This is a genomic window from Mesotoga sp. B105.6.4, from assembly GCF_002896535.1.
Taxonomy (GTDB): domain Bacteria; phylum Thermotogota; class Thermotogae; order Petrotogales; family Kosmotogaceae; genus Mesotoga.
This window is the reverse complement of record NZ_JWIM01000008.1, coordinates 56,624-114,294: the sequence shown is the minus strand read 5'-3', so window position 1 is coordinate 114,294 and position 57,671 is coordinate 56,624. Positions and strand designations below refer to the sequence as shown.

The 57,671-nt window shown below is 45.9% G+C and carries 58 protein-coding genes, 2 tRNA genes and 1 other annotated feature (3 of these 61 only partly in view); of the genes, 1 reads left to right on the top strand and 59 read right to left on the bottom strand.

Annotated elements, in window-relative coordinates; all coding sequences use genetic code 11:
- From RJ60_RS03470 to dnaN, 35 genes are all read right to left on the bottom strand, one after another.
- Nucleotides 1–3: the 5' portion of a carboxypeptidase M32 gene (locus RJ60_RS03470; RefSeq protein WP_103133990.1), read on the bottom strand. Its footprint begins 1,500 nt before the window's first position; the window shows 3 of its 1,503 coding nt (coding positions 1–3); it begins with the start codon at nt 1–3; the stop codon falls past the left edge of the window.
- An 84-nt stretch (nt 4–87) separates the two neighbouring features.
- Nucleotides 88–972: an ABC transporter permease gene (locus RJ60_RS03465; protein WP_103133989.1), complete on the bottom strand. Its 885-nt coding sequence runs from the start codon at nt 970–972 to the stop codon at nt 88–90.
- A complete protein-coding gene (locus RJ60_RS03460) occupies nt 965–1,996 on the bottom strand; it encodes an ABC transporter permease (RefSeq protein ID WP_103133988.1) in 1,032 nt (343 codons plus the stop codon). Before RJ60_RS03460 ends, RJ60_RS03465 begins: the two co-directional genes overlap by 8 nt.
- Nucleotides 1,993–3,507 carry an ABC transporter ATP-binding protein gene (locus tag RJ60_RS03455; protein ID WP_180979893.1) on the bottom strand — a complete coding sequence of 505 codons (1,515 nt, stop codon included), beginning with the start codon at nt 3,505–3,507 and terminating at the stop codon, nt 1,993–1,995. The genes RJ60_RS03460 and RJ60_RS03455 overlap by 4 nt, the downstream gene beginning before the upstream one ends.
- 99 nt (nt 3,508–3,606) lie before the next feature.
- The gene (locus RJ60_RS03450) at nt 3,607–8,301 is read right to left on the bottom strand and encodes a DNA-directed RNA polymerase subunit beta' (RefSeq protein WP_103133986.1); all 4,695 of its coding nucleotides are present in this window, start codon (nt 8,299–8,301) and stop codon (nt 3,607–3,609) included.
- Between the two features lie 40 nt (nt 8,302–8,341).
- Entirely contained in the window at nt 8,342–11,866 is a 3,525-nt protein-coding gene (locus RJ60_RS03445; RefSeq protein ID WP_099828963.1) for a DNA-directed RNA polymerase subunit beta, read from the bottom strand.
- A gap of 106 nt (nt 11,867–11,972) precedes the next feature.
- Nucleotides 11,973–12,359 carry a 50S ribosomal protein L7/L12 gene (gene rplL, locus RJ60_RS03440; RefSeq protein WP_099828962.1) on the bottom strand — a complete coding sequence of 129 codons (387 nt, stop codon included), beginning with the start codon at nt 12,357–12,359 and terminating at the stop codon, nt 11,973–11,975.
- A 21-nt stretch (nt 12,360–12,380) separates the two neighbouring features.
- A complete protein-coding gene (rplJ, locus tag RJ60_RS03435; protein ID WP_099828961.1) occupies nt 12,381–12,923 on the bottom strand; it encodes a 50S ribosomal protein L10 in 543 nt (180 codons plus the stop codon).
- An 8-nt stretch (nt 12,924–12,931) separates the two neighbouring features.
- Nucleotides 12,932–13,050: a sequence feature (ribosomal protein L10 leader region), on the bottom strand.
- 14 nt (nt 13,051–13,064) lie between these two features.
- Nucleotides 13,065–13,763: a 50S ribosomal protein L1 gene (rplA, locus tag RJ60_RS03430; protein ID WP_099828960.1), complete on the bottom strand. Its 699-nt coding sequence runs from the start codon at nt 13,761–13,763 to the stop codon at nt 13,065–13,067.
- Between the two features lie 12 nt (nt 13,764–13,775).
- Nucleotides 13,776–14,201, bottom strand: coding sequence for a 50S ribosomal protein L11 (gene rplK, locus RJ60_RS03425; protein WP_099828959.1), 426 nt, complete (start codon nt 14,199–14,201; stop codon nt 13,776–13,778).
- 55 nt (nt 14,202–14,256) lie between these two features.
- A complete protein-coding gene (gene nusG / locus RJ60_RS03420) occupies nt 14,257–15,324 on the bottom strand; it encodes a transcription termination/antitermination protein NusG (RefSeq protein ID WP_099828958.1) in 1,068 nt (355 codons plus the stop codon).
- 25 nt (nt 15,325–15,349) lie between these two features.
- Nucleotides 15,350–15,556 (bottom strand): preprotein translocase subunit SecE, encoded by a 207-nt coding sequence (secE, locus tag RJ60_RS03415; protein WP_099828957.1) that lies wholly within the window; start codon nt 15,554–15,556, stop codon nt 15,350–15,352.
- Between the two features lie 35 nt (nt 15,557–15,591).
- A complete protein-coding gene (gene rpmG / locus RJ60_RS03410; RefSeq protein WP_099828956.1) occupies nt 15,592–15,759 on the bottom strand; it encodes a 50S ribosomal protein L33 in 168 nt (55 codons plus the stop codon).
- Nucleotides 15,760–15,788: 29 nt separating this feature from the next.
- Nucleotides 15,789–15,875: transfer RNA gene (locus RJ60_RS03405), tRNA-Tyr, on the bottom strand.
- 16 nt (nt 15,876–15,891) lie between these two features.
- Nucleotides 15,892–15,967, bottom strand: a tRNA-Thr gene (locus RJ60_RS03400).
- A gap of 95 nt (nt 15,968–16,062) precedes the next feature.
- On the bottom strand, nt 16,063–16,296 hold the full coding sequence (locus RJ60_RS03395; RefSeq protein ID WP_099828955.1) for a DNA-directed RNA polymerase subunit omega: 234 nt from the start codon (nt 16,294–16,296) through the stop codon (nt 16,063–16,065).
- Nucleotides 16,293–16,910: a guanylate kinase gene (gmk, locus tag RJ60_RS03390; RefSeq protein WP_099828954.1), complete on the bottom strand. Its 618-nt coding sequence runs from the start codon at nt 16,908–16,910 to the stop codon at nt 16,293–16,295. Before gmk ends, RJ60_RS03395 begins: the two co-directional genes overlap by 4 nt.
- A complete protein-coding gene (locus RJ60_RS03385; RefSeq protein ID WP_099828953.1) occupies nt 16,907–17,206 on the bottom strand; it encodes a DUF370 domain-containing protein in 300 nt (99 codons plus the stop codon). Before RJ60_RS03385 ends, gmk begins: the two co-directional genes overlap by 4 nt.
- 12 nt (nt 17,207–17,218) lie before the next feature.
- Nucleotides 17,219–18,091: a YicC/YloC family endoribonuclease gene (locus RJ60_RS03380; protein ID WP_099828952.1), complete on the bottom strand. Its 873-nt coding sequence runs from the start codon at nt 18,089–18,091 to the stop codon at nt 17,219–17,221.
- Nucleotides 18,092–18,147: 56 nt separating this feature from the next.
- Nucleotides 18,148–19,275 (bottom strand): cysteine desulfurase family protein, encoded by a 1,128-nt coding sequence (locus tag RJ60_RS03375; protein ID WP_243392224.1) that lies wholly within the window; start codon nt 19,273–19,275, stop codon nt 18,148–18,150.
- Nucleotides 19,272–21,269 carry an NAD-dependent DNA ligase LigA gene (ligA, locus tag RJ60_RS03370; RefSeq protein ID WP_099828951.1) on the bottom strand — a complete coding sequence of 666 codons (1,998 nt, stop codon included), beginning with the start codon at nt 21,267–21,269 and terminating at the stop codon, nt 19,272–19,274. The genes RJ60_RS03375 and ligA overlap by 4 nt, the downstream gene beginning before the upstream one ends.
- A gap of 1 nt (nt 21,270) precedes the next feature.
- A complete protein-coding gene (gene acpS / locus RJ60_RS03365; RefSeq protein WP_099828950.1) occupies nt 21,271–21,612 on the bottom strand; it encodes a holo-ACP synthase in 342 nt (113 codons plus the stop codon).
- Nucleotides 21,613–21,618: 6 nt separating this feature from the next.
- Nucleotides 21,619–23,928: an endonuclease MutS2 gene (locus RJ60_RS03360; RefSeq protein WP_099828949.1), complete on the bottom strand. Its 2,310-nt coding sequence runs from the start codon at nt 23,926–23,928 to the stop codon at nt 21,619–21,621.
- Nucleotides 23,909–24,343, bottom strand: coding sequence for a SoxR reducing system RseC family protein (locus tag RJ60_RS03355; RefSeq protein WP_099828948.1), 435 nt, complete (start codon nt 24,341–24,343; stop codon nt 23,909–23,911). Before RJ60_RS03355 ends, RJ60_RS03360 begins: the two co-directional genes overlap by 20 nt.
- A gap of 14 nt (nt 24,344–24,357) precedes the next feature.
- On the bottom strand, nt 24,358–24,861 hold the full coding sequence (locus tag RJ60_RS03350; RefSeq protein ID WP_099828947.1) for a hypothetical protein: 504 nt from the start codon (nt 24,859–24,861) through the stop codon (nt 24,358–24,360).
- An 88-nt stretch (nt 24,862–24,949) separates the two neighbouring features.
- Nucleotides 24,950–25,777 (bottom strand): AmmeMemoRadiSam system protein B, encoded by an 828-nt coding sequence (gene amrB, locus RJ60_RS03345; protein ID WP_099828946.1) that lies wholly within the window; start codon nt 25,775–25,777, stop codon nt 24,950–24,952.
- Entirely contained in the window at nt 25,774–37,455 is an 11,682-nt protein-coding gene (locus RJ60_RS03340; protein WP_243392223.1) for a type II and III secretion system protein, read from the bottom strand. Before RJ60_RS03340 ends, amrB begins: the two co-directional genes overlap by 4 nt.
- A gap of 28 nt (nt 37,456–37,483) precedes the next feature.
- Nucleotides 37,484–37,924 carry an alpha/beta hydrolase gene (locus RJ60_RS03335; RefSeq protein ID WP_099828944.1) on the bottom strand — a complete coding sequence of 147 codons (441 nt, stop codon included), beginning with the start codon at nt 37,922–37,924 and terminating at the stop codon, nt 37,484–37,486.
- 14 nt (nt 37,925–37,938) lie between these two features.
- A complete protein-coding gene (locus tag RJ60_RS03330) occupies nt 37,939–38,535 on the bottom strand; it encodes a hypothetical protein (RefSeq protein ID WP_099828943.1) in 597 nt (198 codons plus the stop codon).
- Nucleotides 38,528–38,950, bottom strand: a complete 423-nt coding sequence (locus RJ60_RS03325) for a hypothetical protein (protein ID WP_243392222.1) — start codon at nt 38,948–38,950, stop codon at nt 38,528–38,530. The genes RJ60_RS03330 and RJ60_RS03325 overlap by 8 nt, the downstream gene beginning before the upstream one ends.
- A 100-nt stretch (nt 38,951–39,050) precedes the next feature.
- Nucleotides 39,051–40,088 (bottom strand): hypothetical protein, encoded by a 1,038-nt coding sequence (locus tag RJ60_RS03320; RefSeq protein ID WP_099828941.1) that lies wholly within the window; start codon nt 40,086–40,088, stop codon nt 39,051–39,053.
- A 15-nt stretch (nt 40,089–40,103) separates the two neighbouring features.
- A complete protein-coding gene (locus RJ60_RS03315; protein ID WP_099828940.1) occupies nt 40,104–40,484 on the bottom strand; it encodes a hypothetical protein in 381 nt (126 codons plus the stop codon).
- A complete protein-coding gene (locus RJ60_RS03310) occupies nt 40,481–41,680 on the bottom strand; it encodes a type II secretion system F family protein (RefSeq protein ID WP_099828939.1) in 1,200 nt (399 codons plus the stop codon). The genes RJ60_RS03315 and RJ60_RS03310 overlap by 4 nt, the downstream gene beginning before the upstream one ends.
- Nucleotides 41,681–41,683: 3 nt before the next feature.
- The gene (locus tag RJ60_RS03305) at nt 41,684–42,151 is read right to left on the bottom strand and encodes a 2-C-methyl-D-erythritol 2,4-cyclodiphosphate synthase (RefSeq protein ID WP_099828938.1); all 468 of its coding nucleotides are present in this window, start codon (nt 42,149–42,151) and stop codon (nt 41,684–41,686) included.
- The gene (dnaN, locus tag RJ60_RS03300) at nt 42,148–43,254 is read right to left on the bottom strand and encodes a DNA polymerase III subunit beta (RefSeq protein WP_258006164.1); all 1,107 of its coding nucleotides are present in this window, start codon (nt 43,252–43,254) and stop codon (nt 42,148–42,150) included. The genes RJ60_RS03305 and dnaN overlap by 4 nt, the downstream gene beginning before the upstream one ends.
- Nucleotides 43,255–43,359: 105 nt before the next feature.
- Between dnaN and RJ60_RS03295 the strand changes: the two genes are divergently transcribed.
- The gene (locus RJ60_RS03295) at nt 43,360–44,037 is read left to right on the top strand and encodes an endonuclease V (protein WP_099828936.1); all 678 of its coding nucleotides are present in this window, start codon (nt 43,360–43,362) and stop codon (nt 44,035–44,037) included.
- Here RJ60_RS03295 and RJ60_RS03290 read toward each other — a convergent pair.
- Nucleotides 44,022–44,972, bottom strand: a complete 951-nt coding sequence (locus tag RJ60_RS03290; protein ID WP_099828935.1) for an ROK family protein — start codon at nt 44,970–44,972, stop codon at nt 44,022–44,024. The two genes, RJ60_RS03295 and RJ60_RS03290, sit on opposite strands and share 16 nt — an antisense overlap.
- A gap of 13 nt (nt 44,973–44,985) precedes the next feature.
- The gene (rho, locus tag RJ60_RS03285; protein ID WP_374704101.1) at nt 44,986–46,542 is read right to left on the bottom strand and encodes a transcription termination factor Rho; all 1,557 of its coding nucleotides are present in this window, start codon (nt 46,540–46,542) and stop codon (nt 44,986–44,988) included.
- Between the two features lie 231 nt (nt 46,543–46,773).
- Nucleotides 46,774–47,430 (bottom strand): fructose-6-phosphate aldolase, encoded by a 657-nt coding sequence (fsa, locus tag RJ60_RS03280; RefSeq protein WP_103133985.1) that lies wholly within the window; start codon nt 47,428–47,430, stop codon nt 46,774–46,776.
- Between the two features lie 38 nt (nt 47,431–47,468).
- A complete protein-coding gene (rplQ, locus tag RJ60_RS03275; protein ID WP_099828932.1) occupies nt 47,469–47,951 on the bottom strand; it encodes a 50S ribosomal protein L17 in 483 nt (160 codons plus the stop codon).
- 21 nt (nt 47,952–47,972) lie between these two features.
- Nucleotides 47,973–48,992: a DNA-directed RNA polymerase subunit alpha gene (locus tag RJ60_RS03270; protein WP_180977908.1), complete on the bottom strand. Its 1,020-nt coding sequence runs from the start codon at nt 48,990–48,992 to the stop codon at nt 47,973–47,975.
- A gap of 54 nt (nt 48,993–49,046) precedes the next feature.
- A complete protein-coding gene (gene rpsD / locus RJ60_RS03265) occupies nt 49,047–49,673 on the bottom strand; it encodes a 30S ribosomal protein S4 (protein WP_099828930.1) in 627 nt (208 codons plus the stop codon).
- Nucleotides 49,674–49,689: 16 nt separating this feature from the next.
- The gene (gene rpsK, locus RJ60_RS03260; RefSeq protein ID WP_099828929.1) at nt 49,690–50,076 is read right to left on the bottom strand and encodes a 30S ribosomal protein S11; all 387 of its coding nucleotides are present in this window, start codon (nt 50,074–50,076) and stop codon (nt 49,690–49,692) included.
- 18 nt (nt 50,077–50,094) lie between these two features.
- Nucleotides 50,095–50,463, bottom strand: coding sequence for a 30S ribosomal protein S13 (gene rpsM / locus RJ60_RS03255; protein WP_099828928.1), 369 nt, complete (start codon nt 50,461–50,463; stop codon nt 50,095–50,097).
- Nucleotides 50,464–50,475: 12 nt separating this feature from the next.
- Nucleotides 50,476–50,592, bottom strand: coding sequence for a 50S ribosomal protein L36 (gene rpmJ, locus RJ60_RS03250; RefSeq protein ID WP_099828927.1), 117 nt, complete (start codon nt 50,590–50,592; stop codon nt 50,476–50,478).
- A complete protein-coding gene (infA, locus tag RJ60_RS03245; protein ID WP_099828926.1) occupies nt 50,589–50,834 on the bottom strand; it encodes a translation initiation factor IF-1 in 246 nt (81 codons plus the stop codon). Before infA ends, rpmJ begins: the two co-directional genes overlap by 4 nt.
- Before the next feature lie 12 nt (nt 50,835–50,846).
- On the bottom strand, nt 50,847–51,599 hold the full coding sequence (gene map / locus RJ60_RS03240; RefSeq protein ID WP_099828925.1) for a type I methionyl aminopeptidase: 753 nt from the start codon (nt 51,597–51,599) through the stop codon (nt 50,847–50,849).
- The gene (locus tag RJ60_RS03235) at nt 51,592–52,251 is read right to left on the bottom strand and encodes an adenylate kinase (protein ID WP_099828924.1); all 660 of its coding nucleotides are present in this window, start codon (nt 52,249–52,251) and stop codon (nt 51,592–51,594) included. Before RJ60_RS03235 ends, map begins: the two co-directional genes overlap by 8 nt.
- A 2-nt stretch (nt 52,252–52,253) precedes the next feature.
- Nucleotides 52,254–53,555, bottom strand: a complete 1,302-nt coding sequence (gene secY / locus RJ60_RS03230; RefSeq protein ID WP_099828923.1) for a preprotein translocase subunit SecY — start codon at nt 53,553–53,555, stop codon at nt 52,254–52,256.
- 2 nt (nt 53,556–53,557) lie between these two features.
- Nucleotides 53,558–54,004 (bottom strand): 50S ribosomal protein L15, encoded by a 447-nt coding sequence (gene rplO, locus RJ60_RS03225; RefSeq protein WP_099828922.1) that lies wholly within the window; start codon nt 54,002–54,004, stop codon nt 53,558–53,560.
- Nucleotides 54,005–54,017: 13 nt separating this feature from the next.
- Nucleotides 54,018–54,206, bottom strand: coding sequence for a 50S ribosomal protein L30 (rpmD, locus tag RJ60_RS03220; RefSeq protein WP_099828921.1), 189 nt, complete (start codon nt 54,204–54,206; stop codon nt 54,018–54,020).
- A complete protein-coding gene (gene rpsE, locus RJ60_RS03215; protein ID WP_099828920.1) occupies nt 54,206–54,811 on the bottom strand; it encodes a 30S ribosomal protein S5 in 606 nt (201 codons plus the stop codon). Before rpsE ends, rpmD begins: the two co-directional genes overlap by 1 nt.
- 13 nt (nt 54,812–54,824) lie before the next feature.
- On the bottom strand, nt 54,825–55,193 hold the full coding sequence (rplR, locus tag RJ60_RS03210) for a 50S ribosomal protein L18 (protein WP_099828919.1): 369 nt from the start codon (nt 55,191–55,193) through the stop codon (nt 54,825–54,827).
- 17 nt (nt 55,194–55,210) lie between these two features.
- Nucleotides 55,211–55,765: a 50S ribosomal protein L6 gene (gene rplF / locus RJ60_RS03205; protein ID WP_099828918.1), complete on the bottom strand. Its 555-nt coding sequence runs from the start codon at nt 55,763–55,765 to the stop codon at nt 55,211–55,213.
- A gap of 13 nt (nt 55,766–55,778) precedes the next feature.
- Nucleotides 55,779–56,183, bottom strand: coding sequence for a 30S ribosomal protein S8 (rpsH, locus tag RJ60_RS03200; RefSeq protein ID WP_099828917.1), 405 nt, complete (start codon nt 56,181–56,183; stop codon nt 55,779–55,781).
- 13 nt (nt 56,184–56,196) lie between these two features.
- Nucleotides 56,197–56,382, bottom strand: a complete 186-nt coding sequence (locus RJ60_RS03195) for a type Z 30S ribosomal protein S14 (RefSeq protein ID WP_099772033.1) — start codon at nt 56,380–56,382, stop codon at nt 56,197–56,199.
- A 12-nt stretch (nt 56,383–56,394) separates the two neighbouring features.
- Nucleotides 56,395–56,955: a 50S ribosomal protein L5 gene (gene rplE, locus RJ60_RS03190; protein ID WP_099828916.1), complete on the bottom strand. Its 561-nt coding sequence runs from the start codon at nt 56,953–56,955 to the stop codon at nt 56,395–56,397.
- A gap of 16 nt (nt 56,956–56,971) precedes the next feature.
- A complete protein-coding gene (rplX, locus tag RJ60_RS03185; protein ID WP_099828915.1) occupies nt 56,972–57,292 on the bottom strand; it encodes a 50S ribosomal protein L24 in 321 nt (106 codons plus the stop codon).
- A 12-nt stretch (nt 57,293–57,304) separates the two neighbouring features.
- Nucleotides 57,305–57,671, bottom strand: the 3' portion of a protein-coding gene (rplN, locus tag RJ60_RS03180) for a 50S ribosomal protein L14 (protein ID WP_099828914.1). 2 nt of this gene lie beyond the right edge of the window; 367 of the gene's 369 nt are visible here — the last part of the coding sequence; its start codon straddles the right edge of the window (only 1 of its three bases is visible, at nt 57,671); its stop codon occupies nt 57,305–57,307.
- Nucleotides 57,670–57,671, bottom strand: a 2-nt sliver of a protein-coding gene (gene rpsQ, locus RJ60_RS03175) for a 30S ribosomal protein S17 (RefSeq protein WP_099828913.1). Its footprint extends 304 nt past the window's final position; only 2 of the gene's 306 nt are visible here; its start codon lies beyond the right edge, outside the window; its stop codon straddles the right edge of the window (only 2 of its three bases are visible, at nt 57,670–57,671). Before rpsQ ends, rplN begins: the two co-directional genes overlap by 4 nt.

The following is a 57,671-nucleotide window of genomic DNA, read 5'->3' as shown; positions in this document are numbered from 1 at the left end:
CAAAACTGCACCTCCAATTCGATGAATTATATCATGGTCCAACTCGGCTATTTTAAGAGCCTCTTAAGTATCCTCAACCATTACGAATCACGAAAGCTGCTTCGCCTTTCTTCCGCCGTATGAGATAGCAAGGATAGCAAGAGAAGCGAAGTAAGGTAAAGACAATAGTAACTTAGGAGATATTTCTGTGGAAACTTGCAGGAAGATGGAGAGTTCTGTAACAAAGCCCAACATAACAGCCGAAACAACTACAAGAAGCGGGTTCTTTCTCCCCATTATTACGGCAACAAGAGCCAGCCATCCGCGCCCCCCAGACATATTGGATACAAAGGCTCCTAACGGTATGGAAAGTGCTGAACCGGCCAAACCCGTGAACACTCCACTGCCAATGTATGCTATGAATCTCATTTGATTTACTCTAACACCGCTGTAAAAGGCGCTTTCATCGTCATACCCACAGGCCCGCAATTTCACCCCAACCACCGTCTTCTTGAAAATATAGAAGAGAGCAAATGGAGTGGCAAAGGCGATTAGATCAAAAAAACCGAGTCCATTCAACCAACCAAATACAGTACCGCCTAAGACATCAATAGAAAGAGCGGCAGGCCTGGGGGAACCTCCGAAGACAATTGTGCCTTTACTACTGAACCAAACGTCCGTCAACACTACAGTCAATCCGACGGATAGAAGGTTGACCGCAATTCCGACAACAAAGAGATTCGCCTTCAGAAATCTCACTGCAAAGTAGATAAGCGATGAAAGAATGATCGACACAATAATAGAAGCAAGAGTTCCGAGAAGGATGCTACCCGTGGTCGATGATATTACTACTGCAAAAAACGCTCCTGAGAGAATTGTACCCTCAAGTCCAATATTGAGCCATCCCGAAACCTCTGTCAGCAATCCTCCGCTTGCTGCAAGAACGATAGGCGTCGAATTCCTTATTGTGTCACGTACTATGGCTTCAAACATATCTTCTTCTCCTGAAGCTTACGGGAGCAAGTGCCTCTGCAGTGACTAGAAAGAAGACCACTGCCTGGACTATCTTAGCCAGTTCAGGCGTGACACTCGCTTCAATAGATGATATCTGTGCTCCGCTTTCCAGGTATGCAAAGAACAGAGCTGCAGGAATAACAAACAACGGGTGATTTCTTGCGATAAGGGCAACCGCTATTCCATTCCATCCGTATCCGGCCGAGAAACCCCTCATAACTCTACCGTGTGCGCCTATTACATCGATTATCCCTGCGGTGGAAGCAAGTCCCCCACTCAGAAAGAGAGACCAAAAAATGACTTTGCTGGTATTCACACCTGAATAATGAGCAAACATCCTGTTCTTGCCCGAAATTCTTAATTTGAAGCCTTCTCTAGTCCTGAACATGAGAAACCAAAGAACAAAAGCGACTATCAGTGAGAAAAAGATCCCAGTATGCAGACTTGAAGGTTGCATGAGTCTTGAAAACCTGAGATTCGCGGGCAAACTTAAGGATGCCGCAAGTCCCGACTGTCTGTCGTTGAAAGGTCCCTCAACGAAATAGTCTACGACAAGAATTAGCCCATTGCTGAGCAATAGAGAAGAGATTAGCTCACTGACACCCATACGGATTTTGAGGACGGCTGACAAACTTGCCGCCCCAGCCCCAAACAAGAAACTCACCAGAATCATTGCCGTAATCCCTATAGTACCAGACAAATTACCCGATAGAAGTATACCTGTCGCAGTCCCGACAAATGCCCCGAGATATACCTGCCCTTCAATGCCAAGATTGAAGGAAGACGAACTGAAGGCTATTGAGGCTGCAAGCCCGGTGAGGATAAGTGGAATTGCATTTGAAATAAGATTGCCAAAGTAAAACCTGTCTGAAAAGACGGAAAGGAAGAATGATCGGGCCGAATTGATGGGCTCTTCACTCATCAAAACTACGAGTAATAGCCCGGCAATCAGTGCAATACCTATAACAAGGAGTGATCTTCTCAAATCTTGAAAGCTTGTCATCTTTGATCTTCCCTCAACGTTCCAGCAAAATGCTCTCCTATTGCCCTCTTGCTGAGTGCTGGTCCGTTCGCTCCGGAAAAGACTATCCTTCCCTCTGACATCACAACAACTCTATCCGCCACAATTAGAGCTTCGTCGAGATCAGAAGTGAATATCACAATGGCCATCTTCTCTTTAATACTCTCTAGAGTGCTGCGCAGCTTCTCCAGATGTTTGACATCGAGCCCTCTAAAAGGCTCTCCCAGGAGAAGAAGCTTTGGCTCCGAGCTGATCTCTCTAGCTAGCAGCAACTTTTGCAGGTTTCCACCAGACAAAGTGAAAACCGGATCGCCGATACTGCCAAACACAACACCATACTTAGAAAGCAGTTCCCTTGCATAGTTATCCATTTCTCTGCCCGAAACAACCCAGCCTCCACTGAGGACTCTCTGAATAACTAGATTGTCCCTTATCGATGAACCTCTACAACTCGCCAACTTATCTCTGTCTGAAGGTAGCGAAGCCACTCCGAGTCTTCTGAGTCTATGCGGCGGTAGATTTGTAACGTCAATTCCGCCGAGCAGGATTCTTCCAGAAATCACCTTTCTAACTCCGAATAGTCCTTCTTGAAGCTCCTCCTGGCCATTGCCGGCCACTCCCGTTATAGCGATAAGCTCACCCTTTCTAGCCTCGAAAGACACATCCCTGACTGCATCTGACCCTTCTACAGAAGACTCTACACAGATCTTCTCAACTTTTAGAACGACGTCTTCCGACAACGAACTCCGGACAGAAGACCCGGGAGATTCTTCTCCGGCCATCAAATCGTACAGTCCTTCGACCGAGATCTCATCTTTCCTGAAACTGCCTACTATAACCCCGGATCGAATCAGGTAAATCCTGTCGGACACAGAATAAGCTTCCCGCAGCTTATGAGTAATGAACACAACGCTCTTACCTTCACCCTTAAGTTTGTTGAAGGTTTCGAACAACTCTGCCTTCTCTTTTTCGGAAATCAGAGCGGTCGGTTCGTCGAATATTAAGATATCTGGCGAGTTCTGAAGCAGCCTCAGGATTTCCACTCTCTGTCTCTCTGCCAAGGAAAGAGTTCCAACCTCTCTATCCAGGGGCAGCTGTAACTGATATCGTCCTATCAACGTCTCAATGTATTCTCTGTAGCTTTTCGCCGTTCTTTTCAACCTATTCGCTTTACGTGCGATCAGAAGATTTTCAAGAACAGTAAGCCTGTCGATTACTCTCAGATTTTGCGGAACCATCCCAATGCCCATTTTTAAAGCCTGTGAAGGGTTCGACGGAGAGTAAGGCTCTCTTTTGAGAAGCATTGAGCCACTGTCTGGTTTTTCTATTCCAACAATTGCCTTCATGAGTGTTGTCTTTCCCGCAGCATTCTCTCCCAGAAGCGAGATTAACTCGCCCGGGAAAAAGGAAAGCGTCACTCCATTTAAAGCTTTTGTTCCGCTCGTCTCATAAGTTTTCTTAAGATCCGATACTTCCAAAATCGGCTTAGACAACTCAGCCCCCAAGTATTGATTTTCCCTCTACAATGTTACCATCACAAAAGAAAAGCGGAAAGCTATTTTAAGCTTTCCGCTTCTATTAGAAGTACCTACTCAAGCCAACTCCTCTTCCTGTAAACGAGAAGGGATTGAAGCTTCTTCCACCTGCAGATTTGCATACATGTCAAGACCCGTTCCGGCAGGTATAAGCTGACCAACAATTACATTTTCTTTCAGCCCCTGAAGGAAGTCTGACTTACCCGCAACAGATGCCTCGGTGAGAATTTGAGGCGTTTGCTGGAACGATGCGGCCGACAGCCACCCTTCACTTTCAAGAGATGCCTTTGTGATCCTTAGAAGCTTTCGCTTGAACTTAATGGGATCTTTCGGCATTATCTGGATCTTCTTCTCGGGAATTACCGTATCGGGGTTGAAGTCATCGACCAGCTTCTGATACTGATCCTCATCCACATCATAGATCAATATCTGCTTGATTCCGCCCTTCAATATCTGATTCAGGAGCTCTTCCGTAATCGGCTCGGCCTCGGCTGCAATCTTATTTATCTTTCCATCTTCATCTTCGCCTAGGACTCTCCTCGCCAACCGCTTGTCGATTACGTATTCCCTGTTTTCGTCAACTCTACTGTTGGCTTCCTCTATAGACTTGTTAATCTTCCTAATTTCTACTATGTCGAGAAGATCCCCGGGTAAAAAGTCGGTATCTCCCGGATCGGTTACCTCGACCTTTGAAAGCATCTGTCTGATGATAAGTTCAAAGTGCTTGTCGTGAATTTCGACTCCCTGTTCAGCATAAACCCTCTTGATCTCAGTCAGGAGGTAAAGCGCCGTCTGAACGAGGCCTAGCTTTTCCATAAGTTTCCTTGGCCTCACCGTTCCAGTTGTTATGGTCTCTCCTTCTAGGACTTTGTCACCAATCTCGATTTTTGGCTTTATGCTCGAGGAGAGATCGTATTCGCTGATGCCTCCGGTCTTCGTTTCGATGTAGACCTTTCTCCTACCCTTGTCGTCAGGGACGAGATCCTTCACGAAGCCTCCGTCACCCTTCTCAATGAACAGGGCTTCGGGATCCTTCAGCTTCTTTCGAGCTTCGAACAATTCCTCTGCCCTGGGAAGACCTCTGGTGATATCCTGTCCAGTCGCTATACCGCCAGTATGGAATGTTCTCATGGTGAGCTGTGTACCCGGCTCTCCAATTGACTGGGCAGCAACTACACCTACGGATTCTCCAACATTCACTATTTCATGGTTTGAAAGATCCATTCCATAGCACATAGCACAAACACCACTGTCGGATTCACAAGTAAGAACAGACCTGACCTTTATCGTCGGTCGGACTAAGACCTTGTCGATCTCGTTCTTCTGCAGCTTCTTGGCAGTGAGCTCGTCTATCTTCTCCTGATACTTGACAAGCATTTCCTTGTTACTGTTCTTTATCGGATCACCTGCAAATACCTGACCGACGCAGGGGAAGATAACAACTTTCACTTCTTCGATATCCGAGTTCTTTAGCTGGTGCAAAATATCGCTGCCGATATGGGTTCCCGCTTTGTATTCCTTATCGTTTATTGTGATGGTTTCTGCCAGCTCTGTATAGTTGATCAACCGGGTCACTTTCGGAATACTAAGCACTTCTTCTCGCGCAACTTCGACTTCGGTCCTGTAGTTCGAAAGGAAAGCCGCATCTTCATCTCTAATCATTGTATCGCGCAAGTATTCCTTTCCCGTCTTCCCATTCTTAAGAGCTCTTCCAGTCAGCGGGTTGATGATATCTGACGTAAGAACTCTTCCAAAGAGAAATTCTTCGAGCTTCTCTATCGTTACTCCGTCTGCCATGAGCTCTATAGCTTCAATGCCCTCGTGAGTTCCACAGTTCGGAGTCGTTACGGTTATAGTCTGGGAAACGTCTACAAGTCTTCTGGTGAGATAACCTGCAAACGACGTTCTTAGTGCCGTATCGGCAGAACCCTTTCTGGCTCCATGAGTAGATGTGAAGAATTCGAGTTCGGTAAGTCCATCTCTAAAGTTTGGCTTTATCGGTACTTCGATCGTCTTTCCCGATGGATCTGCCATCAGACCTCGCATACCTGCAAGTTGCTTAAGCTGGTCGATATTTCCTCTGGCTCCGGAGTCAACCATCATGTAGATTGGATTGAAGGGATACTTCTCGAACTCTGTGTATGTCTTCTCCATTATCTCCTGAGTGGTATCTGACCAGATTCTGATTATCTCCTGAGTTCTTCCGTCTTCAGTCAAGAACCCCGACTTGTACAGATTCTCGATCTGATCTACCCTCTCCTGCGCGGCCTCTATAACCTTGTCCTTTTGCGGATACACAACAATGTCGTTTATGGATATTGTGAGCCCGGAAGCAGTCGCGTAATGGAATCCAAGAGACATCATGTCATCCAGAAGGTCTGCGGTTCTGTCTATTCCATATTCGTGGAAACAGTCATAGATCAACTTTTTTATAGCTTTCTTGTTGAACTTCTTCATGTAGTCCCTAAGCTTCTCGGGGACTATTGTGTTGAAGATTATCCTTCCTACCGTCGTTAGCGTGAGCTCCCCGGATGAGGGATCTAGCTGAACAAGAATAGGATCGTGAAGTGATATATATTCCATGTCATAAGCAAGAAGCGCTTCTCCCGGAGAAGAGAACTTCCAGTCAACCCATTCAAGGGCCTTCTGCCTAACCATCCTCCTCGCTTCAACATCGGAAATCTTTTCATCTTTGAGGAGGGCTGAGTAGTAATCCATTACCTCTTTCTCTTTCTTCTCATGATCGCGGTCAACGGTCGTGAGATAGTAAACACCGACGATTATGTCCTTGCCTGGCATCGAAATGGGTTTCCCGCTTGCGGGGGAAATCACGTTGTATCTGCTCAGCATAAGGAACTTCGCCTCTGCCTGCGCAGCTGCGGATAAAGGCACGTGAACGGCCATCTGGTCTCCGTCAAAGTCTGCGTTGAATGGTGCGCAGACAAGCGGATGAAGCTGAATCGCGTTTCCTTCGACCAATTTGGGTATGAAAGCCTGTATGGATATCCTGTGAAGCGTCGGTGCCCTATTGAGGAGAACGGGGTGTCCCTTGATCACATCTTCGAGAACTTCCCACGCTTCGGGCATTTCCTTTTCTATGATTGTTTTCTTAAGTTTTCTCGCCGTCTTGCTCGATTCACTTCCGTGAAGCAGCTTTGATAGAACGAACGGTTTGAACAACTCCATTGCAACCCTCTTGGGGATTCCACATTCATGAATCTTCAGGTCCGGCCCAACGACGATAACCGCTCGACCGGAGTAATCTACCCGCTTTCCAAGCAGATTCCTTCGGAATCTCCCCTTCTTGCCCTTCACCAGGTCGGTGAGAGACTTCAAAGGCCTTCCCGATTTGTCGGATACTGCTTTTCCCACTCTACCGTTGTAGATTAGGGAGTCAACTGCCTCCTGAAGCATCCTCTTCTCGTTTCTGATTATTATGTCGGGAGCCCCGATCTGCAGTAATTTTGCAAGCCTGTTGTTTCTATTAATGACTCTCCTGTATAGGTCGTTGAGATCCGTCGTGGCAAACCTTCCGCCTTCAATCTGAATCATGGGTCGCAGGTCCGGAGGAATTACCGGAACAACATCCATTACCATCCATTCCGGCCTATTGCTAGACGCTATGAAGTCCTTGACATACTTGAGTCTTCTGAGAAGCTTGAGAGCCCTGGCACTGCTTTTGGGAATAGTCTTCAATTCATGTTCTATCGCTACCTGTAGCTCTTCGAGATCCATGCCCTGCAATAGTTTCTTAATTGCTGCCGCACCGTAATCACAGGTTACTTTGCCCGGGTAAAGCTCTTTGTATGCCTCATATTCGTTCTCTATCAAGACTTCACCGATCGTTCTTCCTGTCTCCTCCGAGACTGCAGGGTCGATCTCGGTGATTATGACTATAGGTCTATCGCTCTCGGTATCTGTTTCAACTTCGAACTTGCCGGGATAATACTCGTCGAAGATCTTATACTCAGTCGCCGAAAGAACTTCATCTTCAAAAAGGAATCTGTCGGCAAGGGTATCTCCCTTATGAACTTCATCCTCATTCTGAACATAAATGAGAGCACCTTCGAAAACCGGGTATTTTTTCTCAATTCCCGTCTCATCCTTGACGATTATCCAGTTCAGTTCTCTCTCGGTACTGCTGTCGATCCTCTCGATAGTGACTTTACCGTCAATGTCCGTTGTAACCGGTCCGTGAGGGTTTTTTACCTTGTAACCTTGCTCTACTTCGAAGCTGAGTTTCTTCGTGTATATTTCGTATTCGGTCTGGTACATCGTCATTCCAGGGAAGAAGTCCGTCTCCTTAGGGTCTGTCACGACATAAAGTCTCTCTATAACCCTCTTAGATCCGTAATAGATGATGTTCTCGAGATCCTTCGCAGGAATGTTCAAAAGTGAAGAAAGAACACTAGGCGCACTCTTCAAGTACCAAACATGAGTAACAGGAGCGGCGAGCTCAATGTGACCCATTCTTCTCCTGCGAGCCTCTTTAGATTCGACTCTCACACCACAACGTTCACATACTGTGCCCTCGTACTTTTTACCCTTGTACTTTCCGCATGTACATTCGTAGTCTTTTGTCGGACCAAAGATCTTCTCACAGAAGAGTCCGTCTCTCTCCGGTTTGAATGTGCGATAGTTAATCGTCTCGGGCTTCTTGACTTCCCCGCTTGACCAGCCCTTGATTCTGTCCGGCGACGCGATATCAATTTCCAGCTTATTGACTTTTCTCTTATACGCGCTTACTGGCATCTGCTTCCCTCCTTGAGGGGTAGCTCCCTTCTATTGATCCTCATAATTTATCCACATCCAGCTCGACATTGTTCTGGTCAAAAACTTTGACGTCGAGAGAAAGCCCCTGAAGTTCCTTTATAAGAACCTTGAAACTCTCAGGTATTCCTGGCTCGGGGATGTTAACTCCCTTGAGTATTGCCTTATAGACATCATTTCTTCCTTTGATGTCGTCAGATTTAATTGTGAGCATTTCGTTCAGAGTGTGGGCCGCTCCATATGCCTCAAGCGCCCAGACTTCCATCTCACCAAATCTCTGACCTCCAAAGTGAGCCTTTCCACCTAGAGGCTGCTGATGTATGAGTGAATAGGGACCTGTAGATCTTGCGTGAATCTTGTCCTTCGCTATATGAACTAGCTTGAGCATGTACATTATTCCTACCACTATCGGGTAGTCAAAAGGCACGCCAGTCCTACCGTCTCTTAGGGTAACTTTACCTGTCTTCAGCTCTTCGCTGTCACCGGCTTCAAGTCCAAACTCTTTTCTAGCCTCGTAAAGCTCATTCATGATCTCTTCTTCTGTAGCCCCATCAAAGATTGGTGTCGCAAAGTAACGATTCGTAAGTTTCCCAAGCCAGCCGAGATGTGTCTCGAGCACCTGCCCGACATTCATCCTCGACGGAACGCCAAGAGGTGAAAGAACAAGCTGTATAGGAGTTCCGTCAGGAAGGAAGGGCATATCCTCTTTTGGGATGATATTCGAAACGACACCCTTGTTGCCGTGTCTACCCGCAAGCTTGTCTCCTACATCCAGCGGCTTTCTAATACCAACGAAGACTTTAACAAGCTTGTTTATGCCCGAACCGAGTTCAGAAACCTCTTCCTTCTCGAAAACCTTGACGTCGATGACTCTACCTTCAACACCATGAGGGAGTTTCAACGATGAATCCTTGACATCTCGTCCCCTATCTCCAAAAACCGACCTGATAATCTTCTCTTCGGGGGTGGTCTCGGATTCGCCCTTTGGAGTCACCTTTCCAACAAGAATATCCTGAGACGTGACATAAGCTCCTACTCTCACTATACCGCTCTCATCAAGATTCTTAAGAGACTCTTTCGAGACATTTGGAATATCAGCAGTTATCTCTTCGGGACCAAGTTGAGTATCCCTGGCGATTGTTTCATACATCTCAACATGAATAGTTGTGAAAATGTCGTCTTCGAGAAGCTCCTGGTTGACGAGAATGGCGTCTTCGAAGTTGTACCCCTCCCAGGGCATAAAAGCTACAAGAACGTTCTTACCCAGTGCAAGCTCTCCCATCTCGGTCGATGGACCGTCGGCGATAGGAGTGCCCTTCTCCACGACTTCACCAACCGAGACAATTGGACGCTGGTTTACCGCGGTATCCTGATTGGTTCGAACAAACTTATACAACGTATAGACATCTTCAATTGCTCTTCCTTTATCGTCAAGTTCCGGCTTCCCCTTTTCGTCTATTCTTTGCACAATGATTCTTCTTCCGTCGACGTTAACAACTTTACCCCGATGCTTCGCAAGAACTACATATCCGGAGTCTCTTGCAGCTACTCCTTCGACACCGGTGCCGACTATAGGAGCTTCAGACTTGACAACAGGAACCGCCTGTCTCTGCATGTTAGATCCCATCAGTGCTCTGTTTGCGTCATCATTTTCGAGGAACGGGATCAAAGAAGTCGAGATTGAGACAATCTGCTTGGGGGAGACTGACATGAAGTCCACTTCCTCCCTTATAACATATCTCACTTCACCGGCGTAACGAATCTCTACGTTTTCATCGGCAATACGCCCGTTGTCGTCCATTTTAACTGTGGAGTGAGCGATATTGTAATTTTCCTCTTCATCTGCTGCGAGATAAACGATATCTTCAGTAACGAACCCCTTCTGCACCTTCCTGTAAGGTGTGAGAATGAAACCATACTTGTCTATCTTCGCAAAAGTTGCCATTGAGGTCATAAGACCAATATTTGCGCCTTCAGGCGTCTCTATAGGACACATCCTCCCATAATGAGAGTGATGGACGTCACGCACCTCAAACCTCGCGTGTTCCCTCTTCAAACCTCCCGGCCCGATTGCAGACAATCTTCTCTTGTTCGTCAATTCAGCCAGAGGATTTACCTGGTCCATGAACTGCGAAAGCTGACTTGTTGCAAAGAATTGATGCAGCGTGGTCATGAGAGTTCTTACGTTAACCAGGCTCTGCACCGAAATCTTGTCGAAGGAAGTGTATATCGTAAGCTTCTCTTCGAGAAGCTTATGGATCTTCATAAAAGCCTTCTCAAACTCAGTTTCCATAAGCTCGCCCACTGTTCTTACTCGCTTGTTTCCCAAATGGTCTTTGGTATCGAGAAGTTCGGGCCGGCTTTCTATCTCTGTCAAGTGCCTGGCAGCAAGTACAACATCTAGAACAGTGAGAACACTCGACTCTTCGGCATAGTCGGTGTCTTTCGAAACCTTCTTTCCTTCGATCTCCTTTAGATAGTCTTGATAGACTTTCTTAAGTCTGCTGTTGACCTTGTACCTTCCAACGTTTGAGAAGTCAAAGCGGTCCGGACTGAAATAAAGGTTAGTAATATAACTCTTTGCAGCATTTATCCTCGGAATTTCGCCCGGCCTAAGCTTCCTGAAAAGCTCTATGTAAGCGTCGTCCTCAGTCATACCTTCACCGTATGTCTTCTGCAAAGCGCTGAAGGTCTTCATAGCTATAGGAAGCGGCATCTTGATGGTCTTCACATCGGCTTCAATTGCCCTTGCAATAATATCCTCTGTAAGAAGTGTTCCTTTCTGAGCTATCAAATCTCCTCCGGGAGTCTTGACATCTTCAAGAATCATGCTTCCGACACTTGCGAGCAATTCGTCTTCATCCGACCCGTCATATTCATGTTCGAAAAGTCTCAGTAGATCAAGATCATTCTCGTAACCCAATGCCTTCAAGAAGACGAAGAAGTTCAGTTTCCTTCTTCGGTCGATCCTCGCCTGCATTATCTGCTTGTTAGGGTTAAGAAGTATCTCAAACCAAGCTCCCTTTACAGGCAGAAAATGGGCAACATAAATCGGCAGAGAACCAGACACTGCCTTTGTGGGTTCGTCAACAAAGTAGACACCCGGCGACCTTACAAGCTGATTGACTATTACTCTCTCCGCTCCGTTAATTATGAAAGAGGCGTTATCAGTCATGAAAGGCAAGTATCCGAAGAAAGCCTCTTCCTCCTTGATCTCTCCTGTATAGAGGTCGGTGATTCTTACGGTCACATAAAGCGAAACGGAATAAGTTAGCCCCTTGTCTTTGCACTCCTGGATGGAATGCTTTGCCTCGCCGATTCTAGTTGAAACAAAATCCAGAGAGAAACCTTTCTCGCCCTTCTTAAGATCCGAACGCTGAATTTGCGATTTAATTGGAGAATACTTCTTCAGAACACTCAGAAGACCTTCATCGATGAACCATTGAAAGGAACGAGTCTGGATCTCAATGAGATTCGGAATTTCAAGAGGTTCATACACTCTTCCAAAGACCCACCGCTCTCGTTTGCCAAAATTGGCCTTTCTCATCAGATCACCTCTCGTATGTTTGAGCACACCAAACCCACATCAGAGCATCATCCCTGATGTGGGTGTATTTATTATACAGACAATATGTAACCAGACAATTGCCCAATTACTTCAGTTCGACTTCGGCGCCAGCCTCTTCGAGCTGCTTCTTCAGTTCTTCTGCCTCCGCTTTCGGAAGGTTCTCCTTCACAACACCCTCTGGACTGCCGGCCTTTTCAACAAGATCCTTTGCTTCCTTGAGTCCGAGTCCGGTAATTGTTCTAACGACTTTAATGACATCGATTTTCTTAGCCCCAAAAGACTTCAAAACAACCTTGAATTCAGACTGCTCCTCTTCTTCCTCGACCGCTGCTCCGCCCGCTACAGGCCCTGCTGCAACTGCCATAGGTGCTGCTGCACTGACTCCAAATTCATCTTCAAGTGCTTTCACCAGTTCCGAAAGTTCTGAAACTGTCATTTCTTTTATTGCGCTTATAAGTTCTTCCTTAGTCATCTTACCACACCTCCACCTGAATCATTCAGCTTTTTTATCCTTAATTGCATTTAGAGCATACAGGAACTTTGTCAATATTCCGTTCAGAGTATATACAAGACCGGTTATCGGGGCGGCGAATCCTCCAACGACCATTGCGATCAACTGATCTCTAGACGGAAGCTTCGCCAACTCAGAAGCCTGGCTGCCGGCAAAGTATCTGCCTTCAAGATACCCTGATTTTATCAACGGAAGGGTCTTGTTATTCTTGTTAAACTCAGTGATTATCTTTAGCGCCGAGACCGGGTCTTCGTCCTCGACAGTCAGTACCGCCGTAGTTCCGATGATTGACTCTTTCCATTCACTCTCGTCGAACCCGGCCTTGTTCAGAGCAAGCCTGACCAATGTATTCTTCTTTATTGTGAACTGAGCTCTATCGTCGTACTTTTCGTAGAGCTTGTCCCTGAAAGCAGTGATACCGTCAACCTTCATACCCTTGTAGTCGGCGAACAGAATCAATGAAGACTTTTTGTAGGCTTCTGTTAGGCTCTCAACGATCTCTTCCTTTCTTTCTCTGGTTAGCACTTCTTGCACCTCCTTTCAAAAAAGCGGCCCCAAATCGAGGCCGCAGAAGGCATTCACTTCTACTTACCTCGGTAGGTGGCTTACGCTCTTAATAACCTACTGTCTTTGGCAGTGAGTACATATATGCTTGGGTATCTTAAGCTATTTCTCGGTTTCTTTAACAAAGTAGACCTTTATTCCTGCACCCATGGTTGTAGTGAGGAATACCTTTTGAACAAACCTTCCTTTTGAACCGGATGGCTTCATCTTCATTATTTGATCGAGAGCTGAAACGAAGTTTTCGCGAAGCTTCTCCTTGTCAAACGACTTCTTTCCAACGGGCAGATGTAGATTACCGGTCTTGTCGTTCTTGACTTCGATCCTGCCTGCCTTAAAACCCTTCACGGCATCTTCAACGTCTGTTGTCACAGTTCCTGCTTTCGGGGACGGCATCAGACCCCGGGGTCCCAGGACTTTCCCCAATCTACCTATGTCTCTCATCATGTCTGGAGTAGCTATCGCGACATCGAAATCGGTCCAGCCACCCTGAATCTGCTGAACCAAATCGTCGGATCCAACGAAATCCGCGCCAGCCTGCTTGGCAACTTCTGCCTGCTCCCCCTTCGCAAACACTAGAACCCTAACATCCTTTCCAGTTCCGTTAGGAAGAGAGATAGTACCTCTGACCTGTTGATCTGATTTGGCTGGATCTATCCCGAGCTTTATGTGCATCTCAACCGTTTCGTCAAACTTTGTCGGCGGAAAACTCTTCAAAAGCTCGATTGAATCCTCCACAGAGTAAACCTTATTTCTGTCAACGGATTTCCTCGCCTGAATATATCTCTTTGATCTAACCGGCATTTAAACCCCTCCTCAACCTACGATTTCGATGCCCATATTGCGAGCTGTTCCAGCGATAATTTTCGCAGCGGCATCTACTGTTCTGGCGTTGAGATCAGGCATCTTGATCTTCGCAATCTCCTCAAGCTGTGCTCTGGTAACCTTCCCAACTTTGTCTCTATTGGGCACTCCTGAACCCTTTTGTATTCCGGCTGCCCTAAGCAGCAAGAAACTAGCAGGTGGAGTCTTGAGGATGAAGCTGAAGGATCTGTCGGCATATACCGAAATAACAACCGGTAACACCATACCGGCTCTGTCAGAAGTCTCTGCATTGAACTGCTTGCAGAACCCCATAATATTCACTCCATGTTGACCGAGAGCCGGTCCAACTGGAGGCGCTGGCGTTGCCTTCCCCGCTTCAAGCTGAAGCTTGATTTGGGCAATGACCTTCTTAGACATATTTACTTACCTCCTTGTGGTTAACGGGCTATGCCCTCCCACTCTTTCTAGTAGACTAGACGATTCTTTCAACCTCAGATAAGCTGAGGATAACCGGTGTTTCTCTTCCGAAAATGCTCACAACGACTTTCAGTTCCTGTCTTTCAGGATCGAGACCCGTCACTTTTCCAACAAAGTCCTCAAACGGACCTGTATTAATTCTGACGACCTCTCCGATATCAAACTCAACTTCAATCTTGACAGGACCACCTGAGTGCTCTTCATACTCTTCAATACCGACTAATCTGAGCAGAGCCTTTATTTCCTTTTCCTTAAGCTGCACAGGCTGTCCACCTACAGAAACGAAGTTCACGACGTTCGGAGTATTCTTGACGAGATTCCACGTCTCTTCGTTCATTATCATCTCAATGAATACATATCCAGGATACAATCTTGTCCGGATGATTTTGAAGATCTTTATCTCTTTCCGTCCAGGGAGATCGGAAATCTCGATCCTTCCCTCAGTCTTGGAAAAGATCTTCCTTGTATCTCCAAACAACTGTCCGCGCTTCACAAGATTACCCTTCTTAGCTACCTTGGCGTCATAACAATCGGGGTGAACAAGATAGACATCTTCTTCGCCGTTCTCTTTTTCAACAACGATGCGCTTCATCTTCTGTGTATATACTATCTTTCCATCCAGCTCACAGAAGTACTCACCTTGCTTTGCAAGAGGCATTCCCTGCCTTATCCTCGCACCCATTTTTATTCCGGTCTCAATTTTTGCGCTTTCGGGAATGTAGTAAGTCTTCGTATATCGCCTATCGGCAGTTTCAATAAAGATAACTCGGTAGTTCTTTACTTCCGCCACCGTACCGTCGTTTTTCACCTTTATTTCTACTTCTTCAGCGACAGGGTCACCTTTTGCTACATCCTGATTGTCCTTAACAAGAAGCCTGGCGTTGGCGGGGACAATATACTTCTCGGCAGCGACATTGGTTCTATCAAGTTTCGTCTCTTCCGGCACAAGGATCTTGCCAAACATGTGCGAAACACCGAAAGACTCTATCTTAATCTGAATTGCCTCTCTGATAGAGTTTTCGAGACCAGAGTAAGTCTGAATTATGAACCATCTCTTTCGCACAGTCAATCACCAACGTAGAACAGCATTAAACGGCGCCTGTCAAGAAATTGAGAAGCGACCCGATTACATTAGTAAAGAGAATATCTAGAAGAGCAAGAAAAGCTCCCGCCACTACCAGAATGACGAGCACGGCACCTGTAGACGAAATCATCTGCTCCCTGTTAGGCCATGTCACCTTCTTAACTTCGCTCTTTACTTCGGAAAGGAACTTCCAAAACTTTGCCTTGGCCATGGGATTCCTCCTGACTCAGTTGAAACGACTCAACCTTACTTCGATTCTTTGTGCTCGGTATGCTTTCTGCACTTTGGACAGTACTTGCTCGTGTCCAGCTTATACTTCTTCTGGCGGTTCTTGAACCTGTAATAGTTTCTAGTACCGCACTCAGAACATTTCAACGTTACAAGAACCTTATTTCCCTTAGTTTTCTTTGCCATTGCTTGCACCTCAACAGTAGCAAAATTAATGGTGGTAAGGGGTGGGTTTGAACCACCGAAGGCATTCCGCCAGCGGATTTACAGTCCGCCCCCTTTGACCACTCGGGCACCTTACCACCGATAGTTAACCTATGGAGCCAACGAAGGGACTTGAACCCCCAACCTGCTGATTACAAATCAGCCGCTCTTCCGATTGAGCTACGTTGGCCCGACGCACGATACTTATTATATCTAATGACCTTATCCCTGTCAACAAGGCAAATAAAGTATTTTCTGCGTTTGCCCGAACATGAAGTGATCCGGTTACTTAACTTTCGGTACAAGGATCATCAGCATTTCCTCATTTCTTATCCTGATGTATCCTTCTTCTAGCTCCTTCAACGCTACGGTGATCTTATCGCCTGCAGCCCTTACCGTTGCTGCATCAAGCTTTGGGCGGCCAAAGTCCTCAAGGTCTTCCGCTCTCTTAGCAGCAGCCACAGGAATTGCATACTTGTGCCTTATTCTCTTCAAAAGCAAATCATAATTGATTATCATGTAGTTTTCTCCTCAAACAGGAATCTTTCTCCCTTTTCTTTCACGATTCTATCAACACGGAGCCTTGCTGCGGTGATGATAGCCTCAAGTTGATTTACCGAGTGGTTTAAGTTATCGTTAACAACAAGATACTGAAAGTGTTTTACCTGTTCTAGTTCCCACTTCGCATCTTCCAGCCTAACCTTGAGCGATTCGGTGTTCTCGGTTCCCCTCGCTTCGAGACGCTTGACCAGCTCACCATAAGAGGGTGGAGCCACAAATATATAGACTGCGTCTGTAAGCTCCCTCATTACTGACATCGCTCCCTGAATATCTACATCCAGCAAAATATCTCTACCCGAATCAACACTCTTTCTAACTTGTGTTCTGGATGTTCCATAGTGATTCCCATGAACCTTGGCCCACTCCAGAAACTCCTCTTCTTCTATAAGTCTTCTGAATTCATCTTGCGTCACGAATATGTAGTCTTTCCCATCGACTTCTGTCGGGCGTCTCTTTCTTGTAGCATAAGAAACCGAAAAATCAAGATCGCTGTTGGCCTCAAGCACTACCTTCAGTATTGAGGTCTTTCCCGCCCCTGAAGGGCCGCTAATCACAAAAACTATGCCTTTCATTCTTCAAAGCTCTGTCCAGAAACCCTTATGTCTTCCAGAAGCTTCTCAATATCGCTGAAAGTCTGCATGAATCTGGAAGCGATCGTCTCGGGTTGAATAGCTGAAAGAATTATGTGGTTACTATCGGTGATGACGATTGCCCTGGTCTTTCTTCCATAAGTGGCATCGATAAGCTTTCCTTCGTCTTTTGCAACTTCCTTGAGCCTTTTCAGCGGCGCGGATTCGGGATTGACTATCGCGATAACTCTGTCACCTATGATTACGTTTCCGAACCCAACATTAATGAGTCCGTACAAGTGAAACACCTCCTACTCTATGTTCTGAACTTGTTCTCTAAGCTTATTGACCAGTGTTCTACCTTCGATGGAAAGATTTGTTATCGCAAGCTTCTTCGATTTCGATGCAATGGTTGAAAGCTCTCGATGCATCTCCTGGCAAATGAAGTCCATCTGCACTCCACTCTCTTTGTCAGTTCGCATAACTCCCCTGAACGACTTCAGATGAGAGTGCAACCTTACGATTTCCTCCGATATATCGGCCCTTTCAGCTAGAAGCGCTACCTCCTGCTCCAATCTGTTCTCGTCAAACTGACCTTCAAAAATCGTCTCGATTCTCTTCTTCAGGAAGTCGCGATAGTACAGAACCATGTCCTCAGAACTAGTAAGAAGCTCATTAGCAATAGCTTCAAGTCTATTAAGATACTCGCTCATCGCTAGAGCAAGGTTCTGCCCCTCCCTTTCTCTGTCTGCGTTGAGCTGATCCAAAGCTTCAATAAGCAGTTCTTCAATAACACTCCAAATTTTGTCTGCGAGGTCTTCAGAAGGTCTGCTCCTGAAAATCTCCTTGAACCTGGCCATCGAATCGACAGAAACCTCACCGGCTAGTTCAAAACGGTCCTTAATCGTTTTCAGAGAGTTGAAAATCGAGGAGGCTATACCATAGTCAGGCTGGAGAAGATCATCGCTGTCCTCAAGAGATATGTCGATCTTTGCTCTAACCGTCCCTCTTTTGAGGTTTTCCTTTATAAACCTACTTGCTCTCATTTCTAGCTCAGAGAAAGCATCTCCTATGTTTATATCGACATTCAAATACTTCGAATTGACTGTTTTCAGTTCCACGAATGCGTTTACGCCGCGAAGAGCCTTTTCGACCCTCGCATATCCGGTCATGCTCCTGAGCAACTATATCACCTCAAAGGCAATTAAATCTAACTACAGTCAATTATAACCGTTTGTGGCTAGAATTTCAAAAGAGGAATCGTTTTCTTCAGTTTTTCTATCAAAACCTCCACATCTTCCTCTGTTGTGAATCTTGACATACTTATTCTTATTGATCCCGAGGCAATCGATGGACTTATTCCCATCGCATCTAGTACATACTGACCTCCATCATTTCTTGAAGAACAAGCCGAAGAGGTACCAACAAAGACGCCTTCTTCTGATAAAGCATTAACCAAAACTTCTGATCTTATTCCGCCGAAAGATGCATTTACTGTGTTGCAGATGGAGCACTCAGGAGTATTGATATATCCTCCTAGCTCAACAGCAGCTCTAGATATTCTATTCTGAAAGTCTTTCGTTATTCCGGATGCTTTCTCCATACAATCTATAGCTCTTTGCATCGCTATCGAAGTCACTAAGACACCGGGCACGTTTTGTGTACCGGAGCGCAAACCTCTTTCCTGATTTCCTCCTGTGAGCATAGGTTTGATTGGAGATCCCCGTTTGACGAAGGCGATTCCAACGCCTTTCGGTCCGTGAAATTTGTGAGAAGAGAACGAAGCGTAATCGCAAAACGAGGATTCCGGAGTGAAGGGAATCTTCCCGATTGTCTGTACAGCATCGACATGATAGAGAAGATCTAGACCAACTAACTCTCTGCCTATCTCCTCGAAAGGCTGGATCGCTCCTGTAACGTTATTCACAGCCATTACAGAAACGAGAAAGGTCTCGTCATCTACTTCTCTCAGGAGCTTCTCGGCCTCAACTATTCCGTTGCTTTCGGGCGGAATTTCGACATAGTCGATATCGAGAATTGCCTTAAGATCTTTGAGTGTATTGAGAACGGCCTTATGCTCGATTGAAGTCGTCACTATCTTCTTCTTCTTCCCCCTGAAGAAGACCGTGGACCTTAAGATCCAGTTTATCGTCTCGGTCGCACAAGAAGTAAAGAAGATTTCGCTGGAATTGCAAGAGAGACATGAGGCCACCCTTGCACGCGCCTCCTCCAGCATTCTTGACTGCTTTACACCAAATGTATGCATAGAATTCGGATTAGCGTACTCTTCAATACAAAGACTTGCCATCAGTTCGGCAAGATCAGACTCCATTTGAGTAGTAGCATTGTTGTCAAAGTAACGAATCAAGATCTTACCATCTCCTCAAATTCCTTCTCATCGATTATCTGCGTTCCGAGAGAACGAGCCTTCTCCGCTTTCGACCCCGGGTTATTCCCGACAAGAACGTAATCGGTATTCTTCGAAACCGAAGACATAACCTCTCCTCCCAGTTCAACAATCCTCTCCTGAATTTCCTTTCTAGAATAGCCGGGAAGAGTTCCCGTTACCACGAATTTCATACCCTTCAGCGGCTTTGGACCATCACGACTTTCATCTTGTGTATTGACGAATCTCATCAATTCCTCGATCTCTTCTCTCACGGATTGATCAGATAGATGCTTTCTTATGTCTGAGGCCAACTGATCGCCTATTCCCGAAACTGCTTTCAGATCCTTTTCACTTGCAGACATGAGGGCTCTTAAACTTCCGAAGCTGTTTGCAAGATCCTTCGCAAGTTTGGATCCTACTCCTGGAATACCAAGCCCAGTTATAACCTTGAATAGCGGGTTATTCGTGCTCTTATTAATTGCCTTGATGAGATTGTCCGCCATCTTCTCCCCTATCCTTTCTCCAAGAGCCAAAAGATCTTCTTTTGTAAGTTTGTAGAGATCGGACGGGCTCTTCACAAGGCCCGATTCAACAATACGCTCGACTAGCTTTTCACCAAAGCCTTCGATGTCCATGGCCTCTCTGGAACAGAAGAACTGTATTCTCCTACCCACCTTAGCAGGGCAAGAGGGATTAAGGCACTTCAAAGCAACGTCCTCTTCTCTCTCTTTGCCTACCGGTCCTTTGCAAATTGGGCACTCGGAAGGAGGTTCTATTGGCTTCTCTACACCTGATCTCTTATCAGGAATACTCTTAACGATCTGTGGAATAATCTCCCCAGCCTTCTCTACAACAACTGTATCAAAGATTCTGATGTCCCTCTCCCTGACAAAGTCAAAATTGTGCATGCTTGCCCGTCTAACGGTTGTTCCGGCCAGTTGAACGGGTTCGAGTTCAGCAACAGGCGTTATAGTGCCTAGCCGACCGACACTGAGGTTAAGACTTATAAGTCTTGTCGTTGCTTGTTCCGCCGGAAATTTGAAGGCTATGGCCCACCTGGGCGCTTTCGTAGTGTATCCCAGTTCCTCCTGATAATGTAGATCGTCCACCTTGACAACTACCCCGTCAACAGCATAGTTCAGTGTAGATTTCAGCCCAGACCACGTCTTCCAGAATTCGATTACGCCTTCCGTGCCGTCTACAGTCTTGAAATTCGGCTCAATTTTCATTCCAATAGTCTTCAACAGCTCCAGCTGCTGGCTCTGCTTTTCAAGCCGAAACCTTTCTGGCTCCACTACCTGGTAGAAGAAGGCACTTAGTCTCCTCCCTGACACTTCTCTGGGATCAAGTTGTCTGAGAGTTCCAGCTGCCGCATTGCGAGGATTTGCAAAGGGCTGAAGACCGTCTTCTATTCGGGCTCTGTTAAGGTCATTGAAGACGTCTTTCGGGAGATATACTTCTCCTCTCAGTTCAATCGAAAGACTCTTCCTGAGTCTGAGAGGTATTGATTTGATCGCCTTTATGTTTTCGGTGACGTCCTCGCCGACAAAACCATCCCCCCTTGTTGCTCCTCTCACAAGCAATCCGTCTTGATACTTAAGCGATATTGACAGGCCATCGATCTTTAGCTCACACATGTATTGAACTCTTTCAATGCCAAGTGATTCTCTCACCCTCTTATCGAACTGCAATACCTCGGCCTCTGAGTAAGTATTGTCCAGGGAAAACAACCTGTGCTCATGAATCACTTCCTTGAAGGAGTTGATCGGTTTCAGGCCAACACGAACAGTTGGTGAATCAGGTGTCTTCAGTTCTGGATAACGTTCTTCAAGTTCGGTTAACTCATCAATCAGCCTGTCGTATTCAGAGTCAGAAATCTCTGGATCATCCATAACGTAGTACCTGTGAGCATGATAATCGATCTCTTTTCTCAGTTCGTCGACTCTCTTCTTAGCCTCATCGAATGGAATCACGTTAGCCCCTCCCAAAGAGTATTACAACTGCCACCGCATACTCCCGCTCATGAGAAATGCTTACCGTCAGATCTTCGCCACCCAGCAGCTTCTTCAGTTCCTCAGATGGAATCGGGCATCCCTTTTCATCAACGAGAAACTGGATTTTCGAGAACTCAAGGTCTCTACGCCCGGATGCCTTGACGAAGGCCTCCTTTGCGGCGAAACGCCCAGCTGCAAACTCCATCTTTCTCCGTTCATTTCCAAGAGAATCAAAGACATCTTTCTCTTGCCTTCCGAGTACCCTGTTTGCCACGGCTTCAGACATTCGCGAGATCTTGACTATGTCGATTCCAGCTTTCATTCTTGCTTATACCTCCACAACCGTGACTCCGCTACCGCCTTCTGAAGGCGCACCAATCCTGAAGCTCTTAACTTTCTTTGAGCGTCTCAAGTAACTCCATACTCCTTCGGCCAGTTTTCCAGTGCCTTTTCCATGAATTATGCAACCCTGCTTTGTTCCACTTATCTTGAGAGTCTGGAGAAAATTGTCAATGATAATAGGAACGTCTTCAGTAACACTTCCCCTTATATCGATCTCCTGAGTCATACTCTCACTGACATACTCGAGAGAAGAGGCATCTGATTCCGACTTCAATCTTCCGATGATTTTCACTTTTGAAAACGGGACCTTCAGCGTAATCTTACCTGAGTCAATTACAACTCTATCTCCATCGACTGCACTGACGATTCCTTCTGCTCCACTATCTATAAGCGTAACGGTATCGCCGATTTCGGGTATCTCAAAATCGCCGTCATCACATGAAGAACTTCCGAAACGCTTTAATTCACTTCTAAGCTCATTAAGTCTCTTGACCGCGGTAACCTTGTCTCTTTCATTTGAAGATCTTGACATGCTAATAGCCCGTTCAATTTCCTTTATTACAGATCCTAGTCTTTCCTCAAGATCGGCGATCTCTCTGCTGATCTCTCCATACCGCTTTTCCTTAATCATTGAAAGCTTGTCTTCAAATTCGCTGCTCTTGGATTCAAGATTCTTTTTCGTCCTCTGAAGTTCTCTTCGTTCCTCTTCTAGAGTCGACCTCTCTATATGAAGCTTCCCTATTACTGCCTCGAGATTTCTTGCATCACTATCAATATATGATCGAGCTCTTTCGATAATATCCGGTGCGAGTCCAAGTCTCTTTGAAACCTCTATCGCATTTGAGGAACCGGGAATTCCCATCAAGAGCCTATACGTTGGTCTAAGGCTGGCAACATCAAATTCTACGCTCGCATTAAGAATGTCGGAACGCTCCATAGCAAAGAGCTTAATTGGTGTCAGATGTGTTGTGAGGATCAATTTCGACTTTTCCAAAAGTTTCTCAACTATCGCAATCGAAAGTGCCGATCCCTCTACCGGATCAGTTCCCGCCCCCAATTCATCAAGCAAAACTAAAGAGTCACCGTCGGCATTCTCAATAATTCGGATTATCCTGGATACATGAGATGAGAACGTGCTTAGACTCTGCTCTATCGATTGCTCATCTCCAATGTCTGCAAAAAGCTTCTTGAAAAGCGGGATCTCTGATGTCTGATCAGCAAGAACGGGAAGACCACAGAGCATAAGTATTACAGAGAGACCTATTGTCTTCATCGCTACTGTTTTCCCGCCGGTGTTGGGTCCGGTAATGAAGACTCCATTGATTCCCTCTTCCATCGTAAATGTTATTGGAACTACCTTCTCGTCATCGATCATAGGATGTCTGACGTCCTTCAGGAAGAAGCGACCCGATGACGAAGGCCCAATGAAAACTCCATTCCTCTTCTTGGCATATCTGCACGTTGCGAAAAGAGCATCAAGGATTCCAAGCGCTTCCAGTGAAGGTTCAAGCCTTTCAAAGGTATTGAAGAAGTAAGTCGTCAGTTCTCTAAGTATCCTTCTTATCTCCTCTTCTTCTCTCGATTGCAGAATCCTCATCGAATCATTAAGAGCAATCAGCTCTTGTGGCTCGAAATAGACGGTCGCCCCACTTCCAGAAGAGCCATGAATCACTCCCTGATACTCATTCTTCTTGCTCGCAGACAACGGCAAGACATAACGACCCTCTCTACTCAGCACTAGACTGTCTGTGAGCCCGTCTTTATACCTGTTCATTATAGAATCAAGCTTTCCTCTCAGGTTTCTGGTAAGTGACTTGAGTTCGTTTCTGATTTCCTTCAAGGCTGGAGAGGCACTGTCCTTTATCTGCCCTTCTTCCGAGATCTTCTTCTTGACTTCGTTTATAAACCCACGTTCACATCCAAGAAGAGCAACAACTTCGCCCACAGCAGTAAACTCCGAAGAGACTCGTTCAAAGAATTCCTTGAGCCGACAGATGTTCTCCATGGTAACGGCACTTCTGTAAAGCTCTTCACAGCCAAGGCTGAAACCTCGTTTCACCCTGTTGATATAATCACTTAGATCGTGAAAGACTGAAAAAGGTGGCTCCCCCTCATTTTGAAGAATAATACTGAACTCGCTCGCTCTTCTGTAGAGTAAGTCTGTGTCATCTACCAATGGCCTTAGAGATTTGATTCTCTCTCTACCGTACCTTGATATCGCCTTCTTAGAAATATCTTCCAGAACGCAATCAAACTCCAGAAGTCGCAGCGCATCTTCATCGAACAAGGAATCCATCCGGTAACTCCACCCTTCTAATTATCTTTGGCATAAGCTTCTCCCTGTTTCTTCTGTCGTAAACTGCAATCAGCGCGTACACAACCACAATTGAAGCAAAAGCTGCCCCTAGGGCCAATCCTTCAGAATTGAGAATGATGTTCGTCACAATCAAAGTAACCAGGAAAACGGCTAAGGGTATTCCATAAACAATCATCGAGACCCTAGTTGCGTTTAGCTTCCCTGTCTCTATTTCCACAGTATCCCCTGGATCGACTTCTACACCATTCCTTAAGGCCTTTAAGGTAACTTTCTTATCGCCCAAAGAAACAACGCAGTTATTCTTAGAACCGCACGTAGAACAGGCTTCGGTTCGCGCCTTTTCCAGGAGCACCGTATCTCCTTCCAGCTCCTTAACAACGGCCAACTCTCTCATATCGACAACCTCCGCTAGAAACGGTAAGTAATCTCACCGCCTGCATGAACAACTGGAAGTGTTTTCATTCCGAAGAACTGCTCTAACTCAAGGCCCGCCAAAACTCCGAAGGAAAGAAAGCCAACTCTAACGTAAACGACGGGAGTAATCGAGAAGAAGATTCCGAATTTTTCAAAGTTTGCAGTCATAAGGCCAACCCGAGAGACAACTCTTAGCCCGGCGGCCGATTCCTCTGTAAGATCGTATGCATGGCCAGCAAAGGCTTTTAGGATCGAGTTAAAATGGCCGCTCTTATAGAATAGCTCCGAGGAAGAGGGAGAAATGAAGGAGAAGTTTCCTCCAATTTCAAATGAGTTCTTCCCTATTCGGCTAATGACATATGCTGCGTTTATTCCGTCATAGATCAGCATATCACTTTCCGACTCTATACCAGAGTAGTGAATACCATCTATAATCAACGAAGAAAAACCCAAGGAACCCAATACGATTACCATCAGGAACACAACTATCGCTTTCACACGACACCTCCAGTTTATCGAGATTATAGCATGTGTTTTTATGACGTACCGAAGGCCAAACAAATATGGAGCTCTTTGATTTTGGAACTCACTTAAGCAAGGCAGCAAGATAACCGACAGTTCTGTACCTGTCTCCGATGACTTCGCCGCTCGTCGTGTTGCATAGTATATCCATCGATTCAAAGGTTTCTCTAACAGCCACCATAGGTCCTAGACCACAGGCAGTGATTCGCTCGCTTCTGGATATATCGTATGCCTCTGCGTACTTCCTCTCCTTGACAAGATTCACTAGTCTCCTGTCTTTCTCGATAGTTGTTTCGTGAGACTCGTAGTGATTCAGATCCGAGGAAGCGATTATCAGTAGGTTACTCTTCTCACTCAGGATCTTCCTTAGCAGCCCGGAAACCATTAATGCCACTTCCAGTCTTTGATCACTCATAATTATCGGCACGATTTTGAAGTCACTGTATATAAACTGCAGGAACGGTAGCTGGACTTCTATAGAGTGTTCGTACAGGTGGGCGGCCGTATCAGATACCACAAGTCCGCTAGACATAGTCATAATTGACTTCCCAAGCTCTTTATCTATCTCTACTTCACCCAGAGGTGTGCCCCAAGAATCTTCATTCCATAGAGATAGTCTGGTCCCAAGGCCGGTATGATTGGGACCGATAATTATCACCGTTGAAGGGGTAATTAGAGAATACGACTTCCAATAGCTCCAGGCAGCAACTGGACCGCTTGCCATGTACCCCGCATGCGGCACTACCAAACCAACTGAGCTTTCAGATCTTCCAGGATTCTTAGGGAGACTCCCTGGCCCTATCGGATGAAAGAAGCAATTCTTGATCTGGCTCTTGAGGTCCTCACCGTCATCTGCGTAGAACTTGCCGCTGACAACGGGGCTCCTTTTCACGGCTCTACCACCTCCGCTGTGATAAAGATAACCAGTTCTCTCTTATCAGACGTTCTGTTTTCGGTAGTAAACAACTTACCGATAAACGGCAAATCGCTCAAGAAAGGCATCTTATTAACGGTTACAGTATCCTTGTTTGCAACAAGTCCACCGATCGTCAATGTATTGCCGTTCGAAATAATCAGTCTGCTGTTTGCTTCTCTCGTCTTCTCACCATATAGCGTTCGTGTTCCGTCCTGATACTTCTCGGGCTCGCTGACTTTTATAAAGAGATCGAGAAGTATCTTGCCGTCATCATTGACAGTTGGAGTAATTCTTAATTCGACTCCTGTGTTCAGATACTCGATAGTCTCGATTTCTACGGGATTACCATCTACGTACTCGATTGTTCGAACCAGGTAGGGAATGGTGTCCCCGATATGAATCTTCGCTTCCTGACCACTCATTGAGACTATCGAAGGACTGGAGATAAGGTCGGAATCAGTGTCCCTATTGCTCAGGTCTGCCCCGATCTTCACGACTGCCGTATTTACGATATCATCAATCAGTTTCGTAAAATCAAGATAGTCGATGATTTTGAAGTCGAGATCTATCGAACCGCTTTCAATGAGAATCTCAGGAGTGTTAATCCCTATTGCCGTCTTGAACTCCCTCTGAATATCATCAACAAGCGATTTATCCACGAGCCTTGTTTCGATTCGTACCTGCTTTTTAGGACGCGAGAGATCGGATCCAATTTCGTCAAAGATATTATCAACTCTTGATTTGGCCAGGCCTCTGACTACTATATATCCGTTCACCGGATCTGAGAGAACTTCACCTCCATAGAACTCGATAAGCCTTGTTACTTCTTCAACATTGTGGTAAACACGATAGACTAGTTCAACATCGGTCGGTTCTTCACCGGCCTTCTGTTCCTTCTTTGTCACCGCATAGATATCATCGATTCTGCTTATCTCAACCGGCTTCGTGGCATTTATTACTTTGGTAAGAGCTTCCCATGTGAGATCCTTGACAGACATGGTGATCCTCTCATTTATGTCGTCAATGAAAAGGAGCGAGATTTGAAGCTTGCCGGCCACTAGTCTCAACAACTCTTCCAGATCCTGATTGGCGACATTTATCTGGACAAGCTTTCCCTCAACCACTACTCCCCTTTCCAGCGGATCTACTGCCTTTCTCGACTCCTGGACCTCTTTGATCATCCTTTCGGCCATATCAAGGAGAGCTGAACTCTTCGATTTTATCAGCAGCATCTGAAGTTCGGTGAATGTCTGAACCGTGATACCCTCGATCGATTCTCTTAAGAGAGAGGCCAGTTCCTCAGGATTCACCGTGAGATCGGTTATGTATCTCGAAATCTCCCTATCGGCAGCTGCCTCCTCGACTGTCCTGGTAATTACCATTAGAGACTCAGGATCACCTATAAGCAACCACTGCCGATCTAGGTCGACAAATTCGATTTCGAGACCCAGTTTGAAGATCAGTTCCGCTAACTGGGCCTGTGTGACGAGGTTCTTCTCGATCCTCACCGACTCTCTTTTAGAATCAACAGCGAGTATGTTCAGTGCTGCCCTAGCGTTCTCAAGCCCGACCTGAGTCCCAATTCCAATGAGTCTTCCTGAGTATTCAATGATTGATTTCAGCTGAATTTCCGCGGCTTCCAGAAACTGTCTGACTTGTTCTGTGCTCCAGCCGCTAACAGGAGGAAGGTCTTCGATGTTAATTTGCTCTGATGCTTCCTCGCTGCCCGCATTCTGATTCAGCTCTGAAATAAGCTCTCTCGCGAAGTCAACGTGGTCACTCTCTCCTACCAAGAGGAGGCGAGTATCGAACCTACCGATGAAGACAGATACACCAATGTTCTCAAGAGCCTCCTCAAGGCTATCCATTCCTGATCTTTGGCTCCCCTGAGCGGAATAGACGCTCGCTAAATCCTCTAAGAAGGCCTGCCCCACTGTGATAAGGGAATAGGACAGGAATTTAGCCTCTATCGTTACTGCTTCGATAAGTACCTCTTTCAGTGCTGTTACATCATCAAAGTTACCGACTATCATGTACCTAGATGGTGTGATTTGAACTACGGATACCTCCAGAAGAAGATCGCTAACCATAGCTTGAAGAATCTCAGGAGTCATACTGGCAGGTAAATCAATATAAGCGAAGTGGACCTGCTGGTTGTTAACCAGGTAGTCTATCACGGCCTGTGCTTCGTCGACTGATTCGCGGGTTCCAATTAGCAAATAACCACCGCTCACATCGAAGACTCCAGAAAGAGAAATCGCTTTTGCCTCAAGATACGCATTAAGAGTTTCTGCATCGATTCCGGAGAGTCTCTTTGCGAACCTTGATTCATTTACAATCCCTGCTTTCTCGCTTGTAAGACCGCCTAGAATCTCCTCAAATTCAGCAATATCCTCACCAGTACCTATCATGAAGACCCTGTCTCCGACCGATTCAAATTTGAGCTTCAGTTCCATCAATCCCGCAATCGTCTCAAATTGGTCGATTTGAGTTCCATCCGGCTGTACAAAAGTCTTATAAGAGATAGATCCATCGGCAGAAGTTCCGCTCGAATCTATCCCTATCCGTAGAGAGGAAATCAACTCTTGAGCTCTCGCAAGGGAGGGCTTGGTTCCGACGATTATCGCATAATCACCTGCTTCAATAATACCAACCGGTATCTGAATCGACTCGAAGGCAATCTCAAGCTGCCCGGGCGTCAGATTCCTTGGAAGGATAGTAATTGTGTAAGACAGCGGACCTTCGTCTGCCTCGACAGTTTTTCCAAGTGAGTTGTAGACATCGACGGCCATCTCCAGATCCGTTCTAGTTCCGACAAACACAAGCGCAGTATCGCTTTCGAGAATCTCCACTTTGACGCCGATCAACCTGAAGAGCTGATTAAGCAAGTTCGATGAGACTTCGTCTTCAAGATCAAGAATTTCAAATTCACTCTTCTCTCCCGAATCGCCGGTAGACACCTGAACGAGCCTTTCCACAAGTGCCAGAGCGTTCTCTATCGATTCTCTGGTTCCGATAAGAAGCAGAACGTTGCCTACTGAATCCAGATCCACACTGAACCTTAGCTTATCTAACACAGCCTCCAGTGAACTGAGATCGAAACCCTCCGGCAATGAGATCGTAGCGAATTCGATCTCGTCAGTTTCGGGTTCTTGATCCTCTTTTTCAAACTTTGAGAAGAGCTCAACTGCTCTTGCGTTGTTTTCTCCTGAACCAATGAACACAATGTAATCCGCTACTTCTACGATCTTTACAGGTATATTGAGAGAGGAAAGAAGCTCTCTGAACTGCCCCAAAGAAATCTCTTCTACTAGCTCAACGATTTCGTATTCGGGGCTCTCAAATTTCCCTATTCCCAATGTTGCAGAGACCGAACTCACCAATTCTCTGAAGCGGTCAACATTACTCTGGGTACCAATCGAAACCACGTCTCTACCGACTGGAAGAATCTGGACATTGAGCGATAGACTCTCAACAAGGGCCGCCATTTCGGCTAGCGAAAGCCCATCACCCAACGGGACTATTGAGTACACTCTCTTCTCATCGACCGCAGGATCCTCTGGAGTTAGGTATTCAACTATCTCTTTGGCCGTTCTTAAGTCACTATCAGGGCCAATTAACATCACTTCCCCGTCAACTTGAACAGCTGAAATACTGAGGGCCATGTCGCTCAGAATCCTCTCAAACTTTTCGAGAGTCAGTTCGGCAGGAAGTTTCGCAAGTCTATAAGAGACTCCTTTTCCTAGCCCGCTTCGAATAACTTCATCAAGTAGAGCAACAGCCATATTAACATCCTCTTCGAGACCCGATACGGACATGCTTTGCCCCAGCTTTGTATAGGAGAGGTTGAAACCGGCGGAAACTAGTATCTCCCGTAACTCCTCAAACGTCATCCCGGATGGAATAGTGTACAGGGTGGTCAGCTTCTTCGTCTTCAACTCGAGACCGTCCATCAAAGCCGGTATTTCCGCAAGCTGATCTTCGGGACCTATTAGAAGGTAGCCTTGACTACTCTCGTGGAATACCTTCACGGCAAAGCTCATCGCCATGAAGAAATCAGAGAGAGTCTCGCCACTCCAGCCTTCGAGTTTCGGGAAGAACTGTGCCGTAAGGCTCTCCGCCGTCGGCGCCGACCCCATCTCCTTGAGAAGACTCTCAAAGACAACAATATCCTCTTCGTTTCCAACGACCACTATTCTGTCTCCCTCTCCGAAAACGATTAGAGAGGAGTTCATACTTGACAGAAGCTGATTCAGGAAATCAGTACTATGGCCTATCCCATTGAAGATGCGCATTTCTTGAGACTTCTCGGACGGTTTATCGGAAGTTAGGCGGTTAAGAATGTCCCTTACCTGTTCAATCTCTCCTTCCTTTCCATAAACGACGAAGCTGCCCCGAATCTCGAGAACGGAGATTTCCAGGCCAAGTGTGTTAATTATCCCATCGAGTTCTTCGATGGTAACTTCACGAGGAACTATAACTGTGACTTTGTGTTCGCTGATAATATCGTTCCTTATCTGTACGAATCTTTCAATCTCCTTCTCTGCCCCGATCACTACAAGTCTCCCGGCTACAGAAAGAGGATAGACGTTTATGTTGAACGCCGATTTGACTGATTGGGCGGCCGCAAGATCAAATCCGTCACGAACCTCGACAACCAGATAACTCTGTTCGCCGTCAACAACCTGAACCTCTCTTCGCGAGAGTATCGAGCTAATAGTCTCTTCGGCCTTCTTGACATTTTCCTTTTGGCCGACCGCTATTACTCCGGTTGGCGTATTCAGAAGATCAATACGAATACCCAGCCTAGAGAAGATCGCTCTGAAACTGTCGGTCTCCTCAGTTGGGATTTCCACAAACGCAAAGATGTCAGGTTCATCGCCCTTGGGAAGCACTATGCCTTCAGCAAGTTCGCCGAAGACTCTTACGGTAGAACGAACATCGCTTTCCGGACCTATCACCATCGACCTTCCATCAACGGTAACAACTGTAACTGCAAGTCCCATCTTCTCCAGCATACTCTGCAGATTCTGAATTGAAGGAACGGACTCAACTATCTCGTAGTGAGGTCTCTCAAGACCTGAAAGCCTGGTTGTTTCGGTGTTTATTCGGTCAAGAATTGCCGTGGGGCCCACAATGAGATAACCTGACTGGACCGGTGTTACGCTTACCTTTGCCCACTCCTTTTCTCCCAAATAACCCCTCAAGTATGAAACTAGCTTGCCATCTTCCCAGCCGGCAGGGTTGTTGAAGAATCTAGATTCGACCGCCTCATCTTCTTCCGCCCTTGAAAGCACCGAATGGATAACTTCTATCGCCTTTGTCGACTCCTCTTCGGTTCCAACCAGAATAACGCCGGAAGGAGATGAGAGAAGCTCAACATCTAGTCCGAGACTCCCAAGTATGGCAGTGAACTCGCCGATCCTGTCGTTTGGAATATCAGTGAAAGCGTACTTGAGTTCCTTGTCGGTCTCAAGTATGACGGTTCGTTCATTTATCGATTTCACGACGCTCGCTGCATTTTCAAGGTCTTCACCGTATCCGACAATTATCACGTTGCTTCCAAAGCTCAAAGCAGTAGCGTCTATCTTCAGTTCCGAAAGTACTTGTCTGATCGTCTCGAATGTGCCTTCGCTTGCAGGCATTATTATGTAGTCGTATTTTCTCGAGGTCAGTGGAGCCTCAAGACCGTTTCTCAGCATCTTGATCAATTCGACTGTCCTCTCAACACTTTCTTTCATGCCAACGACAAGGTGTTTGTCTCCGACCGGTAGTATCGTCACCTTAAGTCCCAGCCGTTCAAGAAGAGTGTCCAGCTGGTCGATTGCAGGAAGTGAGGTTTCTATAACAAAGAACGGATCTTCGATCCCTGCCAGACGATCGGCTTCTGAAACCAATCTCGAGATAACTTCTTGCGGACCTACAACGATATAGCCACTGGACGAAGGAGTGATTGAGATCCTAGAGAAATCGTCCTCGCCAAGGAAGTCCATGAAGTAGCTGGCATATTTTGCATCGTTCCAGCCCGGCACAACTGCAGCTACGTTTGAAACTCGCCCCTTCTCTCCTTCAGTTTCAGCAACTAGGGCTTCTCTTTCGAGAATAGCGTTGACGGTCTTGATTGCTGTCTCGACCTTTTCTCTGTCACCGATCATTAAAACCCCGGTGGCAGAAGGAAGAAGCTCTACTTCAGCGCCAAGCTTATCAAGAATTGCCTGATAACTATCTATCTCTCTGCTTTGTATACCTGTGAAGGCGTACGTGGGTTCATAAACCTGCGCTGTAGTTCTTCTACTAAGTATGTCATCTACTACCAAGATCGTTCTCTCAACTGCCTCTTGAGAACCGATTACGATAACTCCGGATGGGGATGTGATTAAGGATACTTCAATTGCAAGTCTCTCAAGAATCGCATTGAAGCTGCCGATGTCTTCCACGGAAATATCAACGACTCTGTATTCTACAGCTTCAGGCACAGTCACATCTTGTGAGACTGATTTCAAGAGCTGCTCCATTATCTGGCTTGTGCGTCGTACATCTTCACCTGAACCGATTACAATGGTGGAACTACCCATTTTTGCGAGATCAACCATAACCCCCAATCTAGCCAGAAGCCCTTCAAGATTGTCGACGGGAGGTATCCTGTCAAACACTGCGAAAGTTGGATTCTCAAATTCTCTGAGTCTCGAGATCTCTGCCTTGACTACTTCTGCCAGGACACTTGGAGTTAGGGCAACAAACCCGCTGGAGGATGTCACAATTGAGATTCTCTCAAAGTCGTCGACTCCAAGGAATAGTCTAAGGTATTCGCTTACCCTCGCAAGATCCCAACCCGGTATGGCCTTGATGTCAAGAGACACTCTTTCTTCCCTTTCAATTTCCTGAGCCTGAAGCTGTTTATATAGAGATCTGAACTTTAAGAGATCCTCTTCTTCACCTATCGCGACAATCTTGTCAGCCACCGCGACTGCAAATACTCTGTAGTTAAGAAGTTCAAGGGCAGGTTCTAGTGACTGAACGGTAATTCCCGACGATAACGGAAGAAGAAGGAAACTCTCATACTTATCCTGAAGTGGAACATCTTGCGATTCTCTTGAGTTGATCGCCTCGATCAACTCCTCCGCACGTTCAAGCTCAGACTCTGCTCCAATGGCGACAACACCTGTAGGGGTGTTGAGCAGTTCGACATCAATACTCAGCCGTTCGATGATTGGGAGAAGTTGTGCTATCGAATCCGATCTAACATCTACAAATCTGAATCTCAAACTGAGCTCTGCTGAAACACTTTCGGAGTGAGCCATTACCGACTCAACTATGTCAAGTGCCTTTAGAAGCTCTTCCCCAGAACCCACAGCAACTACTCCTGTAGAGATCTGGATGAACTCCGATACGACCCCAAGCTTTTCCATTACTATCTCCAGAGGAGCAATATCTTCAGGTCTTACAGGCAAGAAAATGAACGTTTTTGACTCTAGCGCCTGCTCCTCGGGTTCACCTTCCGGATAGATCGCATCTATAAGCTGATCGATGAGCTTTCCGGTTCTGTCAACACTGTCACGGTTTCCAACTATTAAGTACTTGTCTTCAACAGGAATGATTCCGACCTTTATTCCGAGAGCATCTATTAAAAGCTCCAGCTGGTCAAGAGGAGGTAAAGCTCGCTGTACCATGAAGTGCGGGTCCTGAATCTCTTCAAGTCTGGCGATCTCTTCCTCTATCGTCTTTAGAAGTTCAGCCGGGCCAACGATTATGTATCCACTCACCGAAGGAGCAATCGAGACTCGAGAATAGAGGTCTTCGCCTAGATAGTCTCTTAAGTAGCTGGAAAGCATTTCGTTGCTCCAACCAGCCACCTTCTTAACGAAGGTCGATACGTTCCTTCTATCTTCAGAGGGACCTATCTCCTTCTTCTGATCAACAATCGTTTGCACTACAGTTTTGGCCCTTGAAACCTCTTCCGACGAACCAATCAAGAGGGCCCCTGAGGGGGAAGATAATAGTTCAGCGTTGATTCCCATTTTCTCCAAAACCAAAGAGTAATCGCCAATCTCGTCAGAAGAAACGGAAACAAACTCGAACACCGATTCCGTCACAATAGTCGACGGCCGCTTCTCAAGGATTGATTCTGAAGTCTCCATTGCTTTTGCGACTTCTTTGCGTTCACCGATAATCAAGACACCAGACGGGGAGTCGAGAAGCTCCACTTCTATACCGATGCTCGAGAATATTCCTCTAAATGCTGCAGAATCCTCGCCCGATATTTGAGAGAGTTCAAATACCGTTTCACCGACTTCGGGCTCGTCACCGATTATCTCCAGAAGCTTGGCAACTATCTCTATAGTTTGTTTAACATTGGGTTCAGTACCGATGATAACGAAGTAATCATCAACCTTCAGAATATCGACTATTACTCCGAGTCTCACTAGAAGAGAATTCAGTTCGTTTAATGAGGGCATCCTTCGCTCTATAGAATAGAAGGGGCTTTCTATTTTCCTGAGCCTATCGAGTTCCCTTTCAACACTTTCCAAGATTGACTCGGGACAGTTGATGATGTATCCCTTGGCGGTCTGAACGAGAGAAATGCTGGCAGTCTTGTCAACTCCCAGGACTACTCCCAGATACGACAATAGTCGTTCAGAGTCCCAACCGGGCACCCCAAAAATCTCTTTGCTTGCAAAAGCCCCCTCCGCACTCTCTGAGGTGAGAATCTCTCCGTACAACCCTCTGAAAAACTGAAGGTCGAAGCTGTTTCCAACAACAACGATCTTGTCGTAGATCTCTGTGATAACGAGATCGAAACCGAAGACATTTATCACTGAGTTTAGAGATTCTATTGCAATCTCAGGTTTAGAAGAGATTATCAGGTACGAACTATCGGCATCTACTTCTTGAAGAAGTGAAGTTGGTTCTTTCTTTAGAATCTCATCGACAATCTTCTTCGCTTTAGCTAGTTGTGTTTCAACACCGATTCCGATTATCCCAACTGGTGTTTCCACAAGATCAATTTCGTAACCAAGAAGGGTTAGAATCTCTTCCAGGCTACCGACCAAGGACAACTCAACATCTATTAAGCTATAGCTTTTTGGACCGGTCTCAATCGTCTCAATTCTCGACAAAATCGAACTAATAACTGCCATTGCATCTTCAAGGCGGTCCTCAGTTGCCACAACAGCCACGCCGGTTGGTGTGTTTACAAACTCTACTGACAAACTGAGTTTATTCAGAAGCTCGCTGATCCCTTGAATCTCGGAATAGGGCAGATTTATGAATTCATACTTGTATTCTAATTTAGCCTCAGAAACGTCCCCCTGTACAGGAAGCCCGCTACTCAGCTGTCTTACAAGCCTTGATGCTTCCTCAACGTTCTCCCTGGAGCCAATAATCATGAACTGGTTCTCGACTGGAACTATGGTCGCAGCAATACCCAGTCTTTGCAATAGGACTTCAAACTGGGAAAGAGAGGGGATAGATGTCTCCAGTCTGTACGATGGGTTCTCAAATTCTCTCAGTTTTTCCGCTTCAGCGGAAACCGCTTCAAGAACAGATTCTGTTGCAATAACTATGTATCCATTCCCTGAAGTTGTGAGAGTGATATCAGAGAAGAGTCTAAGTCCAAGAAAGTCTCTGAGGTAGGCTCTGAACTTCTCGATATCCCAGCCGGGAATAGCCCTTATCTGGAGGGAGAGGCGAGTCTCCTGACTTGCCATCTTGCTTTCAACCATCTCAGTGATTCTGGGAATTCTCTCTTCAATGATCCCTTCTATCTCAGAAAGCCTTTCCGGATACGCTCTGATTACCAGAAGGCCCGCAGAAGCGATGAAATCAGCCGTCTCATTTTCTACGAGAATCGTTTCGAGCAGATCCCCCAGACCGGAAGAGTAGATTTCGGGAGAGATCTCGAGAATCGATTCCCTTGTCACCCTGTATATCTGTCTTTCATGTTGTTCAAGTTCGTTGATGGCCCTCCCCATGATTCCTGAAGGACCATACATGAAGACCAGTCTGTCCGCAATCTGCTGAATTGTGTACTCACTCTCAACGAGACCTTGGGCAGCAAAGAACGTACCAAGAAAACTGGATACTTCTTCATATGAATCGTTGGTCTTCAGTTCCAGGTAAGTGCTATCATAGTCATCAAATGTAATCCCGGTAAATAACGACAGCAGGTATTCGGCAGTCTCTATAGAGCTCTTAGCACCCTTCACGATGTAACCCTTTCTCTCGCCTAAGGGCTCGATTATTGAACCTGTAATTCGTTCGACCTGAGCTACTATCGACTCTTCTATTGTATGGTGATAGTTCACCATGAGGTATGAAACGTCTTCAGAAATTGCGGAGAAAGAGTCTGCGATTCTCTCCAGAACAGGAACTAGATAATTTGGCAACTCGAATGTGACTTTTCCGATAGGCTCAAAGGTTCTGTCAACGGAAAGCTCCTCATAAACTGCATAGCTTTGAAGAATCCCGAAGATCGCTCCCACGAGGGTCCCGTCATCAGGAAGCCCCGACCCTGAAGCCCTGGCAAGTTTTAGAACGTCCTCAATCAAGAAGAAATTGTCGGGGAGAGTCAATGTCACCCTTGTCCTGCTCGAATCAAGATCTTCTGAGGTCAAATACAACCTGTAGAGATCGAGATACTCATAAAGGGCCGTAACTTGAGAATCGTTTCCAGAGAATATCAGCTTGTTGAACTCAGGAATACTTACTATGGTAAGGCTTTCTGAGAAGAGCAGCGAATTAAGACTCCTTGCCAATTCGTAGTATGCTGTAAGCGGTTCAACATCGACGTTAGTTATCTCCCACGGGACAGAGTATTCTTTGGTGACCGTGTTTTTCGTAAGAGCTGCAGAAAGACTCATGTGGGTCTGGAGATCGCCAAACACCATCAAAGAAGCCTCGTTCGGTAGATACTCTATGTAGCTATTTACTGGAAGAGTCTTTCTCAGCCTTTCAATCTGTTCTGAAACGGTCTCCCCCTCAATATTGAAATCAACACCGATATACGTCTTCCAGAAGGCATTAACAAGATCTTGAACTTCTTCAGGCGAACCCAGATAGAAGGTTCCATCAGTCAAATAGGAATAAGCGACCCTATCTCCAAGAGACGTAAGGATATTTCTTAGAATATCTTCGGGCATGGCCAGTGAGAAACCAACCACAACCTGCTCATTTCTAACACTTGGAGAGATGATATACGACAGATCTAGCATTTCTTCAGAAAAAAGATATGTCATCGCAGTAGATACCGTCATACCATATGTAGTAAATTTCTCGATATTCACATTAATATTCGATCTAAAGAATCTAAGTGTGACAACATTCTCCATAATCGTAACTTCCGGATCATCGATTGCTGGAATCAACAAAGCGACGTTCACCGACAGTCTCTTGGGATCTTGCCTGGTCCACAAACCTTCAACCGGACCCATTCGAAGCGGCAAATTCATATCTCTGCCGCTTACACCGTTCATTGCCAGAGAATATATGGTCCTTGAAGGATTCGATTGTATATTGTAATCTGTGACTTTGTCCTTAAAGATCAGAGTCACTGTTACCGATTCTGCATCCATAGTGGGAATGACTGAATTCAGCTGATTAGAGAAACCAATACAGAAGATGCCCAGAACTAGAAATAAGACCGCTATTCTTCTCACACGAATCACCCCATATTTACCCTCGAGTTTATGACCTGAAATACTTCACAACAAAGAAGCTGTTCGTACTAGTATCATTTAGCAGAACAGCAAATTCCGTAATTCCATATACTATATAGGAGGGTGCAACTTGCTCGCCCACTCTTACTGTTATCTCCGTCTCACCCGTCTGTAGAACTGCGTAATCAACCTTGTTCAACCTGTAATAGGCAACATACCTGACATTCTCTGCCTCTTCGCCGACTTCTAGCATTGAACTTATGACCTCCGAAGGACTCGCATAGAGTGGGAGGAAATGATTCTCCATACTGAAGACGCTCACCACCCTAGAAGTATCAACGGGATCAATTCTTATTCTGCTTGCCGCAACATCAGCAATCTCTACCGGTTCGAAGAGCAATACCAAGAGTACACCACCCGTTACTAACAGAGTAATTGAGACCACTATTATCAAAACGATCTTCTCCATAAAATCAGCTCCGTCTAGAAGGTCCCTGTTACAGCAATGTCCATCCTCAACTCAAGCAAAAGATTGGACGGAATATTAGACTCCGGCAGAATCGGAAATCCAAGGTTTGATCTCAGATCAAGCTTTCTAACAAGAATTCTCGGTTCACTGACAATCATCTCAACAAGATCAAGAATATCTCTCGAACTACCTGAGACAATGATTCCTTTGTACTCTCCTTGAGAAGACCTTATCGGAATCCTCTCCTCTATCTCCTTAAGATAACTTCTTGTACTCATTGCGCCTATCGCTTCGTTTCGGACTCTTGAGAGCAACTGAACCTCAAGGTATGCACTTTCAAGACCGTTCACCTCTTCGACCAGCAGAGATGTATTCTCGAAAGTGTTGTAGGAGTAAAGTACCACCAGGAACAAAAAACCTACGATTGTCAAAGCGATCAACGACCAGAAGGCAATCTTCGAGTTTATTCCCTTTCTGTCAAGAATACCAAGTCTTCTCTTCAGCTTATTTGCATAGTCTCTGTGAATGAAAAAGCCATCGTTGCTCTCAAAAGATCCCGAGTCGACAAAGGCATTAATTTCTTCGATGTTAAACTCGTCTCTCTCATTCATCGAAGTCACCCACCTTAAGGTCGACAAGTTGAAGAGAGTAAAGCTCTGCGAAGTCCAAATTACCCCTCACGCTTGGCCTGGCAAGAAGGGTTGGTGTAGTAAGCGGTGACGGGAAATAGGTATTATCACCTTCAAATATTAGATAGTAGAAGGAGTTACCAACACCATTTTCAAACGAAATTCTCGAAGCAATCGTCTTCAGAGCGTTCTCGTCTTCGAGATAAGCTTCCATTGTTCTGAAGACATCCATCTCTAGCGACTTCGAGCTTACATGAGCGCGAAGATCGCTAACCTGTCTACTAAGTCTATTACGGATTGCAATGTACTCCTGCTTCTTGTCGAACATCATGTCAATGTCTGCAATCAGATTCCCTGTAAGGTATGTTCCAGTATTATCAAACAGATAGCCTTTCATTCTAGAAACCTGTCTAAATCTTATATCAAAGGCTTGGGTCACAAAAAAACGAGACCCCATAATCAGAACGACAATTATCAGCAGGACTATTAGAGAATACTTAAGCCTTGATACCCGTTTCTTCCTTGAATGTAAGTTTACGTCGACCAAGTATCTCACCACCTCTCATGAGTAGTCCCACCGAAGTATATGTTATCCCAGTCGTTTCCTTAATCCTAAGAGGCATGCTGACCACCTCTGTCTCGTCTCCAAGAATTCTCTGAAATGCCCTTGAGTAAACGGCTGTAGAAAGACTCGAGGGCCCCACTACAAAGAACCTTGTGAAGAGAGACTCGTCGGCCGCAGAAGTATTCGGAGAGTTCGACAGAGTGTTCGTAAGATACATCCTAAGCTGATAGGAGATTAGCCCTTCAAGTCTCTCGGAAGCCTCTTCTATCAATGAATCGTAATATGCCTTGGAGCCGACAAGGAACTCTCTCTGGATATCTGTTTTAGGAGAAAGAGAGTTGTCCTCACTGAAACCACTTGCCACCTCGTCAAAACCATCGCTTATGTAGTTCAGCCCAACAATCTCTTCTCCTCTCAGTGTAAGGAGAATCGAATAATTCTTATCCACCACAAAGACGATGTTGTTTCCCTCGAAGACACTGGTATGAGCGGTCTTGAAGATGGAGAAAGGCTTAACATCTACTATATTCGGCTCGGGGAAGTTCTCGCCCGTGAGTCTTCCAACGAATTCAAAAACAGCCTTCCTCTTGGTGATAATAAAGGCAGGAACCAACCCCGTCTTCAGGGAAGCAATTGAGTTGAGACAGGCAACGTTTACTTCGTCTGGCGGCAAAGAAAACTGAGAGGCGGCCTTGAAACTGGCAACGCTAAGCAGGTTCTTCATCGACTTGACCCTCGGAACCTCTAGATGCTGAAACACAACATCCTTTGGGTGGAAGGCCGTCACAAATATTTCATCCACGGGAAGAGTATTATTCTCGCCAAACACCCTGGCCGCTTCGGCAAGCGAGTTCTCACCGATCCTAAGGACAGAAAAGACCGGTATTAAGCTCCTACCCTCGACCACTGCTCTTACGATCTCAGTGTAACCCTCATCGGAATTAACGGCAGTAATCATACTTTGAAACATATTTACCCCCAAGTCTCAATAAGTGACCTTCCCCGTAACCGGCTGGATAGTCAATACACTGCCATCAGCAAAATTCAGCGTTGTCGAACCGTTAAGAATTACTATAGACCCATCACCGTTGAATCTTATTCTGAAACCTTCGGGATTCTCCCACAAGCAATCCTCAAAAATATCACCCGTTGTCGAAGACAACCTTCTAGTTCTGAAATCATAGAAGAGCTCGACTGGTCTTGAACGAACAATTGCCTCAAGTCGTTGGCTTTCAATGAAAGAATCGAAAGCTGTTTTGCTGAGGCCAATCTTTAGCTTAACTATGATTTCAGACGAAACCAGTACGACGCCGCTGATACACAGAGAGACCAGGACCAGACAGCACAACAACTCGGTCAAACTCATCCAATACTTTGCTCCATAGCAAAGACTGCACCGTATATCGTTATTGCCAGGAAACCAATGAACCCACCAATAAATAATATCATTATTGGTTCCACAAGCGAAACAAGTTTCTTGAGTGCGTTCTGAACTTGCATATGATAGAAATCCGCAACTTTTAACATCACTTCATCAAGCTTGCCGGTCTCTTCACCAACAGCAACCATACTAACGACAATGGGCGGAAAGACCTTCTGGCGCTCCAAAGCAGCATTGATGCTTTCCCCACCCTTTATTCCTATTATTGCATTGCCCACTGCTTTCACAACTCTTGGACTCTGAGAGACTTCTCCGGCCAGTTCCAAAACGGTTGGCAGATCGACTCCACTGGCAACTAGGACAGCAGTCGTCCGAGTGAACCTCTCCATTGCCGTCATGTTTCTCAAATTCCTAATCGGAGGGATCAACTTACCAATGTTTTCCTTGACAACGTTTCCATATCTGCTCTTGAAGAAAAAGTAGCCTCCGATCAACAATCCGACAAGCATGACAAGCAACAGAGGCCAGTGATTCTCAAGAATGCTGTTCATACTCAGGAGAATTGCCATCGCTCCTTCTGGCTGAAAGTTTCCACCAAAAGCGCCGATCAGGTTCGGCAAAATGAAGAACGAGATCATCCCAACTATTCCAACTGCAAAGACCATCATGAAGAGAGGGTATGACATAGCTGACTTCACTTGATTCTGCAGCTCGACCATCCCTTCGTAGAAGTCGGCAACCCGTTCTAGTGACTCGTCTAGCACTCCACCCGCTTCTCCGGCCTTAACCAGATTGGTGAAGAGGGGCTCGAATACACCCGTCTTTTCGAGAGACTCGCTGAAGCTCATTCCACCTTCTATATCCAGGACCACCCGAGTCACAATCTTTCTGAATCTTCTTGAAAAGAAAACCTGAGTTGAAAGAACCTGAAGAGCGTCTCTTATTCTCACACCTGAGGAAACCATGGTTGCCAATTGCCTTGAGAAGATGCTGACTTCCTTTTGCGAGGCAGGGAACATTGAAGCTCTTGTGGAAGCATGTGAAGCGGACTGCTTGATTGAACTTACGATATACCCTCTGCTTGAAAGGATCTGAAGCGCCTCTAGTTTGGAGTTCGCAGCAAGCTTGCCTTTTTCTGATTTTCCCTTGGTGTTGATGACTTCATAGCGGAAATCGGGCATCTTTCACTCCACCCTCCTTAAGAGACAGACTGCGTAGGCCTTAGCAAAACCGGGACTGCTGCCGTTCCCCGATTTCGGTTTGATGTTCACTAGCTCGCTCTCTATCCCAAGAGCACTGGCAACATTGTCTATCATTGACTGGACAAAACCGGCCAGCCTTATTTCTTCGATAACGACCACAGAATCAACGTTGGTCACTTCCCAGCTGCCTTTGATCAAGTCTGCCGTTTCCTTGAGAAACTCAATACTCCTGCGATCTTTGTTAGAGCTGTTTTCCGGATACCTGAGGCCGATGTTTCCAAGAGAGCAAGCCCCAAGAATCGCATCTACTATCGCATGACTCAAAACGTCACCATCTGAGTGACCGGAAAGGTACAGTGAATCAGATACTTTCAAGCCACCCAGAAACAAACCTTTGCTTCCGGCGACAATAGGATGAACGTCATGACCTATTCCAACCCTTGTGTTCATATCAGCCTAATAGGCATAATAATATAGGTATACCCCTGAATATCCACAGGATTCATCTGAAGGGGACTATTCGAATCTACGAAATTCAGTTCTACCATTTCGGAATCAACCTTCTTCACTGCCTCTGACAGAAATCTAGGGTTGAAAGCGATAATTATGTTGTCACCCTCTTTGCTCGTCTTAATAACCTCGATCGATTCTCCGTGATCTGGACTACGAGCAATTATCTTGAACTCCTCATCGTTTATCTCAAACTTAACGGAATCAGATCCCAGTCTTGCAGCGATTGAAGCTCTTCTAACCGCATCGGAAAAAGTAACTGCGGGAAGAACAACCCTAGCTTTAAATGACTTTGGGAGAACTTTCTTGTAGTCTGGAAACTCCGCATCGACGACTTTGGTAACTATTTCGGTACCGTCAAAGAAAAACTGGACACGAGAACCGTCGTAAACTACTCTCATGACGTCGGACATCGCAGCCTTCAGACTATTCTGAAGATCTCTCATGCTCTTCAACGTCAGCAAAAAATGATCTTCGATACTGAGGTCTATCCTCTCTTCAGAGAGGGCCATCCTGAACCCATCTGCGGCAACTAGGCGAACATAACCATCGTCGAATTCCCAGTATACACTGTTCAGATTTCTCATGAACTCATCTCTGGCAGCGCAAAATATCACCCTGTCTATCATCAACTCAACCGATGAGACCGATACAGTGAAGTCAAGCCCCCCCGCTGCAGCCTCTATATCAGGAAAATCCCCTGGATCCATAGTAGGAAGAGTGAATCGGGCACTTCCCAAACGAATAACCACATTAGTCTCTTCGGTCTCAAATATTACTTCTCCTTCCGGGAGATTCCTTACTATCTCTAGAACCAGACGGGCATCGATAACGAAATCACAACTTCCATCAATGTACTTGGGCTTCAGCTCGGTGGTAATAGCTGTTTCGAGATCAGTTGCCACAAGCTTGATGGTTGACTCATCCTTCATCGAGAAATATATGCCTGAAAGAATCGGTTTTACGCTCTTTGACGCTACTGCACCGGAAACCGACTCCAATCTAGTGAGGATTTCGGAACGAGCTACGACGAATTTCATCATACACCTCCACACTTGATGAGCTTTTCATAGATTATAACATCTATGTGGCATAATCATTATGATAAGCAGCAATGGCAGATTGTTATCCACTGGAGAGCGAGAGCGTTGAACATAAGACATATTCATTCGTGGAGCATGGAACCAAATCAAGCGATAGCTTTGCAAAACAAGCTCGCCAATCAGCTCGTCTTGCACACTCGGATCGCGAAACCACGCCTGATAGCCGGAGTAGATGTCTCTTTTCCATCAAGAGCTACTGCCCTAGCAGTTGTAGTAGTAATGGAATTCAGCACTTTACAAGTTGTCGATTGCTTCCATGCAATCGGAAAGGTTGATACACCTTACATTCCCGGACTTCTTTCCTTCAGAGAAGGCCCCACAATTCTCAACGCTCTATCAAAATCTTCTGAAGTCGATTTGCTTTTCTTCGACGGCCATGGAATCGCCCACCCAAGGGGGATTGGTATAGCCTCCCATATTGGTCTCTTCCTAGAAACACCAACCATAGGAGTAGCCAAGAGACTTCTTTTCGGGCGGCTACATAGCACCCCTGTGGACAAGGGAAAGAAAAGCCCAATAACCGCCCCGGATGGTAGGCTGCTAGGGTACGCGTTATGTACTAGACAAGGAGTGAAACCGGTATATGTCTCTCCAGGCAATCGGATAACTCCGGAACTCTCTGTTGAAATGGTTTTGAAGACTACCGACAAGTACAGAATTCCCGAACCAACCAGACAGGCTCACATAATGACGCAGAAGCTTAAGGATCAACTTAGCCTGTAGAAAACTATCGATGCCGCGCCGGTTATACCCGCGTTTTCTACCAGCCTGCTGAGTGTAATACTATAAGTTCCAATGAATGAAGGCATGACAAAAGCAGGCATCTTTCTCAGAATACCGTCAATAAGCAGATCTCCCGCTTTACTTATCCCGCCCCCGATAACGATATGCTCAGGATTGAAGACATGGATGAAATTGCCAATTGCGATTGCCATAGCCTTTGTCACTCTCTCCACTATCATTGTGGCTGCTAGGTCTCCCCCTCGCGCTGAATCGAAAACGACCTTGGCAGTTATTTCCGGTGCGGAAAACATTGAGGATTTGGGAAACCGCTTTGAATACTCTCTGGCCATTTTGACAATGGCGGTGGCAGATGCAAGAGACTCCAAACATCCATGAGAACCACATCCACATAGAGGACCCTCGGGTTCCACAATTGTATGTCCGAGCTCTCCACCATAACCGCTGCTACCCGTCATCAGTATTCCATGGGTAATCACGCCTCCTCCAACCCCCGTGCCAAGGGTAAGTCCTATCATGTGCTGGCTTCCTTTGAACTCCCCAAAGGCCCATTCTCCAAGAATAAATGAGTTTGCATCATTCTCCACGAACGTCTGGACTCCGGTTATCTTTTCCAGCATCGATGCAAGTCCGAATCCTGACCAATCGGGGAGATTCGGCGAGAATAGCACGGTACCTGTGTCATGATCTATCGAGCCGGGCGAACCGACCCCAATACCAAGTATTTCGGAGGAACTAACAGTTGATTCGAGAAGAAGCTCCTTTATCGCTTCCCCAATTCTTGTAACAACGGTGATCCTACCATCGAAGACTCTAGTGGGAATCATCTTTTTCTCAATAATCCGGCCGTCTTCTTCAACTATTGCAATCTTTGTTTCGGTACCGCCAAGATCAATACCTATAACGTACTTAGCCATTTGCATCTCCAGTCTAATACGACTTTTTCTCCATCTCTATCAAGTCCAAGAACTCCTCATTTGTGGCGGTTCCACGTAGTTTTTCCATGATTAGTCTCAGGCCCTCTTCCTCTGACATTGATGAAAGCATTCTCCTAAGAACCCAAACCTTCCTAAGAATATCGGAAGGAAGAAGAAGCTCTTCTCTCCTTGTTCCTGAGAGGGTTAGGTTGATCGAAGGAAACATTCTCTTATTGGCAAGCTGCCTCGACAGGATCAATTCCATGTTTCCAGTACCTTTGAATTCCTCAAATATGACCTCATCCATCTTGCTCCCGGTTTCGACAAGAGCAGTAGCGATTATCGTAAGGCTTCCACCCTCTTCAATGTTACGGGCTGCTCCGAAGAAGTACTTGGGTTTGTACAAGGCAGAAGGATCCACGCCACCGGAAAGTAGTTTTCCGCTAGGCGGAACATACAAATTGTAAGCCCTTGCAAGCCTGGTTATACTGTCAAGGAGGATAACAACATCGTAATTGAATTCCACTAATCTCTTGGCCATCTCGATTGTCATCTCAGCGACTCGTATCTGCTTCTCTGGATGCATGTCAAACGGAGCCGCAATCACGTGTGCATTTGTGCTTCTTCTGAGATCGGTGACTTCTTCAGGTCTCTCATCAATAAGTAAGATAATCCTAACCGTATCGGGATGATTTTCAGCAATGCCATTCGCCAGTTCCTTCAGAAGTATCGTCTTACCCGCCTTAGGAGGCGAGACAATTAGCCCTCTCTGTCCTTTTCCTATTGGTGAGAAAAGGTCAACCATTCTTGTACTCATTATATGGGGATCTGTTTCCGTAATAAGCATGTCTTCGGGATGGATAGGAGTAAGATTCTGAAAGGTTATTCGTTCAGCAGCGAAGTTGATTGCTTTGTGGTTAATGGCTTCAATCCTCAGAAGAGCGAAGTACTTCTCCCCCTCCTTTGGCGGCCTGACCTGACCTGCAACTGTATCCCCGCTGGTAAGGTTGAATCTCCTTATCTGTGACTGACTAACGTAAATATCGTTGGAACTCGGCAGGAGATTATTGTCCAGAGTTCTTAAGAAGCCATATCCTCCATCAGTTATCTCCAGAACTCCTTGATCAAAGAAGTAGCCGTAGGATTCGGTTTGAGCCTTTAGAACAGCGAAGATCAAATCCTTCTTTGCCATCTGCGTATAGCCTTGTACGTCATACTTTCTGGCAAGTTTATATACCTCCCTGATAGGCATAGCCTGAAGCTGGGAAATATCGATTTCTACTTCCCTGATGTTATCCTTGTCTTTGTCTTTATCTTTGTCCTTTTCTCTTTCCTTCCTTGGGATCTCTTTGACATCGCTCGGGATGCTTTCCTTTCCAGTCTCCTTGGTCACTGAATTCTCTGCTTTTGAGTCATTGGGGTCTTCTTTACGTAGAATTTCAACTCCATCTTTTTCCTCAGCAATCTTTCTAGAAGCGGTCTTCACGGGCTCATGACTCTCTTCGGTTTTTTTCGATTCAGTCTTCTTTCTAATCGTTCTCTTTCTTGTTGCCTTTTTTTCAGCAACCACTTTTTCCTCAAGTTCACCAGGTGTTTCTTCTGTTTTCTTTTTTCTTGGGCTCAAATTTGACGGTACATTCTATCAACCACTGGAAGAATGTACCTACCCTCCTTCCGTGTTCTTGAAATTGATAAGATTATGAAGCTAATCGTACTTGTAAGAAAGCATAGGAGACCTGTCTCCGGCGAGGTACCAATTCTTTCAGGAATAATATACCACTTACGAAGCAAAATTCAAAGCTTATTGACCTTGTTGTTTCTCATAGCGCTTCCAGTCTTCGGTGAACCTCTCTATCCCAATATCTGTAAGCGGATGATTGAATAGTCTGAGAAGCACATCAAAGGGTATTGTCACAATATCCGCACCCATCAAAGCGGCCTCTAGTACATGCATAGGATGCCTCACGCTTGCAACGATGATCTCAGTACAATAGCCATAGTTCGCAAAAATGTCAACGATCTCCTCAACTATTCCCATCCCTTTACTAGCAATATCGTCCAGCCTTCCAACAAATGGGCTTACGTATGTAGCACCTGCCTTCGCAGCTAGAGTAGCCTGAAGCGAATTGAATATAAGCGTTACATTTGTCCTAATCCCTTCACCACTAAGGATTTTCACAGCTCGCATCCCGTCTTTTGTCATTGGGATTTTAACAACAACATACTCGCTAAGAGAAGCCAACTCTCGCGCTTGTGATACCATATTCTCAAAATCCGTTGCCGTAACCTCGGCTGACACAGGACCCCTAACGGTTTCGCAGATTTCCACAACACGTTGTTCGAACTTCACGCTTTCTCTGGAGACAAGCGTTGGATTAGTCGTGACTCCATCAACCAGTCCAAGCTTCATACCCTCTCGAATCTCGTCAATGTTAGCTGTATCAAGGAATATCTTCACTTTCGTACCTCCGAAGAATGGCTACCTTTCGGTAGCCATCATTTTTTGTCCTGTTTCTTTTCAGTCTTCTTCTCGGGCTTCTTTTCCTGTCTTTCTTCGTTGTCAATGAGTTGGAGGACGGCCATCTCACTAGCGTCTCCTCTTCGCATACCCAGTTTCACAATCCTTGTGTATCCGCCGTTCCTTTCGAGATACTTGACAGCTATCTCATCACATATCTTCTTAACTAGCTTCCTGTCATTGAAATTTCTGTTGATTTCGCGGCGCAAAGCAAGATTTCTAGACTTGAGCTCCTGCGATTCGCTACTCTCGGAATCCTTAGCGGCGATTTCCGCCGACAGTATTGTAGCCTTCTTTGCTTTTGTAATTATGCTTTCTACGAACGGCCTTACCTCTTTAGCCCTAGTTACCGTCGTTACTATTGTCCCGTGTTCAAACAGCTCCCTAGCCAGGTTTCGCATCAGAGCAACTCTCTGGCTATGGGGCATATTCAGTTTGCTTCCACTAACTCTATGACGCATCTCTTATAGGCCTCCTCACAATCATTCTTTCTTGAGCACGATGTTGAACTTTTCTCTCAGTTTCTTAACGACTTCAAGCATTGACTTCTCACCGAAATTTCTGATCTTCAGAAGATCGGCCTCACTCTTGTCAAGAAGATCGCCAATTCTGTTTATCTTATCTCGTTTAAGGCAGTTAAGAGATCTCACTGAAAGATCAAGTTCTTCGACCTTCTTCGCAGCGACGGAGTTTGAGTCTTGTTCATCCGCCTGAGAAACTTCTGAACTCATCTCACTCTCTTCGGTGATTGTCTCTTCTTCCTCTGGCTCGATGGTTGATCCGGTTAGTCCTTGGGTCGGTTGACCAAGCCCGCTTGAAACAACCTCAAAATGCCTTATAAGGATATCAGTTGCTCTCATCAAAGCATCAGAAGGAGTTATCGATTTCTTCGTCCAGACGTCGAGAACGAGTTTATCATAGTCGGTCCTCTTTCCTACACGAACGTTCTCTGTCTGGAAGTTGACTTTCAATACCGGACTAAAGATTCCATCAATGTATATCATTTCTACGTCGTGCTCGATCTCCATCTCTGAAACAGGGACAAATCCTCTTCCTATCTCTGCGAAAAGCTCAATATAGACAACCGAATCCGTGTTGAGAGTAGCCACATATTGCGATGGGTTTACCACTTCAACACCGGTGGGAGTCTTTATATCCCCTGCAGTGATAACCCCAGGTCCTACCTTTTCAAGAGTTAGTTTTACTGCGTCAGAGAACTCTAGAGCAGGTTTCAGCTGGACTTTCTTGAAATTGAGGATGATTTCAAGGATGTCCTCTTTAACTCCGTCGATAACATCGTATTCGTGATACTTCCCAGGTATTTTAAGCTTTGTGATCGCCATACTAGGTATCGATGAGAGTAGAACCCTCCTTAGCGAGTTCCCAATAGTAGTGGCGTATCCTCTTTCCATTGGAGAAAGGATGAACCTTGTGAAATAGCTGTTCTGATCCTCTCGTTCTTCTTCAATTCGCAAGTTCTTGGGCATTATTGATGTCAACATTATTTCGCCCAGAATTCGGGCACACACCTCCTTCCAAGAAGGTAAGAATCGGATTTACTTGGAGTAGAGCTCGATAATCGACTGCAGATCAACTGGAATCTCTACTTCTTCGGTTACAGGGTATCTCAGGTAGGTCCCTCTGAATGTCTCGTAATCTACCTCAACCCACGGATAGGCTGTTCTTTCTTTCGATGCTTCTACCGCTTCTTTGATCGGTACGACCGCTCTGCTCTTCTCTCTGATCTCCACGATATCACCGACTCTAAGGTTAAAGGAGGGTTTATTGACCCTTCTACCATTGACTAGGACATGTCCATGGTTAACCAGCTGTCTTGCCTGTCTCCTGCTGGATGCAAATCCCATCCTGAAGACCATGTTATCTAGTCTTGATTCAAGGATCTTAACCAGAGCGCTTCCTGTCTCTTCACTCTTTCTCAAAGCCGCTTCGAAATATCTTCTGAACTGTCTCTCAAGGACTCCATAAATCCTCTTGACTACCTGTTTCGATCTTAATTGCATTCCGTATTGAGTAAGCTTTCTTGTCGAGGCTCCGTGCTGTCCAGGTGCTACAGGTCTCTTGACTTGAGCACATCTTGGTGAAAAACACCTTTCACCTTTTAGATAAAGCTTGAACCCTTCGCGACGACAAAGCTTACACACTGGTCCTGTATATCTGGCCATTCAACTCCCTCCTAAATCAGACTCTTCTTCTTCTTCTTGGCCTGCAACCGTTATGAGGCAGTGGCGTGATATCCTTAAGCGTCTCAACAGTGAGACCTGCCGCTTGAATAGTTCTGATTGCAGCTTCTCGTCCCGAACCTGGGCCTTTAACTTCTATTCCTACTCTTGTGATTCCCAACTTAATAGCTTCTTTGGCTATCCTGTCTGCGCCAAGTTGGGCAGCATATGGTGTGGATTTTTTCGAACCGGAGTATCCGGCAGTTCCGCCTGAAGTCCACATAAGGGTATTACCCTCGGGATCCGTCAGGGTGATTATTGTGTTGTTGAAAGAGGACTTTATATGTATTACCCCTCTATCAGTAGTTAGCTTTTTTCTCTTCTTGGCTGCTGGTCTCTTTGCCATTCGCTTTTACCTCCCGTCTTAGCTCTTCTTCCGAATCTTACTGGCTCTAGAACCCTTCCTTGTTCTTCCGTTGGAATGTGTCTTTTGACCGCGAACAGGAAGTCCGTTTCTGTGCCTGTAACCTCTATAACTTCCAATCTCGATTAGTCGCTTGATTGACCTGTCAACTTCGGTCCTTAGCTCACCCTCAACTTTGTAGTGCTCGTTGATGAATTTCGCAATTCTACTTACTTCCTCGTCTGTCAGGTCCTTTGCTCTTTTGTCACCGTTGATCTCAGTTCCAGTAAGAATCTCGTTTGCTCTTGTGTACCCTATACCGTAGATATAGGTCAGGGCAACGAACGTCTTCTTATTATTCGGAAGCTCAACACCAAGGATACGTGCCATCTATATCCCTCCTCAACCCTGACGCTGGTTGTGCTTTGGATTTTTCTCGCATACAACTCTTATTCTTCCATTACGTCTAATAACCTTGCAGTGTTCACATCTCTTCTTTACCGAAGCGCGGACTTTCAATTCGTTTCTCCTCCTTTGTCTATCCTTTTTCGATAAACAATTCTTCCTTTGGTCAGGTCATATATTGAAACCTCTACTACGACCTTATCGCCGGGGATCAACCTGATGAAGTTCTTGCGCATTTTCCCAGAGATGTGAGCAAGAACAGAGTGGCCGTTTTCCAGTTCGACCTTGAAGGTCGCGTTGGGCATCGATTCCACAACTATTCCATCCATCTTTATAATATCGCTCTTGTCCGACACCAGTGATCCTCCTCACAGTCTGGAAAGGATTTTTGGACCGTCTTCCATAATCGCTATGTCATGCTCAAAATGAGCTGCACGCGACCTGTCCTCAGTAACTACGGTCCATCCGTCTTCCAGGGTCTCTAAACTGTAGTGTCCGCTCGCAACCATGGGTTCGATCGCAAGGGTCATACCTGTTCTCAATAGCATTCCGCTTCCCTGTCTTCCATAATTGGGCACCTGAGGATCCTCATGAAGACTTACGCCCACTCCGTGGCCTACATAGTCTCTTATCACAGAAAAACCTGCGCTTTCCACGCAGCTCTGAACAGCGAAGCCTATGTCACCGAGCCTATTGCCGGCAACGGCCACTTCAATACCCTTGCAGAGCGCCTCTTCCGTCCGCTCCATGAGTAACCTGTCTTTCTCGCATAAATAACTTCCTACAACAAAAGACCTTGCGGCGTCTCCGATGAAGCCATCTTTGACTACTCCACAATCGACAGAGACGATATCGCCCTCAGAGAAGACTTTCGCTTTCAAGGGAAACCCGTGAATAACTTCTTCATTCACTGATACACAGAGAGTATAAGGGTATCCATTATAGCCCTTGAATGCGGGGATGCCACCTCTTCTATTGATCACATCTTCAGCTGCTCTTTCCATATCGTTCGCAGAAGCTCCTTCAACTGCGTAAGCTTCTACGACTGCCAACACCTCCGCAACGATCTTCGCAGCAAATTCGATTTTACATATTTCTTCTGGAGATTTCAACCTAACCATGTTTTGCCTTCTCCAGATGATCAACGATTTGGGCTGTGACACTATTGATTTCTCCTGAACCATCAACCTCTATTAGGTTTCCCTTTTCTTCTGAATAGTAGTTGACAACAGGCTCAGTCTTTTCCAAATAAACTCTATACCTTGCCCGCACAGTTTCAGGTTTGTCGTCATCACGCTGAACCAGCTTACTGCCGTCAATGTCACATCGACCTTCATTTCTTGGCTTCAGCGTCAGGAGATTGTAAACCTTACCACATTCGGAACAAACTCTCCTGCTTGAAATCCGGTTCACAACTTCCTCTTCAGTCGCATTTACTAGGAGTGAAACATCGATCTTCTTCTCGAGCAACATAAGCATTTCGTCAAGAGCTATTGCCTGTTCGACAGTTCTTGGAAAGCCATCAAGTATGAATCCGTACTTTGCGTCCTCTCTTGACAACCTCTCCCTAACCAGGTCGATCATCAGGTTATCGGGGACGAGAAGCCCTCTGTCCATTATCTCTTTGACCTTAAGTCCGAGGTCAGTGCCAGCAGCCACGGCTTCCCTCAACATATCGCCAGTGGATATGTGCGGAATATCGAATTTCTGGGCTAATCTCTTTGCCTGCGTCCCCTTTCCTGCGCCAGGAGGACCCATGAGAATCACATTCATACTTATCTCCTTCCTCGCAACTTGCCTTTCTTTACAAATCCCTCATAGTGTCTGACCATGAGATGCGTTTCCATCTGCTGAAGGATATCAATCGCAACACCCACAGCAATCAGCATTGAAGTTCCTCCAATAGCGAGGCCGCCAATGCTGAAAATCCCGCCTATAACTAACGGAAGCAACGCAATTACAACCAAAAAGACGGCTCCCATGAAGACAACTCTGTTCAGAACTCTCTGAATGTATTGTTGAGTAGAAAATCCGGGCCTGATTCCTGGGATGTATCCTCCGTAGTTACGTATATTATCCGAAACCTCCCTCACATCGAAAACCAAAGAGCTATAGAAGAACGTGAAGAAGAAAACCATTCCACCATACAGGAGAATGTATACGGGAGAAGTCTGGGCAAAAAGTGACTGAATTACATTCCTACCGCCACTTCCCTCAGGAAAGGCAGTAGCAATAAACTGAGGTAGCATCATTATTGCAGAACTGAATATTATCGGAATGACTCCACCTTGATTAACCTTAATGGGAATGTGGGTAGAAACTCCCCCATAGACCCTTCTGCCCGTAACTCTTCTGGCATACTGCACTTCAATCCTTCTCTCCCCCATCTGTACGTAAATAATGGCAACAACTGTGAAGACAGCTATCGCTAGTAAAATCGCCCACTGAACTGGCGACAACGCGACTACTACCTGCATTATAGAAGCAGGGTATCTGGCAACTATTCCTCCGAAGATAAGAACCGATATTCCGTTCCCGATTCCCTTCTCGGTAATTCTCTCACCGAGCCACAAAAGGAACATTGTACCACCTATAAGAGTGGAGGTGGACAGAAGAACAAACAGAATTCTATTAGGAATTGCCATTATTGCAGTGTTAGAAGAGAGGCCAAATGATATAAGGAATCCTTGAAGACTCGCAAGTCCGACCGTCAACATCCTCGTGTAGCGAGCGTATTTCTTCTTTCCCTCTTCACCTTCCTTGAGCATTTCCTTCAGACTCGGAACCACAGCAGTGAGAAGTTGAAGCATAATCTGCGCGTTTATGTATGGAGTAACACTCATCAGAAATATTGAAAACTGCTCGACTGCCCCACCTGTGAAAACATCAAAGAAGCCTATGAATCCTCCGGCCCCGCCTTCAGATAGAGCCCCAAAGTAAGTTGACCAGGCCTGGATATTAATACCGGGGATTGGTATATAAACCCCTAGTCTGAAGACAGCCAGTGCAAGGAATGTGAAGAGGATTCTGTCTCTGAGCTCAGGAATCTTGAACGCGTTCTTCAGGGCATTCCACATTGTCAGATCACCTCTGCCTTTCCACCAGCAGCTTCAATCTTCTCCTTGGCAGTAGCGCTAAATGCATTTGCCTTGACGACGAAAGACTTAGTCAATTCACCTCTCGCCAATATTTTCACTCCGTCTTTGAGATCTTTCAGTATCTTGTTCTTGACGAGTATCTCGGGCGAAATCTCGCTACCACTTTCAAATCTCTCTTCGAGAGTCGAGATATTTACAGTTGCATACGCTATAGAACCTCGGTTTTTGAACCCTTTTTTTGGTGTTCTTCTGAATAGGGGTGTCTGTCCGCCCTCGAAGCGTGCAGCCACCTTGCCTGTCGCTCTTCCCTGGCCTTTGTGGCCTCTGGTGGCGGTCTTTCCCATTCCCGAACCGGTACCGCGTCCTATTCTTTTCTCTCTTGTTCTCGAACCGGGCGTCGGACTTAGATCCTCAACTTTAAAAGCCATCTTCCTACCCCCTTCAGTCATCAAGTTCTTCAACAGCAAGAAGATGTCGCACTGCATTCACCATGCCTCTAATCTGCGGAGAATCAGGCTGAACCACTTCACTGTCCAGCTTTCCAAGACCAAGTGCCTTAACCGTCTTCAGCTGTCTTCTGTTATAACCAATCGGACTCTTTATTAATCGAATTCTCAAACTCTTTGCCATTACTGACCTTCCTCCTCGTTGACTCCGTGGAAAACCGCCTTCAGAGGTACGTCCCTTAGCTTTGCAAAATCCTGGGGAGATCTTAGGCTAACCAAACCATTCAGAGCAGCTCTAGCCATATTGAGCGTGTTCGATGATCCAAGGGACTTCGTTAGGATATTCTTGACCCCTGCCAGCTCAACGACCGCCCTAACAGGCGAGTTAGCAATAATTCCCGTTCCTGGACCGGCAGGCTTAAGCATTATCTTTGCAGAATCCTGTCTTCCAATTGTCTCATGTGGTACGGTTTCGTTTCTTACCGCAACTTCAGTAACATTCTTCTTAGCTTCTAGCACTGCCTTCCTGATTGCAGTGGGGACCTCCCTGGCACTACCAATTCCAAGACCGACCTTTCCATCTCGATTGCCCACAACTGCAACAACTCTAAAAGACAAGTTCTTGCCGCCGGCCACCACCTTCGTCACTCTACGTATTTCAATGATTCTTTCTTCAAATTCGTTGTCTTCAACCTGCTTTTCCACAGGGGCGTTTCTGGAAGCTCTGGGGCTTCTTCTTCCATCGCGTGAAGATTTCGAATTGCGATCATTCTTCATCTCTTCAGCCATCTTCTTCACCTCCTCAGAACTGTAGTCCACCTGCTCGAGCGCCCTCGGCAAGTGACTTGACTCTTCCATGGAACTTGAATCCTCCACGGTCGAAGACCACGCTGGTGATTCCCTTGTCTTTCGCCTTCTTTGCGAGGAGCTCCCCAACCTTTTTCGCAGCATCGACATTCCATGACTTCTCAACAGAACCTCTAATTTCCTTGTCTACCGTCGAGGCCGCAACAAGGGTTACTCCCTTAGAATCGTCTATTAGTTGAGCATATATGTGCTTCTCGCTTCTGAAGACTGCTAGTCTCGGTCTTTCCGATGTTCCGGAAACTGCAGACCTGACGCGAAGATGTCTCTTTCGCCTTTGTTCCTTTTTATCTTTATGTTTGAACACTCCAGCCGCCTCCTTGATTAGACCTTCTTACCGACTTTAGTTCTGATTGCTTCTCCCTTGTAACGTATTCCCTTTCCGGAATAAACGATCGGTATTCTCCATCGCTTGATGTTCGCAGCAACCTGGCCAACTAAGTACTTGTCAATTCCTTTGACAACTATAGCCTGCGGCGCTGGCACTTCAAACTCTATTCCAGCAGGAGGATCGACCTCAACCGGATGAGCGTAACCGAGATTCATTACAAGCTTCTTTCCTTGAAGCTGAGCTCTGTAACCTACTCCAACGATTTCGAGTTCCTTAACAAACCCTTGTGTAACACCCACAACCATGTTGTTTATTAGCGACCAAAAGGTCCCGGCATACTTGGCCAATCTCTTGTAATCGCTCTTTCTTATCACAACATCCTCATTTGACTTCACCCAGAGCTCTTTTTCGTCGGCTTCGATCTTCACAAGAGGAAGGAGTTCCTGTTTCAGCTCGCCTTTCGGTCCCTTCACAGTGATCAAGTTTCCTTCGATTTTGTATGATACACCAGCAGGGATTTTTATGGAATGTTTAAGTAGTCTAGACATCAGAATTCCCTCCCTACCATACGTAGCAGATGACTTCGCCGCCGACGCCTTGCGAACGGGCCTGCTTGTCTGTCATCACTCCGCTGGAAGTACTTATAATTGCTATTCCCATACCTGACTTTACCTTCGGAAGTTTGTCCTTGTTCACGTACATCCTTCTGCCAGGTTTGGAAATTCTCACGATTCCAGAGATGACGTTGATCTTGTGCCTTCTGTCTCCCTTGTACTTCAAGAAGACTTTCAAGACACCCTGTTTGCCATCCTCTATGTATTTATAATCGTCTATATAGCCTTCCGCCTTCAGAATATCAAGCAACTTCTTCTTCAGATTTGAAGCCGGTATATCCACGCTCTCCTTGAAGGCAGCGTTGGCATTTCTTATTCTAGTGAGCATGTCGGCTATGGGATCACTCCACATTACATTTCCCTCCTCACCAGCTTGCTTTCTTCACACCGGGGAGTTTTCCCTCGGAAGCCAGCTGTCTAAAGCACACTCTGCAAAGACCGAACTCTCTATACACTGCTCTAGGTCTGCCACAAAGATTGCATCTGTTATATTTCCTTACTTTGAACTTGGGTTCTCGTTTCCACTTTTCGATTAATGATTTCTTCGCCATGCACCTACCTCCTTAGACCATGACTCTCTTGAAAGGAAGTCCTAGAAGAGCAAGCAACCTTCTGGCCTCCTCGTCAGTCTTGGCCGTGGTAACAACTATTATGTCCATTCCCTGAACTCGTTTTATCTGATCAGGCACAATTTCGGGAAAGACTAGCTGTTCGGGAAGTCCCATTGCATAATTGCCTCTGCCGTCAAACGAGTCCGGATCAACGCCTCTGAAGTCCCTCAGCTTCGGAAGAACAATATTTATCAGCTTGTAAAGGAAGTTGTACATCCTTGGACCTCTGAGGGTAACCTTCAATCCCACCGGCATTCCATCACGAAGTTTAAAGTTGGCTATACTCTTCTTGGCTTTCGTCACCACTGGCTTCTGTCCCGCTATCGTCATCAATTCCTTACCATGGAGATCGAGAAGATCCGCATTTCTAGATCCCTCTCCAATACCCATGTTTACTACTATTTTGGAGACTCTTGGCACTTCCAGCCTGTTCTTATAACCAAATTCCTTAGTCATGGTAGGGACTACTTCATTTTCAAATCTATCTTTCAAAGGGACGTATTCGTATGCCATCAACAATTCCTCCCCATTAGACCTTATCGATTATCTCGCCGCACTTCTTGCAGGCTCTAACCTTTTCGCCATTCTCAAGGATTTTGTGCGCAACTCTCGTAGGCTTATTACAGTTGGGGCAGACAACCATCACTTTCGAAACATATATTGGAGATTCCCTTTCAATTATTCCACCTTCACGGTATTGATTGGTTGGTCTCTGATGCTTTTTCGTGAAGTTGACACCCTCAACTATTATCTTCTTCTCCGAGGGAATTGTCTTAAGAACTTTGCCCTTCTTGCCCCTGTCTTTACCAGATATCACCATTACAATGTCTTCTCTCTTCACTCTACTCATTTGCGTCACTCCTCACCAGACTTCCTGGGCTAGAGAAGCTATCTTGGAGAATCCCTTATCCCTTATTTCTCTAGCAACAGGTCCAAAGACGCGTGTTCCTCTGGGCTGGTTCTGCTTGTCAATAATCACCGCAGCATTGTCATCGAAGCGAATGTAGGTACCGTCTGGTCTGCGAATCTCCTTCGCCGTTCTAACAAGAACGGCCCTCACTATATCGCCCTTCTTGAAATCTGTGTTCGGCGCCACATCCCTCACTGCAGCAACTACTATGTCACCAATGGTTCCCGATCTCTTTCTGTAACCACCGGTAACCTGAATGACCTTAATCATTCTCGCACCGGAATTGTCGGCGACCTTCAGGTAAGATTCAGACTGGATC

Excerpts from the sequence above, each read along its gene's own strand:
- rpmG (WP_099828956.1), bottom strand. The coding sequence starts at position 15,759 with ATGGCAAAGAAAACTAAGGGAAATAAGGTTCTTGTAACGTTGAAATGT.
- RJ60_RS03355 (WP_099828948.1), bottom strand. The coding sequence starts at position 24,343 with ATGAGAGAGTTGGCCGTTGTTAAGGAGCTGGAAGGAGATACGGTGCTC.
- RJ60_RS03460 (WP_103133988.1), bottom strand. The coding sequence starts at position 1,996 with ATGACAAGCTTTCAAGATTTGAGAAGATCACTCCTTGTTATAGGTATT.
- RJ60_RS03395 (WP_099828955.1), bottom strand. The coding sequence starts at position 16,296 with ATGATAATCAATTATGATTTGCTTTTGAAGAGAATAAGGCACAAGTAT.
- RJ60_RS03445 (WP_099828963.1), bottom strand. The coding sequence starts at position 11,866 with ATGAGAAAGGCCAATTTTGGCAAACGAGAGCGGTGGGTCTTTGGAAGA.
- RJ60_RS03310 (WP_099828939.1), bottom strand. The coding sequence starts at position 41,680 with ATGCCCGATTTCCGCTATGAAGTCATCAACACCAAGGGAAAATCAGAA.
- rplX (WP_099828915.1), bottom strand. The coding sequence starts at position 57,292 with ATGAGTAGAGTGAAGAGAGAAGACATTGTAATGGTGATATCTGGTAAA.
- rplO (WP_099828922.1), bottom strand. The coding sequence starts at position 54,004 with ATGGCTTTTAAAGTTGAGGATCTAAGTCCGACGCCCGGTTCGAGAACA.
- RJ60_RS03320 (WP_099828941.1), bottom strand. The coding sequence starts at position 40,088 with ATGTTTCAAAGTATGATTACTGCCGTTAATTCCGATGAGGGTTACACT.
- rplA (WP_099828960.1), bottom strand. The coding sequence starts at position 13,763 with ATGCCGGTTAGATCAAAGAGATATATTCAGGCGAGGAAATCCGTTGAC.
- rpsM (WP_099828928.1), bottom strand. The coding sequence starts at position 50,463 with ATGGCACGTATCCTTGGTGTTGAGCTTCCGAATAATAAGAAGACGTTC.
- rplL (WP_099828962.1), bottom strand. The coding sequence starts at position 12,359 with ATGACTAAGGAAGAACTTATAAGCGCAATAAAAGAAATGACAGTTTCA.
- rplQ (WP_099828932.1), bottom strand. The coding sequence starts at position 47,951 with ATGCGTCATAGAGTTAGTGGAAGCAAACTGAATATGCCCCATAGCCAG.
- RJ60_RS03360 (WP_099828949.1), bottom strand. The coding sequence starts at position 23,928 with ATGGATTCCTTGTTCGATGAAGATGCGCTGCGACTTCTGGAGTTTGAT.
- rpsH (WP_099828917.1), bottom strand. The coding sequence starts at position 56,183 with ATGTGGAGTGATCCCATAGCCGACATGCTCACTAGAATAAGAAATGCC.
- RJ60_RS03290 (WP_099828935.1), bottom strand. The coding sequence starts at position 44,972 with ATGGCTAAGTACGTTATAGGTATTGATCTTGGCGGTACCGAAACAAAG.
- RJ60_RS03195 (WP_099772033.1), bottom strand. The coding sequence starts at position 56,382 with ATGGCGAAGAAATCATTAATCGAAAAGTGGAAACGAGAACCCAAGTTC.
- rplK (WP_099828959.1), bottom strand. The coding sequence starts at position 14,201 with ATGTCTAAGAAGGTCATTGCCCAAATCAAGCTTCAGCTTGAAGCGGGG.
- acpS (WP_099828950.1), bottom strand. The coding sequence starts at position 21,612 with ATGAAAGCTGGAATCGACATAGTCAAGATCTCGCGAATGTCTGAAGCC.
- RJ60_RS03335 (WP_099828944.1), bottom strand. The coding sequence starts at position 37,924 with ATGGAGAAGATCGTTTTGATAATAGTGGTCTCAATTACTCTGTTAGTA.
- RJ60_RS03315 (WP_099828940.1), bottom strand. The coding sequence starts at position 40,484 with ATGAGTTTGACCGAGTTGTTGTGCTGTCTGGTCCTGGTCTCTCTGTGT.
- rpsD (WP_099828930.1), bottom strand. The coding sequence starts at position 49,673 with ATGGCCAGATATACAGGACCAGTGTGTAAGCTTTGTCGTCGCGAAGGG.
- RJ60_RS03465 (WP_103133989.1), bottom strand. The coding sequence starts at position 972 with ATGTTTGAAGCCATAGTACGTGACACAATAAGGAATTCGACGCCTATC.
- RJ60_RS03235 (WP_099828924.1), bottom strand. The coding sequence starts at position 52,251 with ATGAATGTGATTCTCATGGGTCCTCCTGGCGCAGGAAAGGGGACGCAG.
- secE (WP_099828957.1), bottom strand. The coding sequence starts at position 15,556 with ATGGCCAAGGCAAAGTTTTGGAAGTTCCTTTCCGAAGTAAAGAGCGAA.
- RJ60_RS03305 (WP_099828938.1), bottom strand. The coding sequence starts at position 42,151 with ATGAACACAAGGGTTGGAATAGGTCATGACGTTCATCCTATTGTCGCC.
- RJ60_RS03450 (WP_103133986.1), bottom strand. The coding sequence starts at position 8,301 with ATGCCAGTAAGCGCGTATAAGAGAAAAGTCAATAAGCTGGAAATTGAT.
- RJ60_RS03270 (WP_180977908.1), bottom strand. The coding sequence starts at position 48,992 with ATGTTGACATCAATAATGCCCAAGAACTTGCGAATTGAAGAAGAACGA.
- secY (WP_099828923.1), bottom strand. The coding sequence starts at position 53,555 with ATGTGGAATGCCCTGAAGAACGCGTTCAAGATTCCTGAGCTCAGAGAC.
- rpsK (WP_099828929.1), bottom strand. The coding sequence starts at position 50,076 with ATGGCAAAGAGACCAGCAGCCAAGAAGAGAAAAAAGCTAACTACTGAT.
- dnaN (WP_258006164.1), bottom strand. The coding sequence starts at position 43,254 with ATGATGAAATTCGTCGTAGCTCGTTCCGAAATCCTCACTAGATTGGAG.
- gmk (WP_099828954.1), bottom strand. The coding sequence starts at position 16,910 with ATGAAAGGCATAGTTTTTGTGATTAGCGGCCCTTCAGGGGCGGGAAAG.
- rpmD (WP_099828921.1), bottom strand. The coding sequence starts at position 54,206 with ATGGCAAAGAGTTTGAGAATTCGATTAATAAAGAGTCCGATTGGTTAT.
- rpsE (WP_099828920.1), bottom strand. The coding sequence starts at position 54,811 with ATGGCTGAAGAGATGAAGAATGATCGCAATTCGAAATCTTCACGCGAT.
- RJ60_RS03330 (WP_099828943.1), bottom strand. The coding sequence starts at position 38,535 with ATGAATGAGAGAGACGAGTTTAACATCGAAGAAATTAATGCCTTTGTC.
- rplE (WP_099828916.1), bottom strand. The coding sequence starts at position 56,955 with ATGGCATACGAATACGTCCCTTTGAAAGATAGATTTGAAAATGAAGTA.
- rplF (WP_099828918.1), bottom strand. The coding sequence starts at position 55,765 with ATGTCTAGACTACTTAAACATTCCATAAAAATCCCTGCTGGTGTATCA.
- map (WP_099828925.1), bottom strand. The coding sequence starts at position 51,599 with ATGGTTAGGTTGAAATCTCCAGAAGAAATATGTAAAATCGAATTTGCT.
- RJ60_RS03325 (WP_243392222.1), bottom strand. The coding sequence starts at position 38,950 with ATGAAAGGCTATCTGTTTGATAATACTGGAACATACCTTACAGGGAAT.